The 57,671-nt window shown below is 32.4% G+C and carries 57 protein-coding genes and 1 pseudogene (1 of these 58 running past the window's edge); 18 read left to right on the forward strand and 40 right to left on the reverse strand.

Translation table 11 applies throughout. The features are described 5' to 3' along the window. Positions 1 to 114 precede the first annotated feature (114 nt). The 4 genes from VW161_RS02315 (at position 115) to VW161_RS02330 (ending at position 4,104) form a co-directional block, all read left to right on the forward strand. Entirely contained in the window at positions 115 to 1,281 is a 1,167-nt protein-coding gene (locus VW161_RS02315; RefSeq protein WP_304089124.1) for a TraB/GumN family protein, read from the forward strand. Positions 1,282 to 1,285: 4 nt separating this feature from the next. Continuing rightward, positions 1,286 to 1,546 (forward strand): DUF1922 domain-containing protein, encoded by a 261-nt coding sequence (locus tag VW161_RS02320; RefSeq protein WP_295606035.1) that lies wholly within the window; start codon positions 1,286 to 1,288, stop codon positions 1,544 to 1,546. A gap of 258 nt (positions 1,547 to 1,804) precedes the next feature. After that, positions 1,805 to 3,163, forward strand: coding sequence for a hemolysin family protein (locus VW161_RS02325; RefSeq protein WP_304102025.1), 1,359 nt, complete (start codon positions 1,805 to 1,807; stop codon positions 3,161 to 3,163). Next, a complete protein-coding gene (locus VW161_RS02330; protein ID WP_304089118.1) occupies positions 3,163 to 4,104 on the forward strand; it encodes a calcium/sodium antiporter in 942 nt (313 codons plus the stop codon). Before VW161_RS02325 ends, VW161_RS02330 begins: the two co-directional genes overlap by 1 nt. A gap of 66 nt (positions 4,105 to 4,170) precedes the next feature. On the opposite strand, the gene VW161_RS02335 is transcribed toward VW161_RS02330, so the two are convergent. Next, on the reverse strand, positions 4,171 to 5,034 hold the full coding sequence (locus VW161_RS02335) for a TIGR00269 family protein (RefSeq protein ID WP_442919848.1): 864 nt from the start codon (positions 5,032 to 5,034) through the stop codon (positions 4,171 to 4,173). A 94-nt stretch (positions 5,035 to 5,128) separates the two neighbouring features. Between VW161_RS02335 and VW161_RS02340 the strand changes: the two genes are divergently transcribed. After that, positions 5,129 to 5,431: an MTH1187 family thiamine-binding protein gene (locus VW161_RS02340; protein WP_304089116.1), complete on the forward strand. Its 303-nt coding sequence runs from the start codon at positions 5,129 to 5,131 to the stop codon at positions 5,429 to 5,431. A 78-nt stretch (positions 5,432 to 5,509) separates the two neighbouring features. Here VW161_RS02340 and VW161_RS02345 read toward each other — a convergent pair whose 3' ends face one another. Next, entirely contained in the window at positions 5,510 to 6,607 is a 1,098-nt protein-coding gene (locus VW161_RS02345) for a DegT/DnrJ/EryC1/StrS family aminotransferase (RefSeq protein WP_304089114.1), read from the reverse strand. A 342-nt stretch (positions 6,608 to 6,949) separates the two neighbouring features. Between VW161_RS02345 and VW161_RS02350 the strand changes: the two genes are divergently transcribed. The 3 genes from VW161_RS02350 (at position 6,950) to mptA (ending at position 10,402) form a co-directional block, all read left to right on the forward strand. Then, complete coding sequence (locus VW161_RS02350) at positions 6,950 to 8,164, forward strand: tRNA (guanine(10)-N(2))-dimethyltransferase (RefSeq protein WP_304087775.1); 1,215 nt, start codon at positions 6,950 to 6,952, stop codon at positions 8,162 to 8,164. Positions 8,165 to 8,548: 384 nt separating this feature from the next. Continuing rightward, on the forward strand, positions 8,549 to 9,028 hold the full coding sequence (locus tag VW161_RS02355; RefSeq protein WP_304087773.1) for an Lrp/AsnC family transcriptional regulator: 480 nt from the start codon (positions 8,549 to 8,551) through the stop codon (positions 9,026 to 9,028). Positions 9,029 to 9,463: 435 nt separating this feature from the next. Continuing rightward, positions 9,464 to 10,402, forward strand: a complete 939-nt coding sequence (mptA, locus tag VW161_RS02360; protein WP_304094856.1) for a GTP cyclohydrolase MptA — start codon at positions 9,464 to 9,466, stop codon at positions 10,400 to 10,402. A gap of 675 nt (positions 10,403 to 11,077) precedes the next feature. Here the strand turns inward: mptA and VW161_RS02365 are convergent. From VW161_RS02365 to VW161_RS02380, 4 genes and pseudogenes are all read right to left on the reverse strand, one after another. After that, complete coding sequence (locus tag VW161_RS02365) at positions 11,078 to 11,350, reverse strand: zinc ribbon domain-containing protein (RefSeq protein ID WP_304087769.1); 273 nt, start codon at positions 11,348 to 11,350, stop codon at positions 11,078 to 11,080. Between the two features lie 78 nt (positions 11,351 to 11,428). Beyond that, positions 11,429 to 11,857 carry a hypothetical protein gene (locus tag VW161_RS02370; RefSeq protein ID WP_304102021.1) on the reverse strand — a complete coding sequence of 143 codons (429 nt, stop codon included), beginning with the start codon at positions 11,855 to 11,857 and terminating at the stop codon, positions 11,429 to 11,431. Between the two features lie 151 nt (positions 11,858 to 12,008). Continuing rightward, the gene (locus VW161_RS02375) at positions 12,009 to 12,164 is read right to left on the reverse strand and encodes a hypothetical protein (RefSeq protein WP_304087765.1); all 156 of its coding nucleotides are present in this window, start codon (positions 12,162 to 12,164) and stop codon (positions 12,009 to 12,011) included. A 133-nt stretch (positions 12,165 to 12,297) separates the two neighbouring features. After that, positions 12,298 to 13,472, reverse strand: a pseudogene (locus VW161_RS02380) (sodium-dependent transporter). 353 nt (positions 13,473 to 13,825) lie between these two features. On the opposite strand from VW161_RS02380, the gene VW161_RS02390 reads away from it, so the two are divergent. Together VW161_RS02390 and cofG are read left to right on the forward strand one after the other, a co-directional pair. Continuing rightward, on the forward strand, positions 13,826 to 14,278 hold the full coding sequence (locus VW161_RS02390) for a DUF2120 domain-containing protein (protein ID WP_304087763.1): 453 nt from the start codon (positions 13,826 to 13,828) through the stop codon (positions 14,276 to 14,278). A gap of 69 nt (positions 14,279 to 14,347) precedes the next feature. Then, complete coding sequence (cofG, locus tag VW161_RS02395; protein ID WP_304087762.1) at positions 14,348 to 15,478, forward strand: 7,8-didemethyl-8-hydroxy-5-deazariboflavin synthase subunit CofG; 1,131 nt, start codon at positions 14,348 to 14,350, stop codon at positions 15,476 to 15,478. 63 nt (positions 15,479 to 15,541) lie between these two features. Here cofG and VW161_RS02400 read toward each other — a convergent pair whose 3' ends face one another. After that, a complete protein-coding gene (locus tag VW161_RS02400) occupies positions 15,542 to 16,729 on the reverse strand; it encodes an NAD(P)/FAD-dependent oxidoreductase (RefSeq protein ID WP_304087759.1) in 1,188 nt (395 codons plus the stop codon). A 124-nt stretch (positions 16,730 to 16,853) separates the two neighbouring features. After that, positions 16,854 to 17,618: a class I SAM-dependent methyltransferase gene (locus tag VW161_RS02405; RefSeq protein WP_304087758.1), complete on the reverse strand. Its 765-nt coding sequence runs from the start codon at positions 17,616 to 17,618 to the stop codon at positions 16,854 to 16,856. A gap of 633 nt (positions 17,619 to 18,251) precedes the next feature. Here VW161_RS02405 and psmB point away from each other — a divergent pair. The 4 genes from psmB (at position 18,252) to comC (ending at position 23,725) form a co-directional block, all read left to right on the forward strand. Next, positions 18,252 to 18,875 carry an archaeal proteasome endopeptidase complex subunit beta gene (psmB, locus tag VW161_RS02410; protein ID WP_304087756.1) on the forward strand — a complete coding sequence of 208 codons (624 nt, stop codon included), beginning with the start codon at positions 18,252 to 18,254 and terminating at the stop codon, positions 18,873 to 18,875. 456 nt (positions 18,876 to 19,331) lie between these two features. Next, positions 19,332 to 21,242: a beta-CASP ribonuclease aCPSF1 gene (locus tag VW161_RS02415; protein WP_304087754.1), complete on the forward strand. Its 1,911-nt coding sequence runs from the start codon at positions 19,332 to 19,334 to the stop codon at positions 21,240 to 21,242. 290 nt (positions 21,243 to 21,532) lie between these two features. Next, the gene (purM, locus tag VW161_RS02420) at positions 21,533 to 22,552 is read left to right on the forward strand and encodes a phosphoribosylformylglycinamidine cyclo-ligase (RefSeq protein ID WP_304092667.1); all 1,020 of its coding nucleotides are present in this window, start codon (positions 21,533 to 21,535) and stop codon (positions 22,550 to 22,552) included. Positions 22,553 to 22,696: 144 nt separating this feature from the next. Continuing rightward, complete coding sequence (comC, locus tag VW161_RS02425) at positions 22,697 to 23,725, forward strand: L-sulfolactate dehydrogenase (protein ID WP_304087750.1); 1,029 nt, start codon at positions 22,697 to 22,699, stop codon at positions 23,723 to 23,725. Positions 23,726 to 24,328: 603 nt separating this feature from the next. Here comC and VW161_RS02430 read toward each other — a convergent pair. The 6 genes from VW161_RS02430 to VW161_RS02455 all read right to left on the reverse strand — a co-directional run bounded on the left by VW161_RS02430 (position 24,329) and on the right by VW161_RS02455 (position 30,107). Then, positions 24,329 to 24,721 carry a hypothetical protein gene (locus VW161_RS02430; protein ID WP_304087748.1) on the reverse strand — a complete coding sequence of 131 codons (393 nt, stop codon included), beginning with the start codon at positions 24,719 to 24,721 and terminating at the stop codon, positions 24,329 to 24,331. A 47-nt stretch (positions 24,722 to 24,768) separates the two neighbouring features. Further along, on the reverse strand, positions 24,769 to 25,155 hold the full coding sequence (locus tag VW161_RS02435; protein WP_304087746.1) for a putative zinc-binding protein: 387 nt from the start codon (positions 25,153 to 25,155) through the stop codon (positions 24,769 to 24,771). A gap of 111 nt (positions 25,156 to 25,266) precedes the next feature. Beyond that, positions 25,267 to 27,192: a DNA-directed DNA polymerase gene (locus VW161_RS02440; RefSeq protein ID WP_304087744.1), complete on the reverse strand. Its 1,926-nt coding sequence runs from the start codon at positions 27,190 to 27,192 to the stop codon at positions 25,267 to 25,269. 46 nt (positions 27,193 to 27,238) lie between these two features. Then, a complete protein-coding gene (locus VW161_RS02445; RefSeq protein WP_304087742.1) occupies positions 27,239 to 28,303 on the reverse strand; it encodes an AI-2E family transporter in 1,065 nt (354 codons plus the stop codon). A 65-nt stretch (positions 28,304 to 28,368) separates the two neighbouring features. Beyond that, entirely contained in the window at positions 28,369 to 29,178 is an 810-nt protein-coding gene (locus VW161_RS02450) for a dihydroorotate dehydrogenase electron transfer subunit (protein WP_304087740.1), read from the reverse strand. Positions 29,179 to 29,195: 17 nt separating this feature from the next. After that, complete coding sequence (locus VW161_RS02455) at positions 29,196 to 30,107, reverse strand: dihydroorotate dehydrogenase (protein ID WP_304087738.1); 912 nt, start codon at positions 30,105 to 30,107, stop codon at positions 29,196 to 29,198. A 235-nt stretch (positions 30,108 to 30,342) separates the two neighbouring features. Here VW161_RS02455 and VW161_RS02460 point away from each other — a divergent pair, with 235 nt between their 5' ends. Next, positions 30,343 to 31,572, forward strand: a complete 1,230-nt coding sequence (locus VW161_RS02460; protein ID WP_304092671.1) for an NOP5/NOP56 family protein — start codon at positions 30,343 to 30,345, stop codon at positions 31,570 to 31,572. A gap of 127 nt (positions 31,573 to 31,699) precedes the next feature. Next, the gene (locus tag VW161_RS02465; RefSeq protein ID WP_304087734.1) at positions 31,700 to 32,344 is read left to right on the forward strand and encodes a fibrillarin-like rRNA/tRNA 2'-O-methyltransferase; all 645 of its coding nucleotides are present in this window, start codon (positions 31,700 to 31,702) and stop codon (positions 32,342 to 32,344) included. Positions 32,345 to 33,316: 972 nt separating this feature from the next. Here the strand turns inward: VW161_RS02465 and coaBC are convergent. The 12 genes from coaBC to VW161_RS02525 all read right to left on the reverse strand — a co-directional run bounded on the left by coaBC (position 33,317) and on the right by VW161_RS02525 (position 45,171). Next, positions 33,317 to 34,501, reverse strand: coding sequence for a bifunctional phosphopantothenoylcysteine decarboxylase/phosphopantothenate--cysteine ligase CoaBC (gene coaBC, locus VW161_RS02470; RefSeq protein WP_304092676.1), 1,185 nt, complete (start codon positions 34,499 to 34,501; stop codon positions 33,317 to 33,319). Between the two features lie 171 nt (positions 34,502 to 34,672). After that, the gene (locus tag VW161_RS02475; RefSeq protein ID WP_325192683.1) at positions 34,673 to 35,221 is read right to left on the reverse strand and encodes a PsbP-related protein; all 549 of its coding nucleotides are present in this window, start codon (positions 35,219 to 35,221) and stop codon (positions 34,673 to 34,675) included. 41 nt (positions 35,222 to 35,262) lie between these two features. Continuing rightward, on the reverse strand, positions 35,263 to 35,991 hold the full coding sequence (locus VW161_RS02480; protein ID WP_304092678.1) for a hypothetical protein: 729 nt from the start codon (positions 35,989 to 35,991) through the stop codon (positions 35,263 to 35,265). A gap of 218 nt (positions 35,992 to 36,209) precedes the next feature. Then, a complete protein-coding gene (gene pheA, locus VW161_RS02485; RefSeq protein WP_442919849.1) occupies positions 36,210 to 37,037 on the reverse strand; it encodes a prephenate dehydratase in 828 nt (275 codons plus the stop codon). A 221-nt stretch (positions 37,038 to 37,258) separates the two neighbouring features. Beyond that, positions 37,259 to 38,077 carry a CBS domain-containing protein gene (locus tag VW161_RS02490; RefSeq protein WP_304102011.1) on the reverse strand — a complete coding sequence of 273 codons (819 nt, stop codon included), beginning with the start codon at positions 38,075 to 38,077 and terminating at the stop codon, positions 37,259 to 37,261. Positions 38,078 to 38,375: 298 nt separating this feature from the next. After that, positions 38,376 to 39,293, reverse strand: a complete 918-nt coding sequence (locus VW161_RS02495) for a CBS domain-containing protein (RefSeq protein WP_304092682.1) — start codon at positions 39,291 to 39,293, stop codon at positions 38,376 to 38,378. A 777-nt stretch (positions 39,294 to 40,070) separates the two neighbouring features. Continuing rightward, entirely contained in the window at positions 40,071 to 40,961 is an 891-nt protein-coding gene (locus VW161_RS02500; RefSeq protein ID WP_304088705.1) for a phosphate signaling complex PhoU family protein, read from the reverse strand. Positions 40,962 to 41,049: 88 nt separating this feature from the next. After that, positions 41,050 to 41,721 carry a phosphate signaling complex protein PhoU gene (gene phoU, locus VW161_RS02505; RefSeq protein ID WP_304092684.1) on the reverse strand — a complete coding sequence of 224 codons (672 nt, stop codon included), beginning with the start codon at positions 41,719 to 41,721 and terminating at the stop codon, positions 41,050 to 41,052. A gap of 25 nt (positions 41,722 to 41,746) precedes the next feature. Next, entirely contained in the window at positions 41,747 to 42,499 is a 753-nt protein-coding gene (gene pstB, locus VW161_RS02510; RefSeq protein WP_304088699.1) for a phosphate ABC transporter ATP-binding protein PstB, read from the reverse strand. Positions 42,500 to 42,520: 21 nt separating this feature from the next. Next, positions 42,521 to 43,372, reverse strand: a complete 852-nt coding sequence (gene pstA, locus VW161_RS02515) for a phosphate ABC transporter permease PstA (protein ID WP_304088696.1) — start codon at positions 43,370 to 43,372, stop codon at positions 42,521 to 42,523. A 23-nt stretch (positions 43,373 to 43,395) separates the two neighbouring features. Further along, on the reverse strand, positions 43,396 to 44,271 hold the full coding sequence (gene pstC / locus VW161_RS02520; RefSeq protein ID WP_304088692.1) for a phosphate ABC transporter permease subunit PstC: 876 nt from the start codon (positions 44,269 to 44,271) through the stop codon (positions 43,396 to 43,398). 87 nt (positions 44,272 to 44,358) lie between these two features. Beyond that, positions 44,359 to 45,171, reverse strand: a complete 813-nt coding sequence (locus tag VW161_RS02525; protein WP_304088688.1) for a phosphate ABC transporter substrate-binding protein — start codon at positions 45,169 to 45,171, stop codon at positions 44,359 to 44,361. 504 nt (positions 45,172 to 45,675) lie between these two features. On the opposite strand from VW161_RS02525, the gene VW161_RS02530 reads away from it, so the two are divergent. Both VW161_RS02530 and VW161_RS02535 read left to right on the forward strand, forming a co-directional pair. Next, entirely contained in the window at positions 45,676 to 46,788 is a 1,113-nt protein-coding gene (locus VW161_RS02530) for a DNA polymerase subunit beta (RefSeq protein WP_304092686.1), read from the forward strand. Between the two features lie 412 nt (positions 46,789 to 47,200). Next, complete coding sequence (locus tag VW161_RS02535) at positions 47,201 to 48,076, forward strand: CRISPR-associated protein Cas4 (protein WP_304087921.1); 876 nt, start codon at positions 47,201 to 47,203, stop codon at positions 48,074 to 48,076. 37 nt (positions 48,077 to 48,113) lie between these two features. On the opposite strand, the gene VW161_RS02540 is transcribed toward VW161_RS02535, so the two are convergent. The 14 genes from VW161_RS02540 to ehbF form a co-directional block, all read right to left on the reverse strand. After that, a complete protein-coding gene (locus VW161_RS02540) occupies positions 48,114 to 48,437 on the reverse strand; it encodes an AzlD domain-containing protein (protein ID WP_304087920.1) in 324 nt (107 codons plus the stop codon). Further along, the gene (locus VW161_RS02545) at positions 48,434 to 49,147 is read right to left on the reverse strand and encodes an AzlC family ABC transporter permease (protein ID WP_304087919.1); all 714 of its coding nucleotides are present in this window, start codon (positions 49,145 to 49,147) and stop codon (positions 48,434 to 48,436) included. The genes VW161_RS02540 and VW161_RS02545 overlap by 4 nt, the downstream gene beginning before the upstream one ends. A gap of 153 nt (positions 49,148 to 49,300) precedes the next feature. Next, complete coding sequence (locus VW161_RS02550; protein ID WP_304087918.1) at positions 49,301 to 49,960, reverse strand: DUF5612 domain-containing protein; 660 nt, start codon at positions 49,958 to 49,960, stop codon at positions 49,301 to 49,303. A gap of 222 nt (positions 49,961 to 50,182) precedes the next feature. Continuing rightward, positions 50,183 to 50,446 carry an energy-converting hydrogenase B subunit EhbP gene (gene ehbP, locus VW161_RS02555; RefSeq protein WP_298537006.1) on the reverse strand — a complete coding sequence of 88 codons (264 nt, stop codon included), beginning with the start codon at positions 50,444 to 50,446 and terminating at the stop codon, positions 50,183 to 50,185. Between the two features lie 21 nt (positions 50,447 to 50,467). Then, complete coding sequence (locus VW161_RS02560; protein WP_304092689.1) at positions 50,468 to 51,466, reverse strand: respiratory chain complex I subunit 1 family protein; 999 nt, start codon at positions 51,464 to 51,466, stop codon at positions 50,468 to 50,470. Between the two features lie 106 nt (positions 51,467 to 51,572). Then, the gene (locus VW161_RS02565; RefSeq protein WP_304087916.1) at positions 51,573 to 52,748 is read right to left on the reverse strand and encodes a hydrogenase large subunit; all 1,176 of its coding nucleotides are present in this window, start codon (positions 52,746 to 52,748) and stop codon (positions 51,573 to 51,575) included. Positions 52,749 to 52,798: 50 nt separating this feature from the next. After that, positions 52,799 to 53,245: an NADH-quinone oxidoreductase subunit B family protein gene (locus VW161_RS02570; protein ID WP_304087914.1), complete on the reverse strand. Its 447-nt coding sequence runs from the start codon at positions 53,243 to 53,245 to the stop codon at positions 52,799 to 52,801. Then, complete coding sequence (locus VW161_RS02575) at positions 53,246 to 53,908, reverse strand: 4Fe-4S binding protein (RefSeq protein ID WP_304087911.1); 663 nt, start codon at positions 53,906 to 53,908, stop codon at positions 53,246 to 53,248. 13 nt (positions 53,909 to 53,921) lie between these two features. Next, the gene (locus VW161_RS02580) at positions 53,922 to 55,370 is read right to left on the reverse strand and encodes a 4Fe-4S binding protein (RefSeq protein ID WP_304102008.1); all 1,449 of its coding nucleotides are present in this window, start codon (positions 55,368 to 55,370) and stop codon (positions 53,922 to 53,924) included. 46 nt (positions 55,371 to 55,416) lie between these two features. Further along, positions 55,417 to 55,692, reverse strand: coding sequence for an energy-converting hydrogenase B subunit J (locus VW161_RS02585; protein WP_304092691.1), 276 nt, complete (start codon positions 55,690 to 55,692; stop codon positions 55,417 to 55,419). Further along, a complete protein-coding gene (locus VW161_RS02590) occupies positions 55,689 to 56,201 on the reverse strand; it encodes an MnhB domain-containing protein (protein WP_304087905.1) in 513 nt (170 codons plus the stop codon). The genes VW161_RS02585 and VW161_RS02590 overlap by 4 nt, the downstream gene beginning before the upstream one ends. Further along, complete coding sequence (locus VW161_RS02595; protein ID WP_304087903.1) at positions 56,198 to 56,515, reverse strand: EhbH; 318 nt, start codon at positions 56,513 to 56,515, stop codon at positions 56,198 to 56,200. Before VW161_RS02595 ends, VW161_RS02590 begins: the two co-directional genes overlap by 4 nt. Continuing rightward, positions 56,508 to 56,843 carry an energy-converting hydrogenase B subunit G EhbG gene (locus VW161_RS02600; protein ID WP_325192684.1) on the reverse strand — a complete coding sequence of 112 codons (336 nt, stop codon included), beginning with the start codon at positions 56,841 to 56,843 and terminating at the stop codon, positions 56,508 to 56,510. The genes VW161_RS02595 and VW161_RS02600 overlap by 8 nt, the downstream gene beginning before the upstream one ends. Next, positions 56,843 to 57,671, reverse strand: the 3' portion of a protein-coding gene (gene ehbF, locus VW161_RS02605) for an energy conserving hydrogenase EhbF (protein ID WP_304102004.1). It continues 653 nt past the right edge of the window; 829 of the gene's 1,482 nt are visible here — the last part of the coding sequence; its start codon lies off the right edge, out of view — the gene reads right to left on this strand; it ends in the stop codon at positions 56,843 to 56,845. The genes VW161_RS02600 and ehbF overlap by 1 nt, the downstream gene beginning before the upstream one ends.

The following is a 57,671-nucleotide window of genomic DNA, read 5'->3' on the forward strand; positions in this document are numbered from 1 at the left end:
TTTTAAATAAAGTTTTAATAGATTTTAAATAAAGTTTTAATAGATTTTAAATAAAGTTTTAATAGATTTTAAATAAAATTTACAATAGAAAGAACATTTTAAGAAGGATATCTGATGATAAGAGAATGTTTAAAAATTATAGGAACTGCACATGTGTCTCAAAATAGTGCTGATGAAGTAAGGGCAGCTATTTTAGAAGACCTACCTGATGTAGTGGCTATTGAATTGGATAGGGGACGATACCAAAGATTAATGAATGAGAGAAACGGTATCGTTGAAGATGACTCAATTCATATTACTAAAATCATTAAGGAAAACAAGGTAGGGGTTTTCCTAGTTACAACAATTCTTTCATATATGCAAAATAAGATCGGTGAAGATGTAGATATCAAGCCCGGGTCTGAAATGATTGCTGCAGTTGAAGCCTCTGAGGAAATCGGATGTAGACTTGCACTCATCGACAGAGACATTAACATCACATTGCAAAGGGTATTGAACAGTATGAGCACTTGGGAAAAACTTAAATTCCTATATGGAATTGTCGCTTCAGTGTTCTCTTCAGATGAAGAGGAATTGAACATTGAAGAGCTTAAAGAACAATCCAACATCGATCAAGCTATGGAATACTTTAAGGAAATCTCACCTGGAGCATATACTGCACTTGTTAAGGAAAGGGATGCATACCTTGCAAAAGGAATATTGGGAATACCTGAAGATAAAGTGATAGCTGTTGTAGGTGCAGGCCATAGGGAAGGAATAATCAATTATCTTGACAATCCTGAAACACTTCCAAGCTACAGAGAGTTAAATGATATGGATAAGAAAGGTGGAATCCCTTGGCTAAAAATCATTTTGGCTTTAATCCCTATTTCATTTGTCGTGATATTTTTTCTTGCTTGGATGAATGGAATCCATATAGAAGGAGATATTGTACAATTTGTTGTAATCAGCATGATTATGGGTTTTATAGGTTCAATTGTCTCTGGGTCTAAAATCCAATCTGCAATCATTGGAGGATTAGTTGCTCCCCTTACCATCATTCACCCATTGCTTGCTGCAGGATGGTTCTCAGGACTTGCAGAAGCTAAATTCAGAAGAGTGAGAAAACAGGACATTAACAATTTAGGTAAAATAGAAAGCTTTAGAGACTTATGGAATAACAATATCATTAGAATCTTGCTTGTGGTAGTTGGAACAAACCTTGGAGTGAGCATTGCCACTCTAGTAATCTTGCCTTCACAAGTGTTTATTCCACTATTCATGAAGATTTTTGGAGGTTAAAAATATGTATTTGATATTCAGATGCGACTGTGGAAGGGTTTTATATGCTAAAAAAGGTGTTGCTACAAGAAAATGCACTTGTGGAAAAACCATCAAGGTGAAAAGTCGCAGAATCCTTCAAAGGGTGGAAACTGCAGAAGATGCAACATATGCCGTTCAAAAGATGCAAGAGGAAATCTATGGAGGGTCAATGTTCAGCACTGCAGAGGAATTTAAACAGAACAAGTTTCTCAATCAAATTGATAGGAAAATGAAAGAGTTATAATCAAATTTCATTTACATCATAATTTTAAAACTTCTTGAATATCATCAAGATCATGTAAAATATAACAAAAAGATTAATAAATTATAAGAAATTTGCAATTCAAATGCTTAAAAAAACATTAAATTTATAAATAGAATTAATAAATATCATATTACTTATAAAAAAAATCTTTATATAAATATAAATAAAATACAATATATAAAGAAAAAAATTATTTTTAATAAAAAAATTTAAAATTATAAATTGTTTAAGGACTTAATGGAAATGGACTCGATAATTATAGGAATTGAAATTTTAGTAATAATAATTTTAATTGTGCTTAATGGACTTTTCTCCCTTGCAGAAATTGCTGTTGTATCCACAAGAAGAATTAGGATGCAAAAAATCGCAGATGAAGGGAATAAAAGAGCATTACTTGTTTTAGACTTTATGGATAATGTCAGTGACTTCTTATCAACTGTACAAATTGGTATAACATTTACTGCAATTATCACAGGGGCAATTGGTGGAAATACTTTTTCTGAACCTATGGGTAATTTTTTAAGCCCATACATCCCTTACAGTTACCAATTAAGCTTCATATTTGTTATTCTTGTAACTACATACTTCACAATCCTGATTGGTGAAATTGTACCTAAAAGAATGGCATTGAATGACCCCGAAGGATATTCATTGCAAACCGCAAAATTCATGCAAGTTAGCTCATGGATTTGCAAGCCAGTTGTCAGATTGCTTGACAGTTCAACCAACCTTGCCTTAAGAATTGTTGGTTCAAAACCAAAAGAGGATATTGTAACTGAAGAGGAAGTCAAGCTACTTATTGAAGAAGGTATTGAAGACGGAACTATCGCTGAAGAGGAAGAAGACATCATTAAAAGGGTGTTCCGTTTAGATGACCAAAAAGTAGATATGATAATGACTCCAAGAAGTGAAATCATCTGGATAGACTTGGAAGATGATTTGGAAGAAAACAAGGAAAAAATCATTAACAGTAAAAGATCCATTTTCCCTGTAGCTGAAGGAGAGCTAGATAATTTCATCGGTGTTGTTCAAGCAAAAGACCTATTAAGTGAAATCTTCTCAGGTAAAGAAGCAAATATTGAGAAAACCATTAAATCTCCATTGGTTGTTCCAGAAAATATGCTTGCAATGGATTTGCTTCAAGAGTTTAAGGAAAACAGGGAATATGTCCATATGGTACTTGTTGTGGATGAATTCGGAAGTGTTGTAGGATTGATTACCTTAAACGACCTTCTTGAAGGAATCGTAGGAGACATTCCAGGTATTGATGAGGAAGATGATCCTAAAGCAGTTGAAAGAAAAGACAATTCATGGTTAATTGACGGCAGATTCTCTATTGAAGACTTTAAAGACTTATTTGAAATTGAAAAGGAAATGCCTAACGAAGTTGAAGATGGATATACAACCATTGCAGGATTTATCCTTTCACATGCAGGTAAAATCCCATATACCGGTGAGATATTCCATGAAGGCAAATTTACCTTTGAGATAGTGGATATGGATGCAAACCATATTGATAAGATCTTGGTAACAGTCAACGAAGAGGATGCAAATAGATTAGATTTGGAAAGTAAAGAGGACTGGGAGAATAACTGATGGAACTAATAATTCAATTAATTTTACTCATCATAGGATTTGTGCTTTTAATAAAAGGTGCAGATGTATTTGTAGATGGTGCAAGTAACGTTGCATATAACTTAAAGATTCCTACCATTATCGTAGGTTTGACAATCGTGGCATTTGGTACAAGTGCTCCCGAAGCTGCAGTTTCAATTACTTCAGCATTTGCTGGAACCAATGCAATATCCTTAGGTAACGTCGTAGGTAGTAACATCTTCAATATTTTAGCAGTAGTGGGAATTTCTGCATTGCTTGGAACCTTGACTGTGGATAAAATTCTAATTAAAAGGGATTTGCCATTTTTAGTGATTTCCACAATTGGTTTACTTGTAATAGCCGTCCTATTTGGACAACTAAGCAGACTCTGTGGTATAATCCTCTTGATTATCATTGTCGCTTATGTTTACCGTCTTGTACAGGAAGCAAGAAAAGATAAGGAAGCTATGTCAGAAGAGATTGAAGTGAAACTTTCAATGCCAAAAGCATTCATTTACATCATTATAGGTATTGCAGGTATCATTATCGGTTCTGATTTGGTTGTAGATGGTGCAAGTTTCATTGCTAGTGCATTCGGATTAAGCGATGTGCTTATTGGTCTTACCATTGTTGCAATAGGAACTTCCTTGCCTGAACTTGTTACATCTGTAACTGCACTTAAAAAAGGAGACAATGGTATTGTAATAGGTAATGTGCTTGGATCAAACATCTTTAATATCTTATTCATTTTAGGTATAAGCAGTGCAATCATGCCATTACCAATTGCACCTGAAATGGTAACAGATATTGCTTTAATGACAGTCATTACAATAATCGGCGCAATATTCGCTTATAGTCAAAATGAAGTGGATAAAAAAGAAGGTGCAATATTAGTTGCCTTATTCATACTCTATATGGCATTTGTCATAATAAGAAATTAATTTTTAATTTCTTTTTCTTTTTTTTTTTGACAAAATTTATTTTGTTCGTTTGTGATAAAATAAAACTTATTTTTCATTAAGATTTTCATTAACAATATCCTTGATTTCACAAGCTTTACAAATCTTAGCTGATGTTGGCTCTCCACATCTTTCACATTCATTCAGTACTGTTCTGATATTCTCAACATCCAAGATTTGCTTAAATGATTCCAAAACATTCTCTTTAGTTCCAGGATGTTTTGATTCTGTATTATTTAAAAACTCCTTAATCTTAGCCCTTAATGAAAGGTTAGAATAAGGACATTCAGCCAGATGAATTTCAATTCCATTAATGATTGCCCACATACCTACCTCTTTTTCTGGAGTGTTCCATAAAGGCTTAATTCTTGGAACTAACTTTTCATGAATCTGATCAAGCTCTGGACCGAATTTAGAAAACTTAACTGTATCCCCTCTTGAAAAACTCATCAAAAATGATTGGATTTCATCATCAAGATTATGTCCAGTTGCTATTTTATCTGCTCCAATTTCATAAGCTGTTTTATTTAAAATATTACGTCTAAATACACCACATGGAATGCAAGCGCTTTTAAAATAAGAATAAATATCATCCAATGCAAATCCTTCATCATCCTTAAAGGATTTTTGAATAAGAGGAATATTCAACAGTTTTGCATTGTTTACAGCTGCATCGATTCCATGCTGGCGATAGCCTTCTATTCCTTCATCAACAGAAATGGCTACAAGTTCAAAATCAAAGCCGCAATTATCTTGATAATTTTTAAGTGCATGAAGAGTCAAGACACTGTCTTTACCACCAGACAATGCAATAGCTATTTTTTCACCTTCTTTAATCAATTCATAATCATTGATTAAATCATTGATTCTGGTGAAGATTTTTTCATTGAACTCCTCTTTTTTTATGCTCATGATATCACTTAAAAACTTAAATAATTATTTTATTGAATCTTAATAATTGAATTTCTTAATAAATTTATATCCTAACAAGTATAAAATAATAACTATGATTACAGCAGATTTATGTATTATACCTATGGGAATTGACGAGTCAAGTGTTGGCAAATATGTTGCAGAAGCAGCTAAAATAATTGAGAAAAGTGGCTTGAAATATCAAATAACCGCTATGGGGACTCAAATTGAATCAGACAATCTTAAAGCACTATACGAAGTATGTGCAGAAGTCCAGGAATCTATTTTTGAAATGGGAGTGCCAAGGGTTTACACAGTTCTAAAAATAGATGATAGGAGAGATAAGGAAAACAGAACATTAGAAGAAAAAGTGAAATCTGTAAAAAATAGAATGTGAAAATAAATGTAAAAAAATTAGAAATATGAAGATAAAAAATTAATAAAAAATAAAAAAGAAAAAACTAATCAAAGAAAATTAGTTAAAAAATTCTTTAATTGTTTTAATAATATAATCTAAGTCTTCCTGAGTAAGCTTTGCATGAATAGGAAGAGATAAAACTTCTTCCACTGTCTCATCAGTTACTGGAAGAGCTTGATCGTAACCTAATTCCTTATAAAGAACTTGATTATAAAGAGGAATTGGATAGTAAATTCCATTACCAATACCATTTTCAATTAAGTAATCAGACAATTCATCTCTTTTTCCATCTTTAATCTTGATTGTGTATTGGTGGTATACATGCTTGCAACCATCTTTTAAAACTGGGGTTTCAATTGCTTCAATGTCATTTAAACCTTCATTAAGGCATTTGGCATTTGCAATTCTTTTTTCATTGAATGAGTCTATTTTCTTAAGTTGCTCTAAACCAATAGCTGCAGCAATGTCAGTCATTCTGAAGTTATATCCTAAAACATCATGATGATATTTGGTAGCTGAACCATGCGCTCTGAAGACTTTTGCATTTTCTGCAAATTCCTTCCTGTTTGTGGTAATCATACCACCTTCACTTGTGGTCATGTTTTTGGTAGGATAGAAACTGAAGCAAGCCATGTCTCCAAGGTTACCTACCTTTTCACCATTGTATTCAGCACCATGAGCTTGTGCTGCATCTTCAATGACAATCAAGTCATGCTCTTTTGCGATTTTCATAATAGGTTCCATATCTGCAGCTTGTCCATATAATTGAACAGGCATGATAGCTTTAGTCTTGTCAGTGATTGCTTCTTCAATCTTTGCAGGGTCAATTGTAAAGGTTTCAGAATCTATATCCACAAAGACAGGGCGAGCGCCAGTGTATAAAATGGAGTTTCCAGTAGCTGCAAATGTGAAAGGAGTTGTAATCACTTCATCGCCTTCACCAATTCCAGCTGCTAAAAGAGCTACATGCAAAGCGGAAGTACCGGAATTGGTTGCAATTCCATACTTTGCCCCCACATATTTTGCAAATTCTTCTTCAAACTCAATTACTTTTGGTCCTTGTGCAATCATACCAGATTTCATTACATCAATTACTGCATTTATTTCCTCTTCTTCAATAACAGGACTAGCTATTGAAACTTTAATGTCTGCCATATTTTCACCTAAAATGAATAAAATAAATTATTTAATAAATTTAAAAAATTAACTAATAAAAATTAACTAATTGAAATTAACTAATTGAAATTAACTAATTGAAATTAACTAATTGAATTATATTAATTTCCAATAGTTTAGTTAAATAGTTATAATAGTCTATTTATTCTTAATCTTATATTAGTTTTACTTAAAATCCTATGTTTAATTAAATTAAATAAAAGGTTTTGCTTAAAATTCTAATTTATTTAAATAAAATGAAAAATAAATATTAATTAAAATATTAATCTAATAATAAATTAAAAGAATTATTAAACCAATTATAATCAAAAAGGCAAAATTATGGAAAATAATCAAAATAATAATTTTCAAAATAATTATGATACAGAAATAAAAGAGTATAGTGAAGATGAATTGAAAATCATCGAAGAGGGTAAAGTTCAAATCAAATTCCCTGATTTTGATAAGGTTTCCTCTGATGCTCCTGTTTTTTATAATCCTCGAATGGAATTCAATAGGGACAATTCCATCCTTGCACTTCAAGCCTACCAAAGGGAAGTGAATAGGGAAATAAACATCTGCGACTTATTTGGTGGTAGTGGAATAAGGGGAATACGCTATAAAAAGGAAATTGATGGAGTTGGAGATGTTGCAGTAAATGACATCAGCCCACTTGCCAATGAATTTACCAGAATCAATGCAGAACTAAATGATGTTGAAGTTGAAATAGACCAAAAGGAAGCAAACAATGAACTTAGAAGCAATATGGGAAGATTTGATGTCATTGATATTGATCCATTCGGAACCCCTTCACCATTTGTAGACTCTGCAGGTTATAATCTAAAAAGGGACTCACTCCTATGCTTAACCGCAACAGACACTTCCTGCCTTTGCGGAACATATGAAGAGCCTTGCATTAGAAAATACAATGCACGGCCATACAAAAGCGAATATTGCCATGAAAACGGAATAAGGATTCTCATTGGATTTGCTGCACTCACCCTTGCAAAGTATCAGAAATACATTGAAGTGAAAATGTCACATAGCAGTGAGCATTACATGAGAACCTATCTTAAGGTAAGGAAAGGTTCTAAAGCTACTGATGAATCACTGAAAAACATTGGATATATTGCACATTGCAAACATTGCCTTCATAGAAGCGAGTACAAAGGCATTGCATCCAGTATTCCAGAATTCTGTCCAGAATGTGGTGGAAAATTGATAGTGGCTGGCCCAATGTGGCTTGGACCTGTGCAAAATGAGGAGTTCATTGATTCAATGATTGAAATAGCTGAGGAAAAGAATCTTAACCAAAAGGATAATGTCTTAAAGCTATTGAATTCCTGTAAGGTAGAGGCAAATGCACCAAGCACATTCTACGATATCCACAAAGTATGCAGAGCCTTAAAGATCAGCGCCCCTAAGTTTGACAAGGTATTCGACAAGCTTGAGGAAGAAGGGTTCATTGCAGTGAAAACCCATTACAGTCCTCTCGGTATAAAGACCAATGCAAGCAATAAGGAATTGATGGACATAATCACGGAATTGGCAAAATAGAAAAATGCAAACTATACTTAATTAAGTATTTTAGATAAGGATAGTGGCTTAAAATTGATTTAATTAAAGATTAGGCGATTATATTAAAATAAACATTCTAAAATTAAAAATTAAGAACAAAGAATTAGTAAAATATACTTTAAATATTTTAAATAAAATCTAATTTAAAAATATTCCATATCAAATAAAATAATCAAATAATAATTAAATTTATCAAAAATGAGAAAAAAATAAGAAAAATAAGAAAAGTTTTATATATAAATTATAACAAACTTAATATTGTTATACTTAATATAAACTATTTAACACGAAACTTGAATTGCAATTGATTTAAAACCCCCTTTAAAAATTGCAATGCAAGAAAAAATAAAAAAAGTGAAAATCATGTGTGCAAAAAAGAACGATGAAATAATCAAATTGGACGAAACTGATATTAAAATTCTAAAAATCATCAATGATGATGTTAGAATTTCATACAGACAAATATCACGTGATTTAGGAATTTCTGTAGGAACTGTACACAATCGTATCGATAAAATGCTTAAATCGGGTGTAATTGAAAAATTCGCACCTGTATTAAACCATAAAAAATTAGGTTATGCGCTTACAAGCATTATTGGCGTTAATGTTAAAGGTCAAGAATTGGAAACTTGGGAAGCTGAAATCTCAAACAACAAAAATGTTGTTGGACTTTATGACGTTACCGGTCAATATGACGCTATTGTAATTGCTAAATTTAAAGATACCGATGAATTAGACAAATTCCTTAAAGAATTGCTTAAATCAGGCTGTATTGAAAAAACAATTACACAGACTGTGCTTAACATAGTAAAAGAAGATATTGGATCTGCTAATATCCTCTAGCTTTAAGTTAATTTTTAAAATTGATAATAGTGATTAAATAATTTTTATAATTAAACCCCTTTCAATAATTATAATATTATTTTAATTATTATTACCCCTTTATTTACCCCTTTAAAAATTTCTATTTTTAATCTTTTTTATAATTTTCATACTATTTCTATTCTATTTATATGCTATTCTTACATTATTCCTACACCATTCCTACACTATTTCATAAACAAATCAATAAAATACCCTTAAAAAATAATTTAATATAGAAAATTATATTAAACATTTATACAAAAAATATATAAACATACAATAATATTATTTTAAATATAGAAAATAAAAACTATTTATTTTATTATAAAAATTAAAAAACAATGATTAATTGTAAAAATTGTTGTAATAAAAGAGTAATATTTATTTTTAATAAACTAAAGAAGGTAAACAAAAATGGTAGTTTGTCTCCCAGACACACAAGATGATGAACCACGTATCCCTATTCACTTAAGTAGAGTAGGTGTTACTGGCGTCAAAAAACTTTTAACTCTTAAAAGAAAAGAAAAAAGACCAATCATATTATTACCTACTTTTGATGCTTTTGTAGATTTGCCAAGCACTCAAAAAGGTACACATATGTCTAGAACTCCTGAAGCTATCAGTGAAGTTGTTGATGAAGTTGCTAAAGGTGCATCCGATGGTGTTGAATCACTCTGTGCAGATATCGTAAATAGGATGCTTGAAAAGCATGAATACGCTAAACGTGTTGAAGTGAACATGGTTAGTGACTACATGTTTATGAAAGAGTCCCCAGTAACTGACAATAGATCCCAAGAAATGGCTAAATTAATAGCTAATGCTGTTGGTATCCGTGAAGATGATGGAACCATCACCATTAGAAAAGCTATTGGTGCTGAAGTTGTTGGAATAACTGTCTGTCCATGCGCACAGGAATCTGTAAGAGAAGTGGATAAAAGCAACTTATTAAAATTCTTAGATGAAGAAACATGTGAAAAAGTATTGGACACTGTAACTTTCGCTTCTCACAACCAAAGAGGAGTAGGAACCATCTTAATAGAAGTTCCTGAAAAAGAATACATCGATGGTGAAAAATTGATTGAAATCATTGAATCATCCATGAGTTCCCCTATTTCAGAGCTTTTAAAACGTCCTGATGAAAATGCAGTTGTTATGAATGCTCATAAGAATCCTGTATTTGTAGAGGATTGTGTAAGAACAATGAATGAAAAGATCCTTGACGAATTTTCATACTTGCCTGATGACACTTTAATTACTACAAGACAAGAAAACCATGAAAGTATTCACAGACACAATGCTTATGCAGAAAAAGTTTCTACTTTAGGTTCTCTTAAAGAAGAACTTAATTTATAATAAGAAGTTTATATTAAGCCTATGGCTTAATTTAAAACTTTTATTTTTTCTTTTTAAACACCGATGCAAATATTGCTTATTTGCTTTAATATATCTAAATCAGATAATAAAAATAAGAACTATTTTTACTATTTAATAGGCCTAGTCAATATAAGGTTTATTAAATTAAATTTATTAAATAATTTTTAAATAATTTTAAATTAATTTTTTTAAAATAAAAAGATTTACTCTCTCATTTTCATAATTTAACGATGCAAGTAAGTGCTTGCATTCGAAAGACTTTATATAATTCTTTTAATGGATTAAAGAATAAGCAGAATTATTTATAATCTAAAAAAATCGGAGGAAGAATTATGAACACTATTTTATTCTTTAGTTTAGTATCAATTGTAAGCTCATTAGCAATAGCATATATCTCTTTAAAATTTGCTAAATCAGAAGAAGCTGAAATTGTTAATGAAATCCAAATTAAATATCCAAATAACACATTATATTATTAATTTCTTTAATAGCTGGTTTTAATTAATAAACCATTTTTCTTTTTTATCTATTATTTTTCATCTTATTTTCTATTTGAATATATTTTTTCTATAAGTTTAATTTGAAATTATATTTTTTAAAAAAAAGTTTTTTATTATGAAAATAGTAAAAAAATAAAGAATTAAATTAAATAATTTAATCCTTTGCCCATCTTTTCAATTGAGGGAAGACTTCATTCATCATTTTGGAAGCTTCTTCAATATTCATTTCAGGATGAACTTCAACCATCTTTTCACTGCAGAAATCTATCATTTCTTCCATAGTCATATCGGAAGTGAATTCACCATCCTTAAAGCAGTACATGCAGTAATCCTCATTTTTAGATCCATCTGCATTGGTTCCAAAAAGCTCTTCAGTCATAGGCATTGCACATGATTGGCAGAATTTCTGATTTTCAAAATTTTCCATAATATCATTTCCTAAATTAAATCTAATATATATTATCAAATATAAGAGTATTATAATTTTTGAAAGAGCATTTAAAAACTATTTTTCTTTCATCCATTGGTAAGCAATTCTAGGAGAACCCTCCTTAACATAAATGGTCCCACACCTCTTGAAACCATTCCTTTCTATCTGTTTTTGCATGATTTGATTGTTGTTGTGGGTATCTATCTTAATGTTATTGCAAATGGATTTGGAATGGTCAATTGCAGATTTAAAAACACCATGAACTTTCCCATCACTTGCGATTCTATGCAATGTCATATACGGTTCATCATTAAGCCAATTTCCATCTTCAATATACTTGTAAGTCGGTTCCAAACCGTCAATAAGTACAAAGACACCATGAGGACAATCATCAAAAGTATCCTCAAAAATCAAATAGGAAATCCCCTTTGATATGTCATCTATGACCAAGTCTTCACTAGGATAGAAATGGCCCCATTGATTAGAATTTCCAGATTTAATCATGAAATCCTGAGCTTTCTATATATGCCCATAATTAATAACTCTAAATCCTCAATTGTCGCTTTTCTAATCTGCATAATTCTCACAAGAAATATCCCTATTAAAAAAATAGGGTTATATATAAGAATATAATGTTTATTTTTGAAAAATTTAATTATTCTTTAGAATTATGATCAATTGGATTTGACCTGACGAAAAATACAGATAATCCCAATACGATGAATGTGATTAAGACATATACTCCTAATTTAAATAAATCCACTTCATAAATCAATTGGCCTACACCAATAATCCACATGACAATTAACATTTCTGGAAGAATATACTTAAGATCAAATTTCCATTTTCTACCAACTTTAATGCAGAATTTTTATTCAATATATCCCTTAATCCATCTATATCCAAATACCTGGTAAAGACTATGGCTTGCAATGCTATTAAAATTAAGATTCCAAATTCATTGACAATGTATCAACTATTTCAACTAGATAACTGCTGATGCCTGTTGAAAACAATAATGACCCGCAACATGCAATGACAGCTAAAACAGTCACTCCTTTTCTACGAGACCAATTTAACTTATCACAAACAGACAACAATAAGGGCTCGTATAATGCTAATGAGGAAGTGAATCCTGCAAATAATACTGATAAGAAGAGTAATGGAGCTACTATTCTTCCAATAGGACCCATTACCTCAAAAATTTCAGGCAGAGCAACAAAGATTAAACTGGTTCCCTCACTGATCAATTCAGTCATAGGAATTGAACTTGTTACAGACATATATCCTAAAATTGAGAATATCCCCAATCCAACAAAGAGCTCATAAATGGAATTGGCTAAAACAACCATAAACACATTGTCTATCAATCTGGTTTCTTCAGATAAGTAAGTGACATATGTGTAAATAATCGCCTGCCCTATACTTAAGGAAAATATTATCTGAGCAAATGCTGCAAGCCAAATATTAACATCAAAAAGCGAATTCCAGTCTTGAGTCAACAATGTCTTCAATCTTAATTCAGATCCAGGTAAAGTGAGTGAATAAAAAAGAATAAATGACATTATAACGAAAAGCAACGGCATCAAGACCTTTGATATCCTGCCGATTCCCTTATCAACATCATTGTTTGAAACTATCCATAATAAGCCCCACAACACTATAATGGCAATGAACGTAGGAACTATTACAGAACCTATGTTAGCAAAATCAGAAGAACCTCCAACGTTTGTTGCAAAAAAACTAGACTGATCATTTCCCCATCCAAATGTAAAACTATTCATTAAATATATTAAATCCCAGCTTAAGATAACCATATAATAAATTGCAACAATGAAAACAAAAAGCACTAGCATCCAAGCAATAATCTCAAATTTTGGATTTATATCATGCAATAGCTTTGAAAAGCTCTCCTTGTATCTGAATCCCAATCCGTTCTCTAAAATCAAAAATGGAATTCCCATTACAAGAATTGCAATAATATAGGAATGAAAAAAGATCCTCCACCATTGGTGTAAAATACATAACTGAAACGCCAAATATTTCCGATACCAATTGTAGCGCCAATCATCGCAAAAAGAAATGTTAGCTTTGAGTTCCATCCTGAATGTTCATTCATATAATCACTTAATTAAATAAAATAGTAAAATGAATTTTTAAAATTAATTATCTATAAATCAAGAAATTTATTATTAAACAAATAATATATTTTTTGATTGTTTTGATTACCATGTTCATTTTATATTTTTCATTTATATAATTTTTATGAAATCATATTCTATAAAAAAACGTAAGCCTATTTTGTAAAATTTATATACTATCTAAATTAAAAATAACTATATAATTTTCTTAAAATATTAAAAGCAATTATTAGAAGATTTAAAATAATAATTAAAATTTTAATTGAAAAATATTTAAAATAATATTTAAAATAATGATTTAAATAATAATTTAAAATAATAAAGTGATTTTATGTCAGACGTATTATTAAAAACTACAGGACAAATTATAGGACATTTCAATGCATTTAAAGGATCCAGACCTGCATTTCATGGGGAACATGTTGTTATCGTAAGAGGAATAAGCCGTGACCCTATAGAAATCAATGATATGGAAGCTAAATTAAGAGAACTTGAAGATATTCTCAAAGCTAAGGAAGTTGATGTCTTATCAGATGAGGGTAATGAGTTTGTAGAGAAAGTGGATTCTTACCTTAGAGACGGTGAAGATGGCGGCGTAGCACCAGATAGCGGAGGATTGCTCAAAATGAAAGAGCAATTGGAAGCTATGGGATTGCATGTGGAATACAAGCTATTCCTTATGCCAAATGTAGGAACATTTGTGGCTATCTGGAAAGACAAATCAGGATTCGGCCCATTGTATGTTGAAGTGACTGCCACTGAAAGAGAGGAAATTGAAGAATAATGAAAAAAATGAAATAGAAATAAAACAAAAATAAAATAAATATTACAATCTTCAAAAAATAGGTGTAAAATGTCTAATATATCCAATATTGATTTTGAAAATCTCAGTCGCGATGACTTAATAGCTATTTTAGAATGCAAAAAAGAGGACATTCTTGAAATCATGGCTTTAGCTAACTCTAAAAGAGAGCACAATTATGTGACATATTCCAAAAACGTGTTCATTCCACTTACTAAGATCTGCAGAAATGATTGCGGATACTGTGCATTCAAGCAAAGTCCAGATGACCCTGATGCAATCATATTGCTCGATAAAGAGGAGGTTTTAGCTACATTGAAGGAAGCTGAGAAATATGGCTGCAAAGAGGCATTGTTTACCATGGGTGAGGATGCTGATACTGAAGAGGCAGTTAAAGCAAAACTGGATGAATTAGGCTTTAAGAATATGTGCGAATACATCTATGACATCTGCAAAATGACTGTTGAAGAAACTGAGCTTCTTCCGCATACAAATGCAGGAAACTTCCCATATGAAGATATGAAAATGCTAAAGGAATACAATATTTCAATGGGAATGATGCTGGAAAGCTCATCTGAAAGATTGATGAATACAATAGCCCACGAGAAAAGTCCTGGAAAAAATCCTAAAATACGTCTTGAAACAATAGAAAATGCTGGAAAGCTCAATATTGCATACACAACAGGAATACTTATCGGAATAGGTGAAACAAAGGAAGAAATAGCTGATTCATTACTTAAAATAAAAGAGCTTTGTGACAAGTATGGTCACATCCAAGAGGTAATCATTCAAAACTTTACTGTAAGTCCTGGAATTGAAATGGAAAATCATGAAGAGCCAAGCCTTTTGGATATGGTTAGAACCGTTGCAGCTGCACAGTTGCTTTTCGATGAAGATGTTTCAGTTCAAGTGCCACCAAACTTAAACTATGAAACAAGCCAAATATTCCTTCTCTGCGGTACTGATGACTGGGGAGGAGTATCTCCACTTAGTGAAGATTATGTAAATCCATCATCTCCATGGCCAACTCTTGAAAAATTAGAAAAACTAACCAATGATGCAGGATACGAATTGAAAGAGAGATTGGCAATCTATGAAAAATACATAAATGAAAAATATATTGAAAATCCAGTTTTACTGGAAAAAACAAAAAGAGGACAAGAAGAGATTGAAAATAAATAATCTCTTCAAAAAAAATATTCAATTATAAGAGATTAAGAATCTAATCTCTTAAATAATTTTAATCTATAAAAAGATTCTACCTAGTTTTAAAAGTGATTTTGGATCTGCCTTGATAACCACTTTAACGATATCAGTTGTAGTTAACTTTTCAAATTCCATTTCCTTGAATTTATGAGCGATCTTATTGATGTCATCGTCATCTAAAGTCCATAAATATTCAGTGACCTTAGTGTATTTTTGCATTTCAGCGCCCATTTCATCCAAATAGAGCTTTTCATACTTCTTAAGGAAATTCTTGGAACAGTCACCTGATTTTATAGCTTCCACTGCAACTTCACCAGCAAATCTTCCACCTAACATACCATTGGTGATTCCTCCACCGGTAAGAGGATTCACTTGACTTGCAGCATCCCCTACAAGCAGGATATTGTCTCCGTACATTTCCTTGACAAGCCCTCCAACCGGATCTCCACCAGCATTCAATTCAACTGCTTGAGCCTCTTGGGTTGCATAACAGTTGTCTACAGCATCCACAAGGTATTCGTAAGCGGATTTTTCAGCCATATTTGTAATTATTCCAAGGCCAGCATTTACAACATCTCCACCTTTAGGGAATAGCCAGAAATATCCTCCAGGAGCTACACTGCCGAAATAGAACTCAAGATAATCGTTCCTTTTCATTTTTACATTGCACATTTCATATTGCACACCAGCCACCATATGCTGAGGCTTGATATAAGCATTCAATCCCGCCCATTTAGCTACATGGGACTCAGGACCATCCGCTCCAATGATAATTTTAGCATGAATATCAAAGGTTTCTCCCATGGATTCGCAAGTGACAGTGAATGTTCCGTCTTCTTCTCTTTTAAGGCCTTTTGCTTGGGTCTTGATTCTGATTTCTGCCCCTTCCCTTGCAGCAACGGCCGCCATGTGCTTATCAAATACCTTACGCTCAAGCACATATCCTGCATCAGGCAAATCGATTTGGTCTTCACTAAGCCAAATATCTGTTCCATCAGGAGCAACGAATCTTACACCGCTGATTTCATTAGTGACCCAATGAGGATCCATTTCAAGGTCCAATTTTTCAAAAATCTTTTTTGAAACCCCTTCGGCACATCTTTTAGGAAATCCAATTTCAGATTTCTTCTCTATAATAATAACGTCTACACCGCCTTTAGCTGCAAATCTTGCAGCTGAAGATCCTGCAGGTCCAGCACCAATAACCAACACATCAGTTTCAATCATAATAATTCTTCCCTAAAACATGATAAAAATGATTTCCGTTTAATCAAAATAATTATCTTATATGCTATCTTATATATTACAATTTTCACTAAACAGATAAAAAAATTTTTTAATAAATTCTCACTTAATTAATTCTTGCATCCAAAACTATATGCTCTACACCTGGAGCATACCTTTTTATCTTTTGAATGTTCAACACTTCAACTTCCCTTTCTCCACATTCCCAAGCAATCTCTTTGACTCTCTCATACGGACGGATTTCAATCAACTTATCCGGAACTGTTTCATGATAATGGATTATTCCACCCTCCTTGACACATTCCATTGCAGGCCTTAAGAAGTGATGAGTAGTTTTCACATAGCCCATCAATACCCTATCAGCAGAATACTTTGGAGCTTCGTTAGCACAGTCCCCCAAAATAGGAATCATCCTATCATAATTTGCCTTTTCATTGATTCTGTTTAATTCAATGTTTTTCTTAAGGAAATGATAGGAGTTTGGATTTATCTCAATTGAGTAAATCTGTTTCGCTTGACTGTGAACACCAATTGGAATTGAAAAGTAGCCGATTCCAGCAAACATATCCACTACAGTCTCACCCTTTGTAACCAATTTGGCAATCCTCAATCTTTCATTATTGTTTCCCTTAGCCCACATGACTTTAGATAAATCAAGATTAAAGAGACACCCATTTTCCTTATGGATGGTCTCGGTTTCATCGCCATACAAAAGACTTATAGTAGGTTCTCTCTTTTGCCCATCGATCTTATCAATCTTAATAATTGATTTGACATTATGCTCTAAGGCAATGGACTCTAAATTCTCCAAAGAGTCCTCACTGAACTTATTGTCAACTATCAAGATATCTCCAATTTTCTTCCATTTCAAAAAATCACCAGAAAATGATAAAACATTTATATTTAAATTCAATGATTATAATTTATTTTAATAAAATAATATATTTTTTGTCAATGAATCAAAAAACTTAAAAAAATAAACCATTTGACAAAAATATCAAACTAATTTAAAAACATTTATATAATACGAAATTAATAATAAATGTAAATACATTAAAATAAATTAAAGTTATTAAAATCAATATTAGTTATTTAAGAAAAATATTGATTAGAAATAGGTAGTTTGAATAAAAATATAAAAATATAGATTTAAATTAAAAATAAAGAAAGAATTAATCTTTAATAAAAAAATAATCTAATATGAATAAATAAAAAATTTTTGAAAATCACGAAAAAATAAATTTTATGATAGAAATTATTTGAAAATTGTCCAAAATAACGAAACTATTATATATAATGTATAACATAATAAGAATAGGTTAGGAAAAGCGGTTATATTAGTATAAGTATAACTTAATTTTATCAATTTTATATAACTTTGAAAACCTAACTTTTCTAATTTTAATTAATAATAATTTCAATCATTATTAAGATTATATTTTATTATTTAAGATTATTTTATGCTTTAAATTTAATTTTACATTATTATACGAGGTGTATTAATATGGCTGATAAAAACACATTTGAAGGTACCACTACTGTCGGTATTACCTGTAAAGATGGTGTTGTATTTGCAAGCGAAAGAAGAGCAAGTATGGGAAACCTGGTTGCTCACAAAGTAGCTGAAAAAATATTCAAAATTGACAACCACATTGCAGCAACCATTGCAGGATCTGTTGCAGATGCACAAAGCTTAATGAAAATCATTAGCGCTGAAACTGCATTATACAGATTAAGAAATGGTAAAGACATTAGCTTAGAAGCTGCTGCAGCTGTAAGTTCTAACATATTACACTCCTCACCAGCACATGTACAAACTCTTATCGGAGGAGTAGATGACACTGGGGCATCAATCTATTCTTTAGATGCAGCAGGAGGTATGATTAAGGATACCTTCATTTCTACCGGTTCCGGTTCTACATTTGCATATGGTGTTCTTGAAGACAGATTCCACGAAGACATCACTGTAGAAGAAGCTAAGGAATTAGCTTTAAGAGCTATCAAAGCTGCTACAGAAAGAGACACTTACTCTGGAAATGGCTTCTTAGTAGCTGAAGTTACTAAAGACGGATACAAGATGTTAGAAAAAGAAGAAGTTGAATCTATTATTGAAAAAATTAATAGCTAAAAAATATATACGAATTATTTATTTTTTAACTTTATTTTACAACTAATTTTACATATTACAGTATAGATAGTATATGCAATAAATTAAGTAAACATCTTTTTTATGACACAGAAGCTGTTTATTTAATCAATAAGAATATTGATATCGTAGATTTAAATCAATATTCTTAACTTTTAATTTAATTTTAAATCCTAAGTTTAGAAATTTATATAATTTATATTTAGATAATATTAGGATTTTAATTAGTTAATTAATTTAATTATTTTAGATTAATTATAGATTATTATTCAATTAAACGGCTTATTTAAAAATTAACCAAAATTTACTTAACGAATATTTTTTAAAAAACATTTTCTATAACTGATTAAAAGAAAATAAAAGAAGAATTGGAAATTACAAAAATATTGATTTTATACCATATGCTAATTTTATACGTCTATTTTTCGAAGTGATAATATGGCTTCAAACGTTTTAGAAGAAATCAAACAAAAAATTACAAAAAAACTACCTGATGAAGTTCAATTAGCGAATATTGAATTTGAAGGTCCTGAGGTTGTTATTTATACAAAAAACCCAGACATTGTAGCAGACAATGGGGACTTAATCAGAAACTTGGCAAAAGAACTTAGAAAAAGAATCATAATCAGATCAGACAAATCTGTTTTATTACCATACGAAGAAACTATTCAAAAAGTCGAAGAGATCGTTCCAGAAGATGCTGAAATCAGCAACATCACTTTTGATGAAGTTACCAACGAAGTTGTTATAGAAGCTACCAAACCTGGACTTGTAATTGGAAAATATGGAGTGACCTCAAGGGAAATCGTTAGAAAAACCGGATGGGCTCCAAAGATTTTAAGAAGTCCTCCAATCAGATCTGAGATTATCGATAGAATCAGAAATACCTTGATGCACAACAGTAAGGAAAGAAAGAAAATCTTGCAGACTTTAGGTGCAAGAATCCACCAAGGCGGAAAATATCCTAATGAATGGACCAGATTAACTGCTATGGGAGGATTTAAAGAGGTAGGACGTTCATGTATGTTACTTCAAACTCCAAACAGTAGAGTATTGCTTGATTGTGGAGTAAACGTAGCAGGACAAGATGAAAAAACTTCATTCCCAATGCTCGGAGTTCCTGAGTTTTCAATTCAAGACCTTGATGCAGTTGTAGTGTCTCACGCTCACTTGGACCACTGCGGTTTCATTCCTTACCTTTACCACTACGGATACGAAGGTCCTGTATACTGTACTTCTGCAACAAGAGACTTAATGACCTTATTGCAATTGGATTACATTGACATTGCACATAGGGAAAACAACCCACTTCCATTTAATGTAAAGCATGTGCAAAAAATGATCAAGCACACAATCACTCTTGACTATGGAGTAGTAACTGACATATCTCCAGACATTAAATTGACATTGCATAATGCAGGCCACATTTTAGGTTCTGCTATGTGTCACTTCCACATTGGTGACGGTGCACATAACTTGCTCTACACTGGAGACTTCAAATACGAAAGAAGCAGACTCTTGGAACCTGCAACCACAAGATTCCCTAGAGTGGAAAGCTGCATTATGGAAAGTACATATGGTGGACATGAAGACGTTACCCCATCAAGAAACAATGCAGAAAAAGAATTGATGAAAACCATCTACAAAACATTAAAACGTGGCGGAAAAGTATTGGTTCCTGTATTTGCAGTAGGAAGAGCACAAGAATTGATGATTGTGCTTGAAGAGTACATGCGTCATGGAATGATTGAAGAAGTGCCAATCCATCTTGACGGTATGATTTGGGAAGCAACTGCAGTGCACACTGCAAGACCAGAATACTTAAGCAAAGACTTAAGGGATCAAATTTTCCATATGGGAAGAAATCCATTCATTGCAGAATCTTTCAATAAGGTTCAAAACAATGCTGAAAGAAAACAGATTGTAGAAGGAGAACCATCAATTATCCTTTCAACATCAGGTATGATGACTGGTGGAAACTCTGTAGAGTACTTCAAATGGTTATGTGAAGACAAGAACAATTCCATTGTTTTCGTAGGTTACCAATCTGAAGGATCACTTGGTAGAAAAATCCAAAAAGGACACAAGGAAATCCCATTGGAAGATGAAACAGGTAAAAAGAGAATCTACAATGTTAAAATGGATGTCAAAACCATCGAAGGATTCAGTGGTCACTCCAACAGAAGACAATTGATGGAATTCGCAAAAAGATTGCATCCAAGACCTGATAAAATCATCACTTGTCACGGAGACCCATATAAAACTGTTGACTTGGCTTCAAGCATTCACAGAAGTTATAAGGTAGAGACTAAAACTCCACTTATCCTTGAAGCAACCAGACTTCAATAGTTTTAAATCTTTTTAAAATATTTATATTTCAAAATAATCCTTATTTTAAAATATTTTTATTTTAAAAATTTTTTTTAAATTTTTATAATTAAAACAAAATTTATTTTTTTTTAATTTTTTAATTTCAATCAATTTTATCATTAATTATTCTAAAATAATTAATATAATATAAATAATAGCTAAAACAAATATTAAAATGTTAGCTATTATTTAATTGTTAATAATGGCCTATTTAAAATAAAAACTTTTTAAAAAATAAAAAATTTATGAATTATTATTAGGTGAATTTTATGGTTACTTACTCAGAATCTGGTGTTGACATTGACCTTGAAGCATTAACCGTCTCAAAATTAGCTTCAAAATTGCAGCCAACATTAGAATACAGAAATATTATTACTGATAGTGGACACTTTGCAGCATTGGTAGAACTTGGCGATAAGGCTATTGCAATGAGTACTGATGGTGTAGGAAGTAAAATATTAGTTGCAAAAATGATGGAAAAATACGATACTGTTGGAATTGACATGATTGCAATGGTAGTTAACGATATCCTTTGTGTAGGTGCAGAGCCTATTGCATTAGTTGACTACTTAGCAGTCGAAGAACCAGATCCAAAAGTAGCTGAAGAAATTGCAGACGGTCTTGTTCAAGGGGCAAAAGAATCCCAAATCGCAATTATTGGTGGAGAAACCGCTTCCCTTCCAGGAATTGTAAAGGACTTTGACTTAGCAGGAACCGGTATCGGTTTTGTAGACAAGGATAAAATCATCACTGGTGCAGATATCCAAGAGGGAGATGTATTAATCGGTCTTAGAAGCAGCGGTATTCACAGTAATGGTTTAAGCTTAGCTAGAAGAGCAATCTTTGAAGAAGGAGGATTCAACGTCAACGATAAAATGCCTAACGAAGAAACCACCATTGGAGAAGAATTATTGAAACCAACCCAACTATATGTTAAAGCAATTGTTGAACTTTTAAAACATGACTTTGACATTAAAGGTCTTGCTCATATGACTGGTGGTGGAGTAAACAACCTTTCAAGACTTAAAAAAGGAATCGGTTTTGACATTACAGATTACCCAGAGCCACAAGACATCTTTAAATTAATCTACCAGCAAGGCGTTCCTTTAGAGGAAATGTACAAGGTTTTCAATATGGGTGTAGGATTCTGTGTAATTGCAAGCCCAGAGGAAGCAGACGCTGTTGTTGAAGCATTGAACGAAAACATTGAAGCTCAAATTGTAGGAACAGTTACTGCTGAAGAAAAGATTACTGTAAGAACATTTGATGGAACTGTAATTGAATACTAATTTCAATGCAAAAAAAGAAAAGAAAAGAGAATAAAATACATAAAATTCCAATAATAATTTAAAAAAACATTAAAAAAATATTTAAAAATTAATTAACAATTACAAAGATATTTCAACAAATGCCAATCATTTAGGAGGGAAAATATGAGAATTAGTGTTGAAAATGAAAGAAAACTTGTAAATGAAATCTTAATCAACATTGGAGTTCAAGAATATCATGCAAAGATCATTACTGAAGCAACTTTAGACTCTGATTTAAAAGGTTTCACTTCACATGGACTTGGAAGATTCCCACAATACATCAGAGGAATCAATAACGGTTTTATTGAAACCAAAGGAGATTATGAAATTGTCAAGGATGAGGATTCCATTGCACTCATTGATGGTAAAAGCTTATTCGGACAATACATTGCACATGAAGCAATGATGATGGCAATCAATAAGGCAAAGGAAACCGGTATCGCTGCAGTAGGTACCTTCAATTCAAACCACTTTGGAATAACCGGTTATTATTCTGACTTAGCTATTAGAAATGACATGATTGGTATTGTAATTTGTAACACTGAACCTGGAGTAGCACCATTAGGTGGTAAGAAAGCTATTCTCGGAACTAACCCAATAGCTATTGGTATCCCTTCCGAAACTTATATTGCTGTTGATATGGCAACTTCTGTAAGCGCAAGAGGAAAATTATTAGAAGCAAAAAGAAAAGGTGAGGAAATTCCTCCAAACACTGCAATTGACAAGGAGGGAAATCCAACCACTGATCCTGAAGCTGCATTAGAAGGCTCTATCCTTCCATTTGGTGGAGTAAAAGGATACGCTTTAAGCTTTATGATTGAAATAATGACAGGACCTTTAGTAAACGCGGCATTTGGTACTAAAGTAACAGGTACAGCAGGAGACTATAAGGAAGACTGCAACAAAGGGGACTTGTTTGTTGCAATCAATCCTGAAAAATTCGTTTCAATTGACGTATTTAAAGAACAAGTAGAAGAATTCGTTACAGAAATCAGAGAATCCGGAAACACTTTCATTCCGGGAGATCTCGAAGTAAAAAGAATTTCTGAAAATGAGAAAAATGGTTTAGAAATAGATGAAAAACTATATGAAACATTAAAAACCATTTGTGATGCTGAAAATATAGATTTAGACAGTTACTTAACTGAATAAATCTAACTTTTTTCTTCTTTACTATTTTACTCTTTTACTTTTATTTTACTATTTTTATTTTTTAGTATTTTTCAAAATCTACTTTTTAACAAATACTGATTTTACTAATTTTGCAAATTTTACTGATTTTGAAATTTTATAAATTTTTAAAATTTATTGCTCTTTAAAAAAAATTAAAGATTTAATTTTTTAATATATTTTACTATTTTTTAAAAAAATATTTTATAAAAATAATACTAAAATTTTCACTCTCAAAGCCCTATAAAAATTTTAATAATAAAAGTTCACTAAAATATAGTTTAGATAAAAAAGTATTAAAATAATTAATCATATCTTAAAAATATTGAAAGTATGAATCATATTATAAATTTTGATAATTAGTAATCTACATCACACAAATGATAAATGACAAAATAGTGAAAAAATGAAAAAATTATTTTATGAAAAATAGAAAAGTAAAATTTTTGAAAAATATTATATTGGATATTTTAAAAAATTGAAAAAGCAAAATTTAAAAAATATGGAAAAGTGAACTTTTTGAAAATATAGGAAAAATTTTAAAAAAAATAGAAAATTAATTTTTGATAAAAAATTAAAAAAAAATTAAATTGCACAAGATGGTGCAAATCCTAAATCATTCAATAATTTATCAAGCCCTTTTTCTGCCATGACCACATCATCAACTAAACAGAAGATTCCTAACTTGCCCTCCTTAATGAAATTTGAAAGTTTGCTTGCATCATCCAAAAGTTCAGATGCATCCTCTTCAGCAATTGTAAAGAACAAATCCGTTTCCATCATATTAAGTGAACTGTTTACATTGAACTTGGACTCAATAGCTCCTTCTGTTCTTTCAATGAGCAGGAAATTCTTGTCAGTCTCTCCAACAAAAAATGCAATTTTGCATCCAGGGCTTAAAACCGCAAAATATTGCTCACTATCATTGACAAATTTATCCCATAAATTATTATCATGAATCTTGACTGGCTTTACCATAAAATCACCTAAAGAAATATTGGGAGATGGTTAGAAAATTGTGAAAATTAATCCAATCCAATTTCTTTGATCTTGTTTTCAATAACCTCTTTCACAATTGAAACGCAGATTTCCCCTTCTTCATCCAATCTTGCAGCATCATTCGCCTTATGTTCAGTTTCAGCTAAAATGTCTCCAACATTAAGCTCATCCACAATTTCAATGCCCTTTTGCTCTAATATTTTACCAACACAGTTTCCTTCACATCCATTAATTGCTAAAATGGGGTATTTATCAAGCATTCTCTTAAAACCAGTGACATTTGCAGAAGTTGAACCCATACAAATGGATAAGATTTCCACATCATCAATAGCTAAGTCATGAACTGCAACTCTCGCAACCAAACCATTAGGACTCATTCCACTGCATGCTGCCAAAGCAATTTTCTCTTTCATAATCATACTTCCTTTAAATTATTATAATTAATATTCAATAAACGTGATTTTTTAACTTTTAATAGATAAATTTAATATAATTTTTAATAGATTTTTTAATAAACTTAAATTTTATTCCTTTTTCATTTCAGGCACATATTTTGCATAGAAACCATCAGTATCTGCATAAATTGCCTTAAAACCATAATCTTCCGCTTCCTTCATCGCCTTTTTAATATGCTGACGCCCCCAAGCAGTAATTGATTGAGCACATTCAAATGAATACCAACGGAATCTCAAGAATCCATAAACTCCATACATTGTATTTGCCAAACGCTTCAACGCTTGCTGTTGAACATCAAGACCCTTCCTTAATATTGGATCATCTGTTGCCTTCATCCTATTCTTAACAGCGAACCTTTCATTTAGGATATCCTCTAAAGCTGAAGGAATGAATCCTTGAGGCTCTTTCTTGAACTTGAAGAAGTGTTCTGGAGAAATATAATATTCCTCATCATCTATTGCAGAAGACATTTCATCTTCCTTAATACTATCGATTTCATCATAGCATGTTTCATAATCCTCAAAGTCTTCAAATTTGGCATTATATGATGAATTGCCATTTACCAAAACATCTGGAGAAATGTTTTTTGAAATGATTAAAGTAGGGTACAGGCTCTTGAAGTCGAACTGAACCAAATTCTCATGCAATCCGATTTCAGGCTCTTTAACATAACCTCCAGAGTTGCTTCCTCTTTCCTTAATGTTTTTCATAGTCATGTTAGGCTTATTTGGCACTACTTCATCAACTTCATAAGCTTTTCTAACCAAATACCATTCTGCCTGCTGACCTGTAGCCATACGGGTTACATCAACAAAAGGCTGTCCAACTATACGAGTCAATTCCAAGTTCAAAGGCAATGTTTCCTGAGCAATCTTCAATGTGGATACAACATCATCCAAGGAATACTTGAACAGGTTCTTAAGTTCCTTGCCACCATTGTCCCAAAATTCATAGATTCTGTCTCCAGGAACATCTATCTTTTCCTCTCCAAAGAACTCAAAGTACACTCTCTCTAAAGTGTATCTGTCAAGTGACATGTATCTTCTCATAACCAAATACAAGTCAACATGAAGAAGCCCTTTGAATGTTGCTGCATTGTTATAGCCTCTTCTAATGAACTTGATGCTTGATCCATCGACCCCTAAATCCAAGTCAATGCCCCATATCTTTGCCCTATCCTTAAGGTATGGGAAGTCAAAGACATCAGAGTTATATCCTATGATAATGTCAATATTGTTTTCCTTAACAGTCTTGATGAATGATTCTATCATTTCCTTTTCAGAATCAACCTTTTCTATGAAGTACATTTCAGGGTCCTGTTCAAATTCGTCCCCTTTAGTTGAAATGACTTTTCTAACTCCTACATTACTGTCAATTCCAATCATGATGATTTCATCCTCATTTGGGTTAGGCATTCCATGAGGGTTTCTAACTTCCAAGTCAAAGCTCATCATCCTGAACTGTTGGAAATCAGTGTTTGCAGTTTTAGGAGATTCATTCAATTTTAGGATTTCAAGGGAATCATCATCACTGTCTATGGTTTCAAATGAATCAATAAGTTCTCCCTCTAACTCCAATTCAGCCATAGGAACCAATCCATTGTCAATCAGATATCTTCTATAGAATGGAATATCATGTTCCCTAAGCTGCTTTACAGAGTCCAAATCCCAAATCTTGTCTCTGTATTTTGGCACATCTTGAGGATGGTTAAAGCTGATTTTAATGAATTCGGTAGGAACCTGGAAATCCTTCTTAAGGACTTTTTCAAGTTTTGTAAACTCCAATTCATCTTCCTTTTCAAGTTCTTCTAAATCCTTCATACATTTATCAATATCAGTTACAGGTAAAATGTACAAATAAGGGACGAAACTGTCATCTAATGCAATCAAGTCATTGGATTTTTCTCCCTTAACTTTACCGAATAATCTCATGACTGGCTTTTCATCATGAGTGATATAATCAATGTCTAAAAGAACAATGTTTCTTTTTACCATCCTATCAACCAAATTTTTTTATAATAATTAATAATTATCAGATTCATTATTTTCCAATTTTTCTCTCTAATTTATCATTTTCCAATTCTTCCTTAAGGGACTTGATAACCGCATATGCAATTCCCAAAATCAAAGGACCCAATATGAAACCAACAATTCCAAATACATAAGGTCCAGCCATAAATCCAACCAAAAGGATTAAGGAAGGCATGTCAGCATAATTGCTTGCAAGCATTGGACGAATGTACATATCACTCAAGCTTAATACGAATCCCCATAATATTGTAAGGAGTCCTTGAGCTATATCTCCAGCAACAAAGAATGCATAGAGTGCCAATGCCCAATAAACTATCCATGGACCGAAGATAGGGATCAACTGTGCAATACCTGTAATGATTCCTAAAAACAATGCAAACTTATATCCTAAGAAATAATAGCCTACGCCACCCATAACACCGATAACCATAGCTGTCAGGAAATGACCATAGAAGATAGATTTTAGAACATTTGCAACATCATCCAAGGTTCTTTCAAAGAAAGACCTATGCTCTTTTGGAATAAATACAAAAATATATTCCATAACCTTATCTCCATCACGAGTGAAATAATAAATGGAACAGATCAGGACAAACAATTGAACCAGCACATCTGAAAAATGTCTTATGAACCTTATGGCATAATTGAATATATAAGTTAAGGCTTCATGCACTCCGCTAGTCAATAGCCCTAAGTAAGGTTTAATAAATCCTTGAAGTTCCACAGGCAATGCTTGGACAAATATGTTAACAGCCAGATTCAAATCAATTCCTGAACTTACAGAAAGATTATGGGAAGCGAAAAACATATCCGCAAAAACTGCTGTTTCCCAAAATACGTATATGAACAATAGTATCAATGGAATGATTACCACTATTATCGCCAGGAATATTGAAATTGAAGTAATCTTGATTTTTGATTGAATCCTATTGGCAACTGGTGTGATACCATAAGCAATCATTGCTCCAAGCAAAATCATATTCAATACCGGCATGACTGTAAATAATGACAATAATAAGAAAATTATTATAATCATTATATGAAGGCCATATTTGCTTTCATTAAGATTAAACATGTTATCATTAAATAAATTATTTCTAATATTTTTTTATATTAAATCATATTGAAACGTTAATTGATTTAGAAATACTCTTTCATTCCAGATGCGGTTCTATGGAATTTACCGAACTCAACGATTTCAGAAACCTGATCAGATGAGAAAACAGGCCCTTCAGCACATATTCTCCAACCGGTATTGTCTACACAGCATTGACCACAAACACCTATAGCACATTTCATATAACGTTCCATAGAGTATTCACCCTCAATCATATTGGATTCTAAGCTACCGTACAATGGTCTCATCATGACTTCAGGACCGCATACAACAGCCCAGTCATATTCCTTGTGTTCAATCAATTGCAATACCCTATGAGTTGCAAATCCTTTGAAACCACAGGATCCGTCATCAGTGCAAGTGTAGACTTTTGCACCTTTTTCCTTTAATCTGTCATTAAACAAGAGTTCATCCTTTGTTTGTGCAGCACAAACAACATCAACTTGAGCCTTATTTTTCAATGCCTCTTCGGTAAATGATGCTATAGGAGCCATTCCAACTCCACCGCCAATAGCTAAAACTCTCATTCCTTTCAAATCAGTGTCAAAACCGTTTCCATATGGGCCTCTAAGACCTAGCTTGTCACCTTCCTTTAATGTATGCAAGTTTTCAGTAAACTCTCCAACCTTCTTAACGGTTATTCCAAGTTCTCCCTTACCAACATCGATATATGAAATGGACATTGGCTTTTCATCCTTGAAATTCCACACCATGACAAACTGTCCCGGAGAAGGAATGTTTTCACCAACCATAGTCCAATCAAAAATGAAAGTCTTGATTGTAGGAGTCTCTTCTATAATCTTTTTTATCTCTATAACTTGAGGTACATTCATTCTATCACCCACTTAAGCTATGGCTCCTTATGAGCAAAGCCCACCATATCATCAATTGAATCAAATTCACTTTCCTCCATAAACTCTTCCAAGTCGCTTGTGATTCTTCCGAATATTTCAGGACCTTCATACATGATTGAAGTTCCAATTTGTACAGCGCTTGCACCAGCATAGAGGAACTCTATTACATCAGCGTAATTGCGTATTCCACCAACACCAACAATTGGAATGTCGGTTGCGGCAAATGCATCATAAACGCAACGAACAGCTATTGGCTTAATTGCAGGTCCGCTCATTCCACCGAACTTATTTGCAAGTATTGGATTTCCAGTTACAATATCTATTTTCATTCCAGGACCTAAGGAATTGATCAATGTCAATCCATCTGCCCCACCTTCTTCAGCTGCAACTGCAATTTCAGAAATGTCAGTTACATTTGGAGTCAATTTTGCAAGAATAGGCACATCAACAGCATCTTTAACTGCCTTTACAACATTTCTAGTCAATTCAGGATTTTGTCCAATGGAAGCCCCATAACCTTCCATTGCATGAGGACATGATACATTCAATTCAATCATATCAACCAAATCCTCTACCTTTCCTGCAACATATGCAAACTCATCAGGAGTTGCGCCATAAATTGAAGCGATTGATTTGCCCTTTATGCGATCAACCTTTTCCAATTCATCGATGAACGCTTCAACTCCAGGACTTGAAAGCCCAATCGCATTAATGATTCCTCCCTCTACAGCAACGGTAGTTGGATTCTTATAACCGTCATTAGGTTCCTTTGAAAATGATTTGGATACAACTGCACCAGCACCAGATTTTAAAATCCAATTAAGGGAAGATGCATGGCTTCCCAATACACCTGCAGCAAGCATCAAGGGATTTCTTAACCTGACACCACATAATTTAGTTTTTAACATGAATAACCTCCAATAAAAACATGAACTTTGATAATTATAACTAATTTTTCTTATATATAATATTTAATAATATAAAATAATTTTATACTATCTTAATATATGGAAACTATATGATATATAATTATTTAGTTTTCGAGTGGAAATTTAAGAAAATTTCATTAGAATTTATCAAAAACTTGCAAAAATTATCTGAAATAATGTAAAATATATTAGATAAAAAAATTAAAATAAGATTATGAAATTTTATATAACACAATGTATTGCAGGATTTATTGCATTTGATGAAGATCTTCAAATAGCTGATTATAAGCTTTTTACAGAAGATGAAGTGGTTTCAAATCTCATTAAGATAGAAGAAAATGAGATTTTAGATGAAGAGCTTGAACTCATTAATGGAATAAAGCTTGATTCATTCGAAGAGGATAGGATAATTATAGAAACCACAAAAAGGAAATCCCAATACAAGGAACTTGAAAACTATGGAAATATTGAAGTGAAAACTCCAAATAAAGGTGGAGAATACTTAAGAAGCAATATTGATAAAATCTTTGAAGAGATTGGATTTTCAAAAGGCCAAGATGAAATCATTCAAATTTATGAAAAGCTAGCAATCCATAAAATCAAAAAATCTTCACAGGAAGAGGATAAGCTTTTAATCCAGGCAATAAACTCTGTAGATGACATTGATGAATCAATCAGCAAATTGGTTGAACGCATTCGTGATTGGTACACAATCTATTTCCCTGAAATGGATACAATAAGCAATAATGAAACTTACATAAAGTTAATAGCTGAAAGTGAAAACAGAGAAGACATTTTGGAAAACTTCAATGAGCATTTTGCTGAAGAGATTGAAGAAAGTACAGGTGCTGACATTGAAGAGGATGACTTATTAATGCTAAAGAGTTTTGCAGAATCCATCTATTCACTTCAAAAATCCAGAAGAGAACTTGAAACTTATATTGATTCTAAAATGGAAGCTATTGCTCCTAACTTAAGGGATTTATTAGGATCAACATTAGGCGCTAAATTAATTGCCCATATCGGAAGCATTAAAAGATTAGCAACTTATCCTGCAAGTGTTATTCAGATAATGGGTGCTGAAAAGGCAATATTCAGACATTTGAAAACTGGAGAACGTCCTCCAAAGCATGGATTGATATTCCAACACCCAAGCGTTCGTGGCGCTAAATGGTGGAACAGAGGAAAAATAGCTAGAAACTTAGCATTGAAGATTACACTTGCTGTAAGAAAGGATGTATTCTCTGGAGAGTATGATCCAAGCATTGCAGAGGATTACCTTAAGAAAGTTGAGCAAATAGAAAAGGAAAATCCATTCCCTAAAAAGACAAGCCAAAAAAGGGCAAAGGAAAGAAAGGCCGAAAAGGACAAAGGGAAAGGAAAAAGCAAGAAATACAAAGGAAACAAGAAAAACAAGAAGAACAAAAAGAAACGAAGAAAATAATCATTTTACTATATGATAATGATCTATAATTTCTAAAATCTAAAATTATAAAATCCAAAATATTAAAATCTAAACTTCTAAAATCTAAAATTCCTAAAAAATTAAATTCATATAAAGATGTGAAAAAATGAACATATTTTACAAAGATGGTGAAATAGCTACCAGAAACTTAAGTCCGGGTATTAGAGTCTATGATGAAAGGCTCATTCAAGATGGAGAGGAAGAGTACAGAATCTGGAATCCAAGAAGATCCAAATTAGCTGCAGCATTATTGAATGGATTGGAGGGAATTGAATTAAAGAACGATTCCAAAGTATTGTACTTAGGCGCTTCAACAGGAACAACTGTTTCACACATTTCTGACATTTGCGATGAAGGATTGATCTATGCAGTGGAATTTTCACCAGTCAGCATGAAAAAGCTAGTCAGATTATCACAAAAGAGAAATAATATAATGCCACTTCTTGCAGATGCAACCAAACCGAAATATTACTTGAACAAAGTTGAGAAAGTAGACTTGGTTTACTGTGATGTTGCACAGGAAAAACAGAGCGAACTATTCATGGACAACATGGATTTATTCCTAAAGGAAGAGGGACAAGGACTCATTACCATAAAAGCAAGAAGCATTGATGTTATTCAAAAGCCTAAAAAAATATTCAAGGATGAAGCTAAAAAAATAAAAGAGAATGGTTATTCCATTTTGGAAAAGATTAAATTAGAACCTTATGAAAAGGACCATATAGCTTTTCTTGTGGAGAAATCTTTTTAAAAGAACATATATTCATTTTTGAAAAAAATCATTTTTCAAAACCCATACATAACTCTTATTTTAATCCAAAACCACCATTTTGTTATTAAAATTATAAAACAAAAATTAAGCTTTTCATATAATCTATTTCATCAATAAATATAGGTAACTATCGAAAAAATAAAACATATATTTTTAATAAGGATAATTCAAGTTATTATAGATAAGAAATACTCATTTAAAGCTCAAAAACTCCTTATTTTATAAGTATTACTTTTATCAAAAAATTTGATTTCAAAATAGTAATATGCATTAGATTTATTGAAAAAAATAGATTAAAATTTACTGAAAATAAAAAATAAAACTAATTCAATTTTAAAAATTAATCTAAGAATAAATTAACATAATTATCAGTAATTTTAAGAAGAAATACGAATTTAGTATAACTACGAACAATCTCAAAAAAGTATTACTACTGAAAGCTTTTTATATAAGAATATTACAAATATATATTTGCTAATGCAATAAAAAAAGAGTTCATAAAAATATCCTCTAGGTTAATTCACTCATAAAAAACACTCCATAATTAAATAGCTTAGAGGATTGAACTTTTTTTGCAAAATAAACTATTTTTAACTCTTTTTTAACAAAATTTTATTAAAATTTTAAAAAATATTTCTAATTTTTCTTTATTTTCAAAAATAAGAAAGAACTACTAATTTTTATAAAAAAGTAATACTTTTTTTAATTATTATCTAAATAAGGACATAATATGAGTATTAAAAAAAAATAATAGAAAATATTTAAAATTTTTATAGGAAAATAAGGAAAAATATAAGAAAAAAATTATATAACGAACTAAAAAAAAAAAAATATGATCCTGCAAAAAAATAGAATTGATAAAAATAAGAATTGAAAAATAAAAAATAGTAAAATAGAAAATAGTAAAATAAAAAAAGAAAAAATTGATCAAACTTTTTTATAAAGTTGAAATCAATCTAATTTTTTAGAAATCTCATCAAATATGGATTTGGAAATCTCTTTTTTGGAATTTAATGAAACCTTTTTGACTTCATCACTTACAAGAATTACCTCATTGGTTTCAGATCCGAATCCGCATCCATCATGGGAAACATCATTTGCTACAACCAAATCTGTTCCCGCTTCTCTCATTTGAGTCTTAGCGCAATCAATCATTTTCTCTTCTGAAATGTTGTATTCTGCCTTGAATCCAACTAAGAAGATATCTTCATTGATCTTTTTGATTCTTTGAATGATTTTTGCAACAGGCTCAAATTCCAATGACAAGTTATAGGATGAAGATATTTTAGAATTTTCCTTATTGATTGGAGTAAAATCAGAAACAGCTGCAGTAGCTATGAAAACATCAAAATCAGGAATCAATTCATCTATCTTCTCATTCATCAAAGTAGTTGATTCCGCATCAATCACATTGAATGCCTTTGGAATTGAAACTTCATGATGTGCAGCTAAAATTGTTAAATTAGCCCCTCTGACGAATGCTTCCTTAGCCAATTCCAAACCCATTCTACCAGAGGACCTATTGGAAATTCCCCTTATAGGGTCAATTTCCTCAAATGTTCCACCTAAACTGATTAATATGTTTTTTCCTGCAATATTAGACACTACACCACCTGCAATGCCCTTGCTTACCCTATCCAAATTGACAGCTCTTACAGATTCAAGGACAATGTCTTCAATAGCTGGGAATTTGGCTTTTCCTTCACCAATGCGAGGATTTACAAATTTTATGCCTTCTTCCTTTAGCTTTTCCACATTTTCGCTTACTGCATCATACATTGAATCATGCATTGAAGGAACAAAGACAATAGGAGTGTCATGACCTTGAGCAGTTATCAAAAGGGTATTTACAGGATTGTCAGAAATCTTATATGCAAATTTGGAAATGGTATTTGCAGTAGCTGGAGCAACTAAAATCAAATCTTGTTGAGAGTATTTCACATGCTCTATCTTTCCAGTTAATTCCAAAACAACTTCTTGACCAGTAGCAAACTCTAAAGCATTAGGGTGAATAATCTTAGTGGCCTCTTTAGTCATGAATGCCTTAACAGAATGGCCTTGCCTTCTAAATTCCCTTGCTAACTTAATGGTTTCGGTTGCTGCAATACTGCCAGTAACACATAAAACAATTTCCATAAAATCACTTCAATAAATTTAAAATCTTGTAATAAATAATCTAAATCCTTAAATAAATATTAAAAATCTTGTAATAAATAATCTAAATCCTTAAATAAATATTTAAAGCCTTGTAGTTAATGAATAATCTAAAAAAATAAAAATAGTGAATTTCATTTAGAAAAATCACTATTATAATTTGACGCTGTTAATAATGAAATCAAAAGTTCCTACCATATTATCGAATTCAGATTCTGGAGCAGAACATAAGATAACATAAATTTCAGACCCTTTTGGAATCCAAATAGCCTTATGCTGTTTTGTTTGATTGTTTGCTACAGAGGTGTAATCCGCTTCCATAGCAGCTTGACCATTAAATGAAACATTTCCCATAAATAAAATGGTGAAATCAGAATTACGGGCCAATGTATTGTAATTGGAAGTGAATTCAGATTGTAAAGATCCGGCATTTGATTTCTTTTCAATATTCACATTAACACTATTAAAACCTGCGGAATCCTTAGCATCAGGGTCTGCAACTGCTAAAACTGTTTCATTAGAGTTGGATTTTGCAGAAACCCAATTCCCAGGCATTGATAATGATATTCCATTTTCAGAATAATCCACTGATTGCTGTGAAAGCTCATCTCCACTGATAGTGTTGATAGGATTATTTATGAAAAATGAAACACCTACAATCAATAAAATTAAAACTAATCCGATACCAATAATTTTTTTCATACTATATCTCCAAAAAAATAATAATAGCACCATCAATAAACTTACTCTTCAGTTCCTCCAGAACTGCCACCAGAAGATCCTCCACCGGAAGACCCTCCTCCAGAACTACCGCCAGAAGAGCCACCACTAGATGAACCACCAGATGAACTTCCGCCAGAATAATCTCCACTAGAACTTGATGAACTGGAAGAATCGGAGTCACTGATTGAAGAGGAACTGCTTGAAGATGAACTTGAATCATCTGAAGAACCATATGAAGTGGTATTTGAGTAAGATTTTGTATAATTGTAACTGAGAGACTTGTTTACCTTAACTTCAGGAAAAGCAGTGTCATTAATAGTTGCACCAGAAGATATCATATCTCCAACATCACCACCTAAACCGATGCTGGACATTCCAAAAGTTATTCCTGCACCAAATGCTACAAGCAAAAATACAACTGCAAATGCAATATACCATGGACTGGTACTTGAAGACTCCTCCGGTTTTTTTGATACTGTATAAGTTTCAGGATTATGGATATACTTGCGAACTAGCTTTTCCTTTTCTTCCTGATACTTTTGAGAATCATCATATCTTGGCTTGATTGAGGAAGGAGTTTCTTCTTTTCCTTGCATCGCACGAATTCTATCACTAACTTCAATAGTTTCAATCTTATGCTTATACTGGTCAGACAAGTAAAGGTATTTCTCTTCAGAAATCAAACCAGCTTCATAATCCCTTTCAAGATTATGTAAAATCTGCATAAGCTTTTTCCTATCTGGATTCATACTTCTCCTCCTAATATCGATTGAATAAATTTATACTATATATTAAAATTATCAAACTTTTATCATTTTTATATACTTATATATTATTAATATATGAATTTTATATTTAATAAATTATACTAAATGAAAAGTTAAAAAATAGATAAAATTTTAGAAAATTCATGAATAAAAATTAGATTAAATTATTGAATTTGAAAAAAAGATATGAAATTGAAACATTATCTGAATAAATCTTCATTAAATATAGGATAAGACCCTAAAATCTTAAAGAATGAAGTGTTATCCTCTAAATGTTTTAAAATATGAGCAATGTCCTCATCCAACCTATGTCCTTCTAGATCTATGAAAAAGATGTAATGACCTAATCCCTCTTTAGAAGGTCTGGATTCAATTTTAGTCAAGTTGACATCATTCTCAGCAAAGAGAGCTAAAAGTTCGTAAAGCCCCCCTGGCCTATCCTCAAACAATGAAAATGAAATTGAAGTCTTGTCATTTCCTGTTATCGGAGAATCCTCATTATCCAAAACAACAAAACGGGTTTCGTTGTTGAAATTCTCCTGAATGTTTGTATCAATGACCTTCAATCCATAGAGTTCCGCTGCCTTCAATGTTCCAATAGCTGCATCCTCACCGGTTTCTGCAACCCTTTTAGCTGCTGCTGCAGTGCTTAAGGTATAATGTGCAGTGATACCATGCCTTTCCAAATAAGGTTGGCATTGGCCTAAGGCCTGTGAATGTGAATAGACATTCTTAACTTCATCTACAGTCATTTCCTCTGCAGCCAATAGGTTATGGTTGATTGGAATGACAATCTCGTTTTTAATCTTCAAGTCAAAATTATGAATCAATGAATCTAAAGTCAAGCTAACTGGACCTTCAATTGAATTTTCAATCGGCACAATGCCGCATACACACTCTCCTCTTTCAACAGCACCCATTACCTGCTGTATTGAACAGTAGGAAATCAAATTGTCACTTACAAATGATGCAGCTTCGTGAGAGAATGTTCCTTGAGGCCCTAAAAATGCAACTTTATCCTTTATCATAATAAAACTCCTAATTAAAATACTTATTATTGTTCCTATTTCTTATATATTAATCATAGTATAAAAAGCAATAGGTAAAAAACTTAAATAAATCAAGTAAATTAGAAAAAATAGCATTAAAATTCGATAAAAATGATTAAAAAGCATAAAAAATAGAAAAAAGAAAAATAAAGCATAAGAAAATCTTATGCTTAAAACTAAAATCAACCTTGAAATAGTCTCTATTGAGTTTCCATTTCATAAATCAATTTTAGCAAATCTGATTGAGTTACAATTCCTATAATTTGATCTTCATCATCAACTACAGGGTAACCATTATAACCAGTTTCCAACATTGCATCAGCAAGCTGTGGAACTGTTGCGTATTGTGAGATTGTTTCCACATTTGTTGACATGTAATCTCCTGCAATCAACTCCTTAATCTGAGAAGATTGATACTTGTCAGGAGTGTGTTTCCTGAATGAAACAAATGCTTTTGCAATGTCTTTTGAAGTAATAATTCCTGCAAGCTCATTGTCTCCAGTAAGTAATAAACGTCCAACACCTGAGTCCATTATGACTTTTCTTGCATGAACTAAACGATCATCTGCAGATATTGAAATAATATCTGTTGTCATAATATCCTTAACTGAAATCTTTTCATATGCTTTAGCTTTGCATAAATATATGAAATCAGATTTAGTTACGATTCCAACCATTTCACCATCAGATAAAACTGGAATGGCACCAATATTCTTATCAATCAAGATTTTTGCCACTTCAGTCACATCCTCATCCTCATCAACTGTAATCAAGTCCTTGACCATTACAGTGGATACATAGAAATGTGAAGGAGCCATATTACCATATTTAGCAGAGCCTAACTTATTAGCTATATCTTTTTCTGAGATAATTCCGACTAAAACTTTTTTATTTTCATTGGTACTAGTGACTGGTATTCTAGATAAGTTATCCTTATACATCATTCTTAGACAATCACATATGTTTAAATTCTTATCAATAGATACCACATTTTCAGACATTATATTTTTGATTTTCATAATAACACCAACGATAAAATCCAATGAAATAGCTATTAGAAAGAATCCAAATGAATTGATTCTATTTGGATTTCAATAATCTATAGCGTATCTAATCAAAGATATAAACTAACCTACCAATAGCTATCTCTTAAAAGTTCAACAATAGCTACCTGATTGGTCTTCACAAAGAAGAGCAACCACAAAATCTTAAAGAAATTAATGGATTATTTTAAAGGAATTGCTAAATAATCCAATAGAAATAAATCTAATTATTTTTTAGGAATTGCTTAATAATCCAAATAGAAATAAAATCTAATTATTCTTTAAGAACTGTATTTAAAATATCTCTTTCAGTGACAATTCCTACAAGTTGATCATCATCAACTACAGGAACACCACCAATGTTCTTTTCAGCTAATAATTCACATAAGTCCCCTAATCTAACAGTAGATTCAGTTACTAATATGTTTGGTTTAATGATTTCAGAAATTTTTCTTTTTAAAACATCTAAACCACTATTAGAGGTCATAGAAGCAAACATTTCTTTATCACCGAAGAATCTTAAGATATCTGTTGAAGTAACAATTCCTATTAATTTCTCTTCTTCAACAACAGGAATTCTTCTTAAGTTATTTCTTACCATGATTTTGGAACAGCTTTCAATAGGAGTTCCAGGAGTGGTAGTGATAACATCCTTAATCATGATGTCACCTACAGTTTCATTAGTCAATGAGCCTGCAAGCGCTAATGCGAAATCTCTTTCAGTGACTATTCCCACTAACCTTTCTTCTTTATCTACAATAGGCAAGGATCCAATGCCGTTTTTGGTCATTACATCCACACTTTCTCTAATAGAATATTTGGGACTGATAGAAATAACATCTCTTGTCATAATCTCTTTAACAGGATCATTGATTGCTGCCAAGAAATTGTCATCATGTTTCTTTTCTATTATATCAAATTTGCTTCCTCCACCAAGGAAGTCAAGAATATCCATAGCAGTTACAATACCCAAAAGTTTATTTGAGCCAGGATGGGTTACTGGTAATCTTCTGAATCCATGCTCTATCATCATTTCAGCAGCTCCCTTAATGGTCTTGGTTGGAGGAATGCTAATGACATCCTTTTTAGCTAATGTCATGATTTCCCCTTCATAATCAGCTACTTTTGTTGTTTGTTCAACAGAACCACGATTCATAGATTTTCTCAAGTTTTTAGTGTTTTTGTCTTTCATTACGACACCTCCGGATTTAATAATTCTTCCCGGTCTAAATTACAAATCATATCATAACAATCAAGTTATAGAACTCTGGGAAATACCATTAACCAGATGACAGATTTTTTTGATTATTTTAAAATTCCTTAAAGAATAAATATTTTAAGGGACTTAAAAAATCTTTCAAATGCACATCCAATTCAACAATATAGAAATAAAGTCTATAATTAATTTATTACAATAATTAACGATTTATAATCTATTTTTGAAATTATGGATTTGTTGGAAGTTCTTAAATGTCATTAATTCCATCATTTAACTTTTTAATTAATAAAAGCTCTCAAGAAATTTAAATTGAAAATTTAAATAAATGACATAGAACTAACTACAATATTAGTTAGGTTTTGATAGTTAATATTATTATCGATTTAATTTTTGTTAACCTAAAAAATATAAAAATACAACTTAAAAATTAAAGAAATTAAATAAAGAAATTGGAAAAATTTTAAAGGCATGCACTTAATAATAATCAAAAATATAATAATTAAATAAAATAATAAATGATTAATAGAATTAATACTTATTAAATCATAAAACTGCTTGTATACAATAATGCTTTCATCAACAAAATTCAGAACAACCATATAATTAAATTCTTGATTACAATTATCATATATTGTAGAGCATATTTTAAATTGATGCAAAAAGAGTTAAGTTCAGAAATGGAAGATTTTTCATCATTCCAGACCATTTGTATTGGAATTTAATGAATCTTGCAATAGAAAAGATAAGGAGTTATCCATCATCCCTGAAATAACGAGGAACTGTGGTTCTAGGAATATCCCTATGAAATTCAACTGCAATATCCATAATTTCAACGGATATATCCCCGATTCTTTCAAATGTTTTAATTACACGTGTAAGATAAATATAATAATTGGCTGTTCCAATATCATCTAAAGAGGAATCTAACATATGGATAGCAATTTCCTTCATGGCTTCTGATTGCCTTTGATGCATTTTCTCTTCAGTATCCCTCAAATTCCCTTTTAAATCTACGCAACCATCTATAAATGCATCTGTAGAATATGAAATGGACATTTGAGCATATTTATACATCTTTTTTAGGATATACAAGATCTTATCATCAATAATATCATCATTATTAATAATAAATTTATTTAGATGACTACAATAATCTCCAATCCTTTCAAAATTATAAGCCACTTCGTTAAAAAGCAGAATTTTAGAAAGTTTAAAATGAGGATTTAAATTAACAACCGTCTCTACAGAAGAACGAATTTTTTCAAACATGTTATTAGTTATATAATCTAATTCTAAAGCTTCTTTAGCCTTTTCCTCATCATTTTCAATAACTGATTCAAAAGATAATTCAAGCTGATTTTTCACATGATTAGACATATTTTCCAAATTTTTAATTAAAATATTAGTTGAATAGTCCTTAGGATTAAACTCAGAATTAGAATCTCCATAGATTTCATCATATTTTTTTAAATCAATAACATATACTTTTTTAACAATTCCCTCATCTAATAATGGCTTAAGCAACTTTGTCACATACCTTCTGGTGATCTTTAAATCATCCGCTATTTCATCTTGATTAGTTGGATTTTGATAAAAGATATACTCTAAAATTTCTTCTAATGTTTTATTACTTCTACTCATGAATAAACCTCTTAAAAAGAGAGATGAAAATTTTCTATTAAATTTATTACTAAATATTTTTATAATATTATAAATATTTTTTTAACATTCAATCATCAATATCTGGCCTTTTTAAAGTAAGCATAAATACTGTTCTTGATCCTATGCTAACTGCTTTATCAGCAATTCTCTCAAAGTATCTGGCCAAGAATATAACATCAATAATATATGGAATCAAATCGTTATCTTCAACCATAGTTGCGGTAACTTCATTTAAAATGGAATCATAAAATTCATCCATTTTATCATCATCACTAGATAGTTCTTTTGCTTTATCCAAATCCTGATTTAAAAATACAAAAAATGCTTTTTTTAACATAATTAGAGTGTAATCCCCCATATATGCTAATTCTTTAAGTATTTTTTCCGGAATGTCTACCTCTTGAATGTTTTTGATTGATTTGGCAATTTTTAAAAATAAATGGCATATCCTTTTAAAATGACTTATTACCCTTAGAGTTGATTCGATAAACATCAAATCTTTAGCTAAAGGTTGTTCTGTAGCCAGAAATCTAATGCATTCCCTTTCTAAATCAATAGTTTTAATATCTATAATATTAGAACATTTTTCAATATCGTCATAAATGGATTCATCATACTTTTCAAGTAATTTTACAACCGACCCATTTAATTTAATAGCTAAATTTCCTAATTCCTTATAATCTTCTTTAATACTATTCATCCTATTTTGAAATGTGACACTTGGAAATTTCTCATCCATAATTTTTTCTCCCTAGTTTAATCTATTATCCGAACCTTCCAGTTATATATTCTTCTGTTTTTTGTTCTTTAGGACTTACAAACAATCGTTCAGTTTCATCACTTTCAATAATCTCCCCATTCAAGAAAAAGGATGTGTAATCTGAAACTCTTGAAGCCTGTTGCATATTATGTGTTACAATAATGATTGTATAATCTTTTTTAAGTTTATGAATCAAATCTTCAATTTTTAATGTTGAAATTGGGTCTAGTGCAGAACAAGGCTCATCCATTAAAATAACCTCTGGATTATTAGCTATTGTCCTTGCAATACATAATCTTTGTTGTTGGCCTCCAGATAGACTCATAGCAGACTGATCAAGCTTATCTTTTACTTCATCCCAAATAGCCGCTGATTTTAAACTTTCTTCAACTCTCTGTTCTATAAAACCTTCATCGTCTATGCCATGAATCTTCAAGCCGTAAGAAACATTATCAAAAATGGATTTTGGAAAAGGGTTAGGTTTCTGAAAAACCATTCCTACTTTTCTTCTTAAATTTACAACATCCATTTCAGGTGAGTAAATATCTTCCTCATCTAGGAGAAGAGTTCCCTCACGTTTAAATGTAGGTATTAAATCATTCATTCTATTAATCGACCTTAAAAAAGTTGATTTTCCACAACCTGATGGACCAATTAATGCTGTAACTGTGTTTTCAGCCACTTTAAAATTTATATCCTTAAGAATATGTGCATCCCCAAAATAAGTATTTAAATGCTTAGCAATAATCTTATACATAATTAAACCTCTTAACTTTACTTATTTTCCCATCATTTTATTCTGATACTTCTCTGTGAAATAATTAGTTAAAAATGTAATAACCAATACTATAATTACAAGGACCGCTGCAGTTCCAAATGCATTAGGCAAAGAAATTCCTTCAGTTGCTAAAACATACAAATGAAGTGGCAATGGCCTGCCAGGGTCAAATATAGAAATTGGCATTATAATAGATGATCCCACAGCATACATTACTGCAGCAGCTTCAGAAATAGATCTTGTCATCCCTAATATAACTCCAGTAACAATTCCAGGAAGAGCTGCAGGTATAATGACTTTATAAATAGTTTGCCATTTTGTAGCCCCTAATCCATAACTTCCTTCCTTATATATGCTTGGTACAGAACTTAAAGAGACTTCTGCAACTTGAAATATTGTTGGAATAGCCATAATAGCTAAAACTAAACTGGCTGAAAAAATGGACCATCCTAAATTTAAAAATATTACAAAAAATGATAATCCAAATAACCCAAATACAATTGATGGAATAGAAGCTAATGTTTCTGCTCCAAAACGTATTATATTGGTTAATTTCTCATTACTTGCATATTCTACCATATAAATAGCTGCACCCACACCTAATGGAGTAGCTATTAGAATTGAAACTAATGTTACATATAAACTGGATATGATTATTGGAAATATCCCACCAGATTCGCCTTGATTTTCTACTTGGCCAAAAATAAATTCCATATTTATTACTGGAAGTCCTTTAATCAAAATATCCGCTAAAATAATTGCTAATATGGCTAAAGTTAATATTCCTGAAAGTACAAATATGGAATTCATTATCTTTTGAGATGTTCTTGCAGATATAAAGTTAAAATTCATTTTTTTTATACCTCCCCTAGGATTCATAAGGTTCCTCCACCAATATCTATACTATATTTCCTTTGAACATAATTCGCAACAACCAACAATAACATTATGAGCATGAATAACACAACTGCTGTGGCAAACAATGCATTATAGTGAATACCCGTTGCATAACTCATTTCTAATGCAATATTTGAAGTTAAAGTCCGTGCTGGACTAAAAATTGATGATGGCATTTTTGCAACATTACCTACCACCATAATCACTGCCAATGTTTCGCCAACAGCCCTACTCATTCCTAAAATAATTGCAGTGATAATTCCAGGTAGCGCTGATGGAAAGACTACTCTGCGAATAGTCTGCCAGTTTGTTGCTCCTAAACCTAAGGAAGCTTCTTTGTAATCTTGTGGAACTGATCTTAATGAATCATAAGAAACTGAGATAATTGTTGGCAAAATCATGATGGATAATATAATTGCCGCAGTAAATATGCTGAAACCGGTTCCCCCAAATTGGGACCTTACAAATGGAACTAGGATAATTAAGCCAAAAAATCCATAAACAACAGAAGGAATTCCAGATAATGTTTGAACAACTGGCTTTAAAAAGTTTCTAACTTTATTACTTGCAACCTCTGCCATGAATGTGGCACATGAAATGGATAAAGGAATTGCTATTATAAGTGCAATGAATGTGACATATAGAGATCCTATAATCATATCAAACACTCCAAATTGACCATCATTTGGAGACCATATTGTTCCAAATAGAAATTTGAAAAACCCATATTCTTGAATTGCTGGAAACCCTTCAAAAAATATAAAGCATAATATTATCAGAATCACGAAACAAGAGAACAATGCTAGAATAAACAAAGATTTCTCTATTAATGCTTCAGCTGCAATTTTAGTCATAGTAAATCTCCATAATACAAATTAAAAAAAAAAAATATAATAAATTGATTATTTATTATATTAATCCTTTAAATCATATCCCATGAATTATTTATTTGATTTGACAATTTTTTCTCCATCTAAAACTTTTCTAGCTTCTGAACCATTTACCCAATCAATAAATTCTTTTAAATCACCTGAAGGCTCCCCTTTAACTAGGAATAAAAAGGGCCTTTGCAATTCATAAGAACCATCTGCAATACTTTCACTACTTGGAGCTATTCCCTCAACACTTAAGGATTTCACGTCATCTGACATATGTGCAAAAGAAACAAAACCTATTGCATTTTCATCTTGCTTAACAGATTGTTTTACAGCCTCGGTAGAACTTTGAACAATTGCATCACTTTTAATTTTTGTCTCACCCATCACTATACTTTCAAATGCATCTAAAGTACCGGATCCTGCTTCACGACTTACAACATGAATTTCAGCATCATTTCCACCTACCTCTTTCCAGTTAGTGATTTTTCCTGAGAAAATATCTTTTAATTGATCTTTTGTTAAGTCGGACACATCATTATTTACGTTAACCGCTAAAACAATTCCATCCTTACCAAGTTCATATTCTTTTAAGTCTTGTTTTTCATTATCGTCTAAATCTTTTGAACTAGTGCCAATATCCGCACTTCCATCTTGAACACTCTTTATACCAACACTAGAACCTCCACCTTGAACATTGATATTTGCATCAGGATGGTTAATTTTATATTCCTCTACAAGTTTTTCAGCTACAGGTTGTACAGATGTGGACCCTACTATATCAATTCTTTCAGATCCTCCAGACCCAGAGGATAGTATAGTCCCTCCTATAATAATTAATATAATCGCAATAATTGCAATTTTGTACTCATTTTTCATTTTTTTTACCTCTTAAATTTCAATTAAATGTAGTTTGAAAATTTTCACCTACAATTGGAAATCTCATTTTAGCTTATTTAACGGTTGCTATTTATAAAAATAAAGTTCTTATTATAGGAACAAAAATAATGAGATTTTTTGTAAAAAAAAATAAAGATTTCCTAAAAAATGAACAGATTTTTCGAGATTTTTCGATAAAGGAAAATGATGGGGATTTTCTATTATTTTTAAAAAATTAGCCATTAGGAATATTTTAAATTTATAAATATATCCTAAAAAATCTTATTTTATCTGCATTGTTATTCTCTAGGGCATATTGCATCAGCTTTTCCATATATTATGAATCATTATTATAAACAACCACATAATCATTTATTATAATATTTAACCAACTTTTAATTATGAATTTGAACAATAACCATAAATTTAATTAACTATCCAAGTCAAAGAATATTATAGAAATGTTATGAGAGAAACAGTATAACGTGATATTAGAGGGATATGATGAATAAATCAAAAAAAACTGTTAGGACAAGAGACTTTATTATAAGTACAGATGGATTATTATTTGCTTCAACCAATTACATTCACCCTGAAGATAGGATTATCTGCTTTTTAAGATACATTCCAGATGAGAATGGAGACAGGGAAAAGGATGGAATCAGATATTCCAAAGTGGGGTCTGAAGAAGCTTATGCATACCTAAGAGAAAATCACCCGGATTACTTATACTTCTGTGACGTTACAAACGTTGAAATGATGGGTGTTCCTATAGACAAGGTTGAAAGAATCATAAAGCCAGAGGAAAGATTGAAAGGACTTAGAGCAACCTATTATGACAAAATCAACTATAAAGTTGCAAATGGGGAGGAACTTGACTATAAAGAGGAACTCTTAAGCAAGCTATTTGACTTATCAGACTTTTTCCATTATGTGGCAGGAATCAACTATGAGGACCTTGGAATCTCAGGATCAATCTTGCCAGGACTTCAAAAGGCAGGGACTTCAGACCTTGACTTTGTAGTCTACGGCCTTGAAAACCATAGAAATGCAATCAAGGCATACAAGGATAACAAGGACAAGGCTGTTTTCATAGACGAGTTAGGCAAATCAATCACATTAAACAGAATCAATGATGATTTCTGGGACTTCGTATATGATAAGAGAATAAAAGACGATTCCCTAACAAAAGAAGAGTTCGCTTGGTATGAAGAACGTAAAAGCAATAGAGGGCTCATTAGAGAAACCCTATTCGACATATTGGCAACTAGAAACTATGATGAGATTGAAGGAACCTGGGGAGATACAGTATACGAACCAGAAGGATTTGCGAAAGTCAACTGCACAATAAAGAGCGCATTAGGCGCTTTTGACAATCCTGCAGTATACACAATAGAGGATGTTGAAATCCTAGAAGGACCTGATATTGAAATCTCAGAACTAGCATCACTTACCCACACATATGCGGGAGAAGTCATTGACGGAGAAGAAGTGGTTGCAAGAGGAAAAATAGAAAAGGTCTTGAAAAATGGAGAGTTTGAGAAGTATAGAATTCTTGTTGGAACCACTAGAGAATCATTGGATGAATACATTAAACTCAGAGAGAGTCCTATATAAAACCAACTAAATTAAGATAAAGTCCAGTTTAGACTGGATTTCTTATTTTATTTTTTTATGATTTGCTATTTTTAACTAAATTTATCTATCCACAATCAAAACTATTTTTATAATTTTAATATAAATTAAACTATTTTTAAAAAACGAATTAAAATTAACAAATTTCACATAACAAACCTCCTTTTAATTAACCGCTTTTGTAATTAAAATGTATGAAAAATCACTGCCTAAAATCAATTTTTCAACTTAATATAAAAATTGATTTAAAACTCTTAAATTCTAATAAAAATAAAAAATTATAACTATTTCATAAAATAAACTATTTTTATCAAATTATAATTAAAAATAACTGCATATTATTTATTATATGAAAAACAAAGACTAATCCACAGAATAATATGGAGTTAAAAATATGATAAGTGTATCTACAATCAAAAGTTATATGTTTTGTCCTTTGAAATTGTATTTCCAAAGCAATATTGATGAAGATATTGAAGAGGATTATTTTATCTCAAAAACATTAAAGGATCTTAGAATAGACATACAAGACATCCTTCATAAAAACTTAAGACACATAAAGAAGGACATGGATGAAAAGGAAATAGAAAAGAGACTTTCAATTGGAATAAGCAATCAGGTTAAAACTACATTTGAAATTATCGAAGAGATAAATGATAAAGAAGAGATAGATGAAAGCAACTTGAAAAAGGATGAAGAGATAGAATTCATTGATGAAGAAAAGAAAGATGATGAGAACGATAATCTAAAGGAACTAAAAAAAGAACTAATCAATGAAATAAACCTAAATATCAAAATACTTTCTCTAAAAGTTGCCCAATCCATGAAAGTTCTTGATAAGGATGGACACGAAATCCAAAACCTATTTTTCCCAACCAGCATGTATAACTATCTAATAAGAGACATAGGTCTTGACTTGATTGGAGTTATCGATAAGATTGAAGTAGAAAAGGGAAATTACCTCCCAATATCATTGAAATCATCAAATCCTCCAATAACTGGAGTTTGGGATGGAGATTTCATGGAAGCAATAGCTAATGCACTTCTAATAGAACAGGAATTCAACACCTATGTTACCGTTGCATACATTGATTACTTGAAAATAGCGGATCGAAGAGCTGTGATAATAGATACAGATGCAAGAAAAAGCTTTTTCAAAGTCTTGACCAGCGTAAACAAGATAGTTGAAAATGGAGAAATACCAACAGTAAAAACCGGACTGAAAAAGTGTGAAAACTGTGAATATAAGGAACTATGTGATAATAGCTAAAAAAAGGGAATTAAATAAAAAAAGAAAGATAAAGGAATTAAATTAAAACTGGGAAGAACGGCACCATTAAGTAAACTGCAATCAAAACAATCACAGTTAAAATAACAATAGCTCCAAGAGGTACCTTTTTCCATGCGAGTCCACCTGCAATTACCGCTCCAATCAATCCTATGTACCATAAGTTAGGGTCTACAGTCAACACACCAGGGCAAATAAGTGCAGCAAGTGCAGTGTATGGAATCAGATTCAAGAATTTCTCGAATTTTGGAGAGAAATTCAATCTTTCCATAAATATAGCTGGAATTACCCTTGGAATGAAGGTAACAAGTGCACAAAGAATGATTAGTAAAGTAATATTCATTGTTGCACCTCCTTATTACTGCAATTCTCATCACCTGTCTTATAGGCATCCCCTAAAACAGTATCATCATCAACTATATACATTCCAATGAGAGCACCTAAAAGAATAGCTATAATCAATGACCAATTTCCAATGAAAAACTGCAATACAACATTTAAGATAGCGGTTATTACAACTAAAATAGCCAATTCCTTGCTTTCCTTAACTGCAGGAACCAATAGTGCTACGAATAGGGCATATAATGAAATATTGAAACTGTTTGCAACAATTATAGGAAGCACATTCAAGACTATTACACCAATGATTGCTCCAAGGATCCAAGACAGCCATGCAATTCCTGCAAGACCAATATAAGTCCATATGGAAGACTCTTCCATTAGCATAAACATTGCAAAGGCTTCATCAACAGCAAGGTGTGACGAAGGTATTCTAACAGCAAGGGAAGCGTCATCAACCTTGTTGTAAATGCATGTGTTCATTACAAAATATCTGAAATTAAGCACAAATGAAGTCAAGACAATATTGAAAAGAGTTGCCCCTTGTGCCAACATGGTTGCTATCATGATCTGTCCGGCACCCGCATAAATGAGCACAGACATTGAAACTGTCTCAAATGGGGTGAGACCTGCCTTAATAGCTAAAGCAGCATATCCGATTCCCATTGGAATGTATCCAAATGTGATTGGAATACCTAACCTTAAACCATGCACAAACTTTTCCTTTCTAGTAATTCAAAACACATCCATAAAAATGAAATATAATAATAAAATAAGAACTCCTGATAAAAATATCAAAATGGAGTATAGAATAATATTAGTTTAATAGACTAATAAATCTTATGTAAAAAAGAATAAGAAAAAGAATTAGAATTTATTATTGTTTGCTAATCTTTTTACATCAAATACTGCAGTGCTTGCAACTGCCATGACCGCCATTACACCAGCTTGAATTGGATCTGTAACAATCAAATCAGCCTCTTCTGTTACGCTTCCAGGCATATTCAAAGTGATGACAATCAAGTCCTCATGATTCTCCTTTAATTTTCTTACAGTTTCAGTGATCTTACCACCCATCAGGGACCCTGCAAGAACAAGCACACCAACACGAGGCAATCTGTTTACTGCATCAACTGCTTCTGCAATATTCTCTTCGCCAACTAAAGGAATAGTATCCACACTTATACGCTCTCCACGTATATTATGCCTATCTGCTTCTGTAATAGCTCCAACTGCAACTTGAGATACTTGAGCTCCACCACCGAAAATAAGAACCCTTTTACCGAAAATGTCATTTAAGGAACCATGAATTTCAATATCTAAAATAAATTCCTTAGACTCTAAGTCTTCGATTAATTCATCGAGTTTCTCAACATGATCAAGCTCAAGATTCAATGTTCCCACATCATCATTTACATATAGATGAACATAGGATATATTGATTCCATGACTTGAAAGAATATCGGTTATCTCATCGAGAACTCCTTTCTCTTCTTTAGTTGTAATTGTTAAAGAAATACTATTCATAATATTACCTAATAATACTTAAAATATTCAATTATTTAAAGATTATCAAAAATCCGAAAAATTAAAGAACAATTAAAATACTTATTTCAAAAATCTGAAAACACAAGATTGTTGAAAATAGAATTATTAAAACCCTATTTTCAAAACCTAAATGCTAAAAAGGATAATTGAAGATAAAATTTTTTAAAATTTTATATGAGGAAAATATGAAGTTATCTCCAATTAATCCAATTTAGCCTTTAAGGCATCCAATTCAGCATGCGCTTTCTTATATAAGTTTAAATAGCTGTCATGTTCGCTGACAGGAATAACCTTAAGACCTAACTTTTCATACTCTTCAATGTAGGATCCATCGAATACTGGAATCTCAAACTTGATCTCTTCGGGAGTCTCATTTACAATGATCAAATCCCTGTAAGGGAAATCATATTCCACAATATATCCTCCAAGACTCATGATATGATAAGGTCTGATTACAAATTTCATATAAAATCACCACGTTAAAGTTTAGAATAATGCAATGACCATAGCCAAAGCTCCAATTGCAGAAGTCACCAATATTGTAGGATATAATTGCCTGTTGGTGAATATTGGAGAGAATGCACTGACGATTGCCATAATTACCGGAAGCAACAATGATACGATAATGCATACAATGAATTTAAGTGAGAAGAGTTCCGGTGCAACACCTAAGAACAATACACAATACATTAAACCTAAAGTGAATATCAGGAATCCTCTAGTTAAGTAAACAAATGATCTGTATTTTGAAGCAAGTTCCATATATGGCCCTTCAATTACATCAGATTTAGCCTTGATGTAGGAGAATGGGTATTCATTCAATAGAATCATGTATCCAATAAAGAACACTACAGTTCCGATAATACCTGCTAAAGTGAATAGGAACGGTCCGTTAGCTTGCTGATAAGCTACAATGTCAGCTAAGTAAATGCTTTTGGATAATGCTGCAGGTATGAATAAGGCCAAATACAATGGGAATGAACCGAAAATAATCATCCTAAGGGATCTGTTTGAACTGATGTCTTCAATGGATGATACAAGCAATCCTTGTCTTTCAGCACCTTTTGCATGGTCTGGGAACCTTAAGTTAATGCTCATTACTGATTTGGATAAGGAACCCATTAAAACATAAGCGATCTCTTCAACTTTTAAGAATCCAACAATAGCTATTAAGCTAGCGAAAGCCATGAATTGATAATTCTCAGGCATCAATGCCAAGAATACTGAAAGCACTGCAATGAAACATAAGATAGGCATTGCCTTATATAATCCTGGTGCTGGAGAGTTAGGTTTTATGTTCTCCTTAAACAGGAACTTTATTGATGCCCATAGCCCAGGACTTGTAACTGGAGGCCCGATTCTTTGTTGAATCCTTGCTTGAACATATTTCCTTTCAATTCCAGGAATCAAAACACCTATGAACAAAGCTATGATAAGTGTTAGGATAACCTCTAAAATTGAAATAAGTGATATTTCATAAGCCATTTCTCTTTCCTCATAATAATTTTTAATTAACCGTTAAACGTAAATTTGAATAATTTAATTTTAAATGAATATTGGATATCAATTTAGACCCAAATTATAATTAAATCTAATGAATATTGGATTTCAAAATTGATTTATCCAACTTGTTATTGTTTGTATCATAAACCTCTATTGCCCTATCAGAACAAGTAAAGCATGGGTCGCACTGTACAATACATAACTGACCATCAGTGATGTGGTTGTCAATGCATGCGTATTGCATAGCTCCAATATTACTCATTGAAGGAGTCCTAATTATAGAATGACGCACTCTTCCATCTTCAATTGCATAGGAGTGATACAATGTTCCCCTTGGAACTTCAATATAACTCTCAATCAAGCCTGTGTCAACCATTTCCCAAGACCTGTCAGTTATCTTTCCTTCAGGCAAGTCTCTGATAGCTTGACGAATGATCTTGATTGCTTCAAATATTTCAAAGACTCTCATAAGAAGCTGAGCTTTCACATCACATGTGTCTTGAGTAATGATATCGAAGTCAAAGTTTTCATACTCATACATATCTGTTCTCAAGTCTCTTTTAACACCGGTAGCACGTAATGTAGGACCGGTTACCGCTAACTTAAGAGCCTGTTCCTGTGGAATGTAACCTGTGCCAGTAATCCTTGACAATACGATTGAATCATTAACGAACCTTTCTGCAAAGTCTGCAACGTTCTTTTCAACCAAGTCCATTCCATCCAATATCCTGCGGATTCTATTGTCGTCCAATTCACATCTTGGCCTTACACCACCGATGATGGAACAGCCGTATTGGACACGGTTTCCTCCAATCATTCCTAAAAGGTCCATGATGGTTTCCCTAATGTAGAACACTCTCATGGAGAATGTTTCATGAGCCAAGGTTTCGCAACCGTGACCTAAGTACAACAAGTGACTGTGCAATCTTTCAAGCTCTCCAACGATTACACGAATATAAACAGCCCTATCAGGAACTTCAACTCCAAGACCCTTTTCAGCAGTTCTTACAGAGTTCCATGTATGTGAATTGGAACAGATACCACAGATCTTTTCTGTAAGCATATTTGCCTTTTCCACTGGAAGACCTTCCATAATACGCTCAATACCTCTGTGGTTTACACCAATTGTGATTTCCGCATCCTTAATGATCTCATCCTCTACGAAAAATCTAACCCTATAAGGTTCTAAAGCAGCAGGGTGAACTGTACCCATTTGAATCTCAGTTTCTATGATTTCCTGCTTTTTAGCTTTCTTTTCTTCCATTTCATCATCCCTTTAATGAATAAATAAAAATAATCTCTTAAATCCACCTATTAGTCCGCATTCAATAAATGCGGCAAAGATGCAACTACTCCTGCCAATACATCTTGAGGCCTTACAGAACATCCTGGAATCTTAGCATCAACAGGAATCACATTTTCAACAGGCCCTTCGATTTCCTCTGAAGGAATGTCTCCATAACAATTCTTATAGACACCACCCATCACTGCACAAGCGCCTGCTGCAACAACAAGCTTTGGATTTGGAATGGCATTATAGATATCCTCCAATGGCTTTCTGTTGTCATGAGTGACTGGCCCTGTAACCACGAGAATGTCCGCTTCACGAGGGTTCCATGTTAAAAAGACACCATACTGTTCCATATCGAATTTAGGAGATAAAACTGCATTTACAATTTCAATATCACAACCATTGCATCCACCAGTGTAAACCAACATGACATGGATAGCTTTTGACCTTGAAAGTGTTTTAAGACTCATCTATTCACCTCCCTCATCTTCAGAAACTTCATCTGTTTTTGCATCTGAATCCTCTTCATTCAATTCAGCGCTTCGTTGAACATCTTTCTCATACTTTTCATTAATGTTATCTTGAATGTCCTTTATCTTGGATACCTTATCAAGAGCTACACCAACATTTTCAATTTTCTCATCCTCTTGAACAATATTTTCAGAGAGCAATGACCTGTCGGACAAGTATTGTGCAATGAATGCAATCTTGTCATGGGATATCTTGATAGGTTCCTCTAAGAGTTCGCTTGTGTCAACATTGATTTCACCTACATTTCCAGGGTGAATTGTTCCTGCCTCCTCAAAGAATGAATAGATTGGGCAGAAATCGTGACACCAATAGCAAACTACACATTTTAAAGGATCAAGTTCCGGAACTTCGGTTTTCACCCATCCTTCCTTAAGCTTTACAGGGGTTTGCAAAGGTTTCATTGTAACTGCACCGGTCGGACAGACATTTGCACAACCTCCACAACCAATGCATGCTTCCTCATCGACCTTCTTGTCAGGCTCAACTGTTCCTGTCAAGATGGCATTACGAAGTTCCATATCAGTTACTCTGTCTGCAGCAAAGAGAATTCTTCTGAAATTAGTGTAAGCTCCATTAAGCATAATCTTCAATACATCTTTCATAATTATCTCTCCTCTAATTCACCCTTTCAAACTCTCTTTCGAAAATAAATGACTTAGATGGGCATATGTTCATACAAGCTCCACAGTAAATACATTTATCGTCATCGACAATGAATTTAAGATTCTTGTTCTTTGTTCCGAGATTGACTTCATCACTTGGAATGTCAACGGCATAAATCGCTTCCTCCGGACAAATGTCCTTGCATAATCCGCATTTTACACACAAGTTATCGTCAATGTAATTGAATCCACCAGAGATTTCATATTTGACGCTTGTTGTTTTTGGAATTGCATCCTTAGGACAGTGAATTGCACAGGTTTCACACATGATACATTTATCCAAGTCAACATTGATTGCCCCTCTTTGAAGGGTTATAGCATCCTCTGGACAAAGCTCAGCACATATACCACATGAAATGCAGTCATCTTTGACTTCCCCCTCCCAAGAGATTACTTGGAAACTTCTTGCCTCTTCCTTACATTCATTTACACATTTTCCACAAGATACGCAGTATCCAAAGAGCTTATTGTCTTCACTTTCTGTCAATGATGAAACAGGACAGTTGTAAATCGCTTCAAGACGTTTAGCCTTATTTTCCTCTGTATCCTCATCAAGTGAAGGGTCATATCTCAAAGCATTTTCATCTCTTATGAGTGCTGGACTGTCAAAAGTTTCCTTACACAATCCACAATTGAGGCAACTTACAATGCTTCCTTCAGCATTTGAATACAATGTGTCATCTTTAATATTACGGATAATCTTAAAGTCATCAACGCTTAATGCATCGTTTATGCAGTTTTCAACACAAGCCAAACATAAGGTACAAATGCTTTTATCGTACTCACCATCTTTCAATGCACCTGTAGGACAAACGTCTTCACATACCTTACATCCTACACAGTATCCTTCATCCTGGATAATCACTTCAATTGATCTGGTAGGACAGTAGTAAGCGCATCTTCCACATTTCACACATTTCTCGCTGTCTGTGCTGATGCAAATTCTGTCTGCTGTCTTGTCGGATTTTACAGGAAGCTTCATGCTCTCTATCTTCTTGACTCCTGCACCGAATCCAACTGTGTTTGCAACCATTTTCAATGAATTAAGCAAGACTTTCTGCTTGTCTAGAACAAGGTTATCAGTATCAACTCTTGCATTTTTAGTACAGACATCCTCACAAACACCACAGCGTGAACAGATACCTTTAACTATACCATCATCAAGATGAATGCTTTCTATAGGGCAAGTGAACTGGCAAACACCACAACCATTACATTTTGCCCTATCAACCACATATCCGCCGTATTTATTCTTAAATATAGCATGATTTGGACAAGCTTCGAAACAAGCACCACAACACATACAGCTAAAAGCCTTATTATCAACAAGGCGTATTGCTTCACTTGGACAATTTCTTATACAATCTCCTTGTCCATCACACTTATTAGTTGTTAAATACATGATTCTTCTCCTAAATAATAAGTAAGACCATTAAAAATCCCATTAACTAATGATCTCCTTTCGCTCGTCCTCCTAGTAATGCACTGCCTATCAATACACCAATGACAGCTCCCAAAAATGTGGTTGCGATTGGCACATCATTATAACCAGGGAATTGGCCTAATCCATAAGACATTAAGAGAGCACCAATTATAAGGGCTAAAATTCCACTTGCTGTAAACGTAAAGCTATTGTCAAGATTCAAATGAACCCTTGAACCTACAATGAATCCGAATATGATTGCAATGATAACCGGTCCGATTACAATATTAGCGATACTCATTCCTCTTCCTCCGCTAATTTCTTAAATTGTGAAAATGCAATTACCACTGCACTTAAACCTACAAGAACCTTGAGTCCTACTGCAATGTTTAAGTAAGGAACGATTCCTGCATGGGTTAAATCCGGATATGAGAATAATGTTGCAATAGCTTGAGGCACTTGTCCATAAAGGTTTCCACCTACATTATAAAGGTATGAACCGGTCAATGCAAGTCCTGCCAAACCAATCAATACATAAGCTAAAGCACCGATTGATTCTAAAGTTGAAATGAACCTGTGAGACAATTTCAATGGAGTGCCGTCTACACCATAAACAATAACACAGAAGATGATTGCCCCTGCAATCATAGCTCCACCTTGGAAACCTCCACCAGGAGTAATATGTCCTCCCAAAATGGTCATGATACCTAAAGCGATAATCACAATAGATATTGGAAGAGCCATAATCTTCAATATAGGACTGCTGTCCTTCTTATTCCAATTTGGAGATTTTTTTCCTTCAGCCATCATTCATCATCCCCTTCATTCATATCAGCATTTATGTTCTTGTCTAAAATCTTCCCTTTACCGAATACAAGCAATACAACAAGCACTGCAGTAACAAGAATCAGTGATTCTCCTAAAGTATCAAAAGATCTCCAATCGAATACAACCAGAGTAACCATATTTGGAGCAAGCTGTGTTCCAATGGCATTGTAAACCAAGCTTATTCCAGGTTGAATCAAGCTCTTGAATCCGTATATTGCATCGAATAATGTTGATGCAAAAATAATTGCTGCCAATGCCATAATCAATGATCTAACACTAGTAATTTTATCAGACATATTTTAACCCCCAATAAATTACTGCAACTAAAATTCCAAGAACTACAACAACATAGAATGTCATTTTTTCCAAGGAATCTGATTGCTCGGATTTTATCTTTCCTGCAAGAGGCATGTTTGTAAAGAATAAAACTGCAACTAAAAGCACTACAACAATTGAGGCAACTACACTGACATGCCTTAGGAATAATGCTGCAAGAATCAATGAAACGAATATCAGGAATTCAGCAGCTATTGCACCTGAAACATTATCCATAGTTGTAGGGTCTTTAGATAAACTTGACTTAAGTCCTTTTATTGAATCTAGGAATTTTTGATATAAAGCCATCAGATCAATCCTCCTGCAAATGGAATGAATACATCAGTTACTATATTTGGGAAAATACCTAAAGCCAAACAGATTATAAGCAATACAGCTACGGAGAAAACGGTAGCCTTTGGAATCTTGTCATGAGCAAACTTCAAGTCATTTGGCTTAGGCTGCAAGTATACTGTATGGAACGCCTTAACGAATGTGAAGAATATCACTACACTTACAATGATTGCAAGAACTGCAAGTTCAGTGTATCCTGCATCCAATGCAGCTTGCACAAGCATCAATTTACTTTGGAAACCATTGAATGGTGGAACACCAGCTAAAGCGAATCCTCCAAGCAATACCATTATTGCCATTTTTGAATCAACGGCAATCAATCCACCTAACTTTCTTGTATCGGATGTTTTTGTAAGGTAGTACACAGTACCGAATCCGATAAATAACAATGCAGTTATGACAATTTCGTTTGCTGCCTGGAACAATGCCGCTGCGATTGAATATTGTGTTCCTATACCAAAACCTAATGCAATGAAACCAAGTTCCCCTACTGCAAGGAATGCTATCATTCTTCTAAAGTCTACCTCCATTGCAGACATTGCAATGCTTAAAGCCATTGCAAGAATAGCAAATACGATTATTGCTGTATTGAAGTAAGGGATATATACGAATATCTTATACATTGCAATTCCAAATGCAAGCATGCACAATACTGAAAATCCTTGTAATATTGCAGATCCGTTAGGTCTTGCTTTTGAGTAAACAGCGGATTTTATAGTGTGGAATGGAGGCAATCCTGCTGAATATAACCATCCAAACAATATCAATGCAAAACCAATCACC

Origin of the sequence: Methanobrevibacter ruminantium (assembly GCF_016294135.1) — an archaeon.
Lineage (GTDB): Archaea > Methanobacteriota > Methanobacteria > Methanobacteriales > Methanobacteriaceae > Methanobrevibacter > Methanobrevibacter ruminantium_A.

What these genes read in the sequence shown, in the direction of transcription:
- VW161_RS02315 (WP_304089124.1), top strand. Translation starts at nt 115, where the DNA reads ATGATAAGAGAATGTTTAAAAATTATAGGAACTGCACATGTGTCTCAA.
- VW161_RS02320 (WP_295606035.1), top strand. Translation starts at nt 1,286, where the DNA reads ATGTATTTGATATTCAGATGCGACTGTGGAAGGGTTTTATATGCTAAA.
- VW161_RS02325 (WP_304102025.1), top strand. Translation starts at nt 1,805, where the DNA reads ATGGAAATGGACTCGATAATTATAGGAATTGAAATTTTAGTAATAATA.
- VW161_RS02330 (WP_304089118.1), top strand. Translation starts at nt 3,163, where the DNA reads ATGGAACTAATAATTCAATTAATTTTACTCATCATAGGATTTGTGCTT.
- VW161_RS02335 (WP_442919848.1), bottom strand. Translation starts at nt 5,034, where the DNA reads ATGAGCATAAAAAAAGAGGAGTTCAATGAAAAAATCTTCACCAGAATC.
- VW161_RS02340 (WP_304089116.1), top strand. Translation starts at nt 5,129, where the DNA reads ATGATTACAGCAGATTTATGTATTATACCTATGGGAATTGACGAGTCA.
- VW161_RS02345 (WP_304089114.1), bottom strand. Translation starts at nt 6,607, where the DNA reads ATGGCAGACATTAAAGTTTCAATAGCTAGTCCTGTTATTGAAGAAGAG.
- VW161_RS02350 (WP_304087775.1), top strand. Translation starts at nt 6,950, where the DNA reads ATGGAAAATAATCAAAATAATAATTTTCAAAATAATTATGATACAGAA.
- VW161_RS02355 (WP_304087773.1), top strand. Translation starts at nt 8,549, where the DNA reads ATGTGTGCAAAAAAGAACGATGAAATAATCAAATTGGACGAAACTGAT.
- mptA (WP_304094856.1), top strand. Translation starts at nt 9,464, where the DNA reads ATGGTAGTTTGTCTCCCAGACACACAAGATGATGAACCACGTATCCCT.
- VW161_RS02365 (WP_304087769.1), bottom strand. Translation starts at nt 11,350, where the DNA reads ATGGAAAATTTTGAAAATCAGAAATTCTGCCAATCATGTGCAATGCCT.
- VW161_RS02370 (WP_304102021.1), bottom strand. Translation starts at nt 11,857, where the DNA reads ATGATTAAATCTGGAAATTCTAATCAATGGGGCCATTTCTATCCTAGT.
- VW161_RS02375 (WP_304087765.1), bottom strand. Translation starts at nt 12,164, where the DNA reads ATGTTAATTGTCATGTGGATTATTGGTGTAGGCCAATTGATTTATGAA.
- VW161_RS02390 (WP_304087763.1), top strand. Translation starts at nt 13,826, where the DNA reads ATGTCAGACGTATTATTAAAAACTACAGGACAAATTATAGGACATTTC.
- cofG (WP_304087762.1), top strand. Translation starts at nt 14,348, where the DNA reads ATGTCTAATATATCCAATATTGATTTTGAAAATCTCAGTCGCGATGAC.
- VW161_RS02400 (WP_304087759.1), bottom strand. Translation starts at nt 16,729, where the DNA reads ATGATTGAAACTGATGTGTTGGTTATTGGTGCTGGACCTGCAGGATCT.
- psmB (WP_304087756.1), top strand. Translation starts at nt 18,252, where the DNA reads ATGGCTGATAAAAACACATTTGAAGGTACCACTACTGTCGGTATTACC.
- VW161_RS02415 (WP_304087754.1), top strand. Translation starts at nt 19,332, where the DNA reads ATGGCTTCAAACGTTTTAGAAGAAATCAAACAAAAAATTACAAAAAAA.
- purM (WP_304092667.1), top strand. Translation starts at nt 21,533, where the DNA reads ATGGTTACTTACTCAGAATCTGGTGTTGACATTGACCTTGAAGCATTA.
- comC (WP_304087750.1), top strand. Translation starts at nt 22,697, where the DNA reads ATGAGAATTAGTGTTGAAAATGAAAGAAAACTTGTAAATGAAATCTTA.
- VW161_RS02430 (WP_304087748.1), bottom strand. Translation starts at nt 24,721, where the DNA reads ATGGTAAAGCCAGTCAAGATTCATGATAATAATTTATGGGATAAATTT.
- VW161_RS02435 (WP_304087746.1), bottom strand. Translation starts at nt 25,155, where the DNA reads ATGAAAGAGAAAATTGCTTTGGCAGCATGCAGTGGAATGAGTCCTAAT.
- VW161_RS02440 (WP_304087744.1), bottom strand. Translation starts at nt 27,192, where the DNA reads ATGGTAAAAAGAAACATTGTTCTTTTAGACATTGATTATATCACTCAT.
- VW161_RS02445 (WP_304087742.1), bottom strand. Translation starts at nt 28,303, where the DNA reads ATGTTTAATCTTAATGAAAGCAAATATGGCCTTCATATAATGATTATA.
- VW161_RS02450 (WP_304087740.1), bottom strand. Translation starts at nt 29,178, where the DNA reads ATGAATGTACCTCAAGTTATAGAGATAAAAAAGATTATAGAAGAGACT.
- VW161_RS02455 (WP_304087738.1), bottom strand. Translation starts at nt 30,107, where the DNA reads ATGTTAAAAACTAAATTATGTGGTGTCAGGTTAAGAAATCCCTTGATG.
- VW161_RS02460 (WP_304092671.1), top strand. Translation starts at nt 30,343, where the DNA reads ATGAAATTTTATATAACACAATGTATTGCAGGATTTATTGCATTTGAT.
- VW161_RS02465 (WP_304087734.1), top strand. Translation starts at nt 31,700, where the DNA reads ATGAACATATTTTACAAAGATGGTGAAATAGCTACCAGAAACTTAAGT.
- coaBC (WP_304092676.1), bottom strand. Translation starts at nt 34,501, where the DNA reads ATGGAAATTGTTTTATGTGTTACTGGCAGTATTGCAGCAACCGAAACC.
- VW161_RS02475 (WP_325192683.1), bottom strand. Translation starts at nt 35,221, where the DNA reads ATGAAAAAAATTATTGGTATCGGATTAGTTTTAATTTTATTGATTGTA.
- VW161_RS02480 (WP_304092678.1), bottom strand. Translation starts at nt 35,991, where the DNA reads ATGAATCCAGATAGGAAAAAGCTTATGCAGATTTTACATAATCTTGAA.
- pheA (WP_442919849.1), bottom strand. Translation starts at nt 37,037, where the DNA reads ATGATAAAGGATAAAGTTGCATTTTTAGGGCCTCAAGGAACATTCTCT.
- VW161_RS02490 (WP_304102011.1), bottom strand. Translation starts at nt 38,077, where the DNA reads ATGAAAATCAAAAATATAATGTCTGAAAATGTGGTATCTATTGATAAG.
- VW161_RS02495 (WP_304092682.1), bottom strand. Translation starts at nt 39,293, where the DNA reads ATGAAAGACAAAAACACTAAAAACTTGAGAAAATCTATGAATCGTGGT.
- VW161_RS02500 (WP_304088705.1), bottom strand. Translation starts at nt 40,961, where the DNA reads ATGAGTAGAAGTAATAAAACATTAGAAGAAATTTTAGAGTATATCTTT.
- phoU (WP_304092684.1), bottom strand. Translation starts at nt 41,721, where the DNA reads ATGGATGAGAAATTTCCAAGTGTCACATTTCAAAATAGGATGAATAGT.
- pstB (WP_304088699.1), bottom strand. Translation starts at nt 42,499, where the DNA reads ATGTATAAGATTATTGCTAAGCATTTAAATACTTATTTTGGGGATGCA.
- pstA (WP_304088696.1), bottom strand. Translation starts at nt 43,372, where the DNA reads ATGAATTTTAACTTTATATCTGCAAGAACATCTCAAAAGATAATGAAT.
- pstC (WP_304088692.1), bottom strand. Translation starts at nt 44,271, where the DNA reads ATGACTAAAATTGCAGCTGAAGCATTAATAGAGAAATCTTTGTTTATT.
- VW161_RS02525 (WP_304088688.1), bottom strand. Translation starts at nt 45,171, where the DNA reads ATGAAAAATGAGTACAAAATTGCAATTATTGCGATTATATTAATTATT.
- VW161_RS02530 (WP_304092686.1), top strand. Translation starts at nt 45,676, where the DNA reads ATGAATAAATCAAAAAAAACTGTTAGGACAAGAGACTTTATTATAAGT.
- VW161_RS02535 (WP_304087921.1), top strand. Translation starts at nt 47,201, where the DNA reads ATGATAAGTGTATCTACAATCAAAAGTTATATGTTTTGTCCTTTGAAA.
- VW161_RS02540 (WP_304087920.1), bottom strand. Translation starts at nt 48,437, where the DNA reads ATGAATATTACTTTACTAATCATTCTTTGTGCACTTGTTACCTTCATT.
- VW161_RS02550 (WP_304087918.1), bottom strand. Translation starts at nt 49,960, where the DNA reads ATGAATAGTATTTCTTTAACAATTACAACTAAAGAAGAGAAAGGAGTT.
- ehbP (WP_298537006.1), bottom strand. Translation starts at nt 50,446, where the DNA reads ATGAAATTTGTAATCAGACCTTATCATATCATGAGTCTTGGAGGATAT.
- VW161_RS02560 (WP_304092689.1), bottom strand. Translation starts at nt 51,466, where the DNA reads ATGGCTTATGAAATATCACTTATTTCAATTTTAGAGGTTATCCTAACA.
- VW161_RS02565 (WP_304087916.1), bottom strand. Translation starts at nt 52,748, where the DNA reads ATGGAAGAAAAGAAAGCTAAAAAGCAGGAAATCATAGAAACTGAGATT.
- VW161_RS02570 (WP_304087914.1), bottom strand. Translation starts at nt 53,245, where the DNA reads ATGAGTCTTAAAACACTTTCAAGGTCAAAAGCTATCCATGTCATGTTG.
- VW161_RS02575 (WP_304087911.1), bottom strand. Translation starts at nt 53,908, where the DNA reads ATGAAAGATGTATTGAAGATTATGCTTAATGGAGCTTACACTAATTTC.
- VW161_RS02580 (WP_304102008.1), bottom strand. Translation starts at nt 55,370, where the DNA reads ATGTATTTAACAACTAATAAGTGTGATGGACAAGGAGATTGTATAAGA.
- VW161_RS02585 (WP_304092691.1), bottom strand. Translation starts at nt 55,692, where the DNA reads ATGAGTATCGCTAATATTGTAATCGGACCGGTTATCATTGCAATCATA.
- VW161_RS02590 (WP_304087905.1), bottom strand. Translation starts at nt 56,201, where the DNA reads ATGATGGCTGAAGGAAAAAAATCTCCAAATTGGAATAAGAAGGACAGC.
- VW161_RS02595 (WP_304087903.1), bottom strand. Translation starts at nt 56,515, where the DNA reads ATGTCTGATAAAATTACTAGTGTTAGATCATTGATTATGGCATTGGCA.
- VW161_RS02600 (WP_325192684.1), bottom strand. Translation starts at nt 56,843, where the DNA reads ATGGCTTTATATCAAAAATTCCTAGATTCAATAAAAGGACTTAAGTCA.